A 54,169-nucleotide genomic window follows, 5' to 3' on the forward strand; every position below is an offset into this window, starting at 1 on the left:
CTCCCACACCGACCGGATGAACGCAAGCCATGCATCATCCCTGTGGGAGCCGGCTTGCCGGCGATAGGGGTTCAGGCGAAATCGAACGGGGCCAACTGAAAGCCCTGTTCATCCACCTGCAGCGTCCAGCCACGCCGATCCCAATCGCCCAGCACGATCCGCCGCGCCGGTTGCCCATCGACCACCAGCTTGTGGATCGCCGGGCGATGCGTGTGGCCATGCACCAGGGTGCGTACGCCATGGGCGGCCATCACCTTGGGCACTTCCTCCGGGGTCACGTCGACGATCTCGGTAGCCTTCATGCGTGTCTGCGAGCGGCTTTCACTGCGCAGCTTGCGCGCCAGTTTGTGCCGTGTGGACAGCGGCAGGTGCCGCAGGATCCACAGCGTCAGCGGATTGCGCAGGTAGCGGCGCAGCTTCATGTATGCCAGGTCGCGGGTGCACAGGGTATCGCCATGCATCAGCAATACCTGCTCGCCACCCAGCTCGACCACGCTGGGGTCGGCCAGCAGGGTGCAGCCGGCGGCTTCGCAGAAAGCCTGGCCGATCAGGAAGTCGCGGTTGCCGTGCATCAGGTACACCGCCGTGCCGCTGTCGCTCAGTTGGCGCAGGGCCTGGCAGATCGACTGCTGGAACGGGGTCATGGCATCGTCGCCGATCCACGCCTCGAAGAAGTCGCCAAGGATGTACAGCGCCTTGGCGTGACGGGCGCGGCCGTCGAGCAGATCAAGAAACGCCCGGACAATGTCCGGGCGTTCTTCTTGCAGGTGCAGATCGGAGATCAGCAGAATCACTCAATGATCTCGGCTTTCTCGATGATCACGTCTTCTTTCGGTACGTCCTGGTGGCCAGCCTTGGAACCGGTGGCGACTTTTTCGATGGCGTCGACAACCTCGGTGCCTTCGGTCACTTTACCGAACACGGCGTAGCCCCAGCCCTGGACATTCTTGCCGCTGTGGTTGAGGAAGTCGTTGTTGGAGGCGTTGATGAAGAACTGCGCGGAGGCCGAGTGCGGCTCCATGGTGCGGGCCATGGCGATGGTGTACTTGTCGTTCTTCAGGCCGTTGTCGGCTTCGTTCTCGATGCTGGCGCGGGTCTTCTTCTGGCTCATGCCAGGCTCGAAGCCACCGCCCTGGATCATGAAGCCCTTGATCACACGGTGGAACACGGTGTTTTCGAAGTGACCTTCTTTTACGTATTGAACGAAGTTCTCAACAGTTTTCGGGGCTTTTTCGGCGTTCAGCTCGATGACGATGTCGCCGTGGTTGGTGCTCAGTTTGACTTTGGACATGCTTAAGTTCGCTCTCAAGGCATCGGGAATAGGGGGCGCAGGGCGCTCGGGTTAGCTGACGCAGGTTCAGCGGGCCGCGGCACATGCCACAAGGTGCGCGGCGGCCATTCTGCCGGTTTAGACCGGCGGCTGCGACAAATAGCTGCGCAAATCGCGTCAGTTTGTCTGCGCCCGGCTGTCAGCAGCTTGACTGCTTCGGCTATGATAGGCCCTTTGTTTCAATCGGCCTACCCAGGCCAGCTACCTGCATTCAAGGACACTATGAGCAAGCCCACTGCCGACAACGCGCCCAACGCCGCTGCCAAAGGCGCCCCCGCCGTCCCTGTGAATTTCCTGCGGCCGATCATCCAGGCCGACCTGGACGCGGGCAAGCACAGCAGCATCGTCACCCGTTTTCCGCCAGAGCCCAACGGCTATCTGCACATCGGTCATGCCAAGTCGATCTGTGTCAACTTCGGCCTGGCCAAGGAATTCGGCGGTGTCTGCCACCTGCGCTTCGACGACACCAACCCGGCCAAGGAAGACCAGGAATACATCGACGCCATCCAGAGCGACGTGAAATGGCTGGGCTTCGACTGGGCCGGCGAGGTGCGCTATGCCTCTAACTACTTCGACCAGTTGCACGACTGGGCCGTTGAACTGATCAAGCGTGGCAAGGCCTATGTCTGCGACCTGACCCCTGATCAGGCCAAGGAATACCGTGGCAGCCTGACCGAGCCGGGCAAGAACAGCCCGTTCCGCGAGCGCAGCGTCGAAGAGAACCTCGACCTGTTCGCCCGTATGAAGGCCGGCGAGTTCAAGGACGGCGAGCGCGTGCTGCGGGCCAAGATCGACATGGCCTCGCCGAACATGAACCTGCGCGACCCGATCCTGTACCGCATCCGCCATGCCCACCATCACCAGACCGGTGACAAGTGGTGCATCTACCCGAACTACGACTTCACCCACGGGCAGTCCGATGCCATCGAAGGCATCACCCACTCGATCTGCACCCTGGAGTTCGAAGGCCACCGCCCGCTGTACGACTGGTTCCTCGACAACCTGCCGGTACCGGCGCACCCGCGCCAGTACGAGTTCAGCCGCCTGAACCTGAACTACACCATCACGTCCAAGCGCAAGCTCAAGCAGCTGGTCGACGAGCAGCACGTCAGTGCCTGGGATGACCCGCGCATGTCGACCCTGTCGGGCTTCCGCCGCCGTGGTTACACCCCGGCATCGATCCGCAACTTCTGCGAAATGATCGGCACCAACCGTTCCGACGGCGTGGTCGACATGGCGATGCTCGAGTTCAGCATCCGTGACGACCTCGACCGCACCGCGCCGCGCGCCATGTGCGTGCTGCGCCCGCTGAAAGTGGTCATCACCAACTATCCAGAGGGCCAGGTCGAGCAGCTCGAACTGCCGCGTCACCCCAAGGAAGACATGGGCGTACGCGTATTGCCGTTCGCCCGCGAACTGTACATCGACCGCGACGACTTCATGGAAGAGCCGCCGAAGGGCTACAAGCGCCTGGAGCCGGCCGGTGAAGTGCGCCTGCGCGGCAGCTACGTGATCCGCGCCGACGAGGCGATCAAGGACGCCGACGGCAACATCGTCGAGCTGCGCTGCTCGTACGATCCGGACACCCTGGGCAAGAACCCCGAAGGCCGCAAGGTCAAGGGCGTGATCCATTGGGTGCCGGCCGCTGGTAGCGTCGAGTGCGAAGTGCGCCTGTACGACCGCCTGTTCCGCTCCGCCAACCCGGAAAAGACCGAAGACGGCGGCAGCTTCCTCGACAACATCAACCCCGATTCGCTGCAGGTGCTGACCGGCTGCCGCGCCGAGCCATCGCTGGGCCAGGCTCAGCCTGAAGACCGCTTCCAGTTCGAACGCGAAGGCTACTTCTGCGCCGACCTGAAAGACAGCCAGCCGGGTCGCCCGGTGTTCAACCGCACCGTCACCCTGCGTGACTCCTGGGGTAGCTGAGGAACCGCCGTGCTCAACATCTACAACACGCTGACCAAGACCAAGGAAGCCTTCAAGCCGCTCGATGGCAACAAGGTGCGCATGTACGTGTGCGGCATGACCGTGTACGACTATTGCCACCTGGGCCACGGCCGCAGCATGGTGGCCTTCGACCTGGTCACCCGCTGGCTGCGCAAGAGCGGCTATGAGCTGACCTATGTGCGCAACATCACCGACATCGACGACAAGATCATCAACCGCGCCAACGAGAACGGCGAGTCGTTCGATGCCCTGACCGCGCGCATGATCGACGCGATGCACGAGGACGAGCGCCGCCTGAGCATCCTCAAGCCCGACCTGGAGCCCCGTGCCACCGACCATATCCCCGGCATGCACGCGATGATCCAGACCCTGATCGACAAGGGTTACGCCTACGCTCCGGGCAATGGCGACGTGTACTACCGCGTCGGCAAGTTCGTCGGCTACGGCAAGCTGTCGCGCAAGAAGATCGAAGACCTGCGCATCGGCGCACGCATCGAAGTCGACGAAGCCAAGCAGGACCCGCTGGACTTCGTGCTGTGGAAGGGCGTCAAGCCGGGCGAACCCTACTGGGATTCGCCCTGGGGGCCTGGCCGGCCGGGCTGGCATATCGAGTGCTCGGTGATGTCCACCTGCTGCCTGGGCGAGAGCTTCGACATCCACGGCGGCGGCAGTGACCTGGAGTTTCCGCACCACGAGAACGAGATCGCCCAGAGCGAGGCGGCCACCGGCAAGCAGTACGCCAACGCCTGGATGCACTGCGGCATGATCCGTATCAATGGCGAGAAGATGTCCAAGTCGTTGAACAACTTCTTCACCATCCGCGACGTGCTCGACAAGTATCACCCGGAGGTGGTGCGTTACCTGCTGGTGGCCAGCCACTACCGCAGCGCGATCAACTACTCCGAAGACAGCCTGCGTGACTCCAAAGGCGCTCTGGAGCGCTTCTACCACGCCCTGCGCGGTCTGCCGCGGGTGGCGGCCAAAGGCGGTGATGAATTCGTCGAGCGCTTCAGTGCCGCGATGAACGACGACTTCGGCACCCCCGAAGCCTGCGCCGTGCTGTTCGACCTGGTGCGCGAGATCAACCGCCTGCGTGAAAGCGACCCGGAGGCCGCTGCTGGCCTGGCCGGTCGTCTGCGTGAGCTGGGCGATGTGCTGGGTGTGCTGCAACTGGACGCCGACGACTTCCTGCGCGCAGGGGCCGAAGGCAAGGTTGACGCTGCCGAAGTGGAAGCCTTGATCCAGGCGCGCCTGCAGGCGCGGGCCGACAAGAACTGGGCCGAGTCGGACCGCATCCGCGACCAGATCACCGCCATGGGTGTGGTGCTGGAAGACAGCAAAGGCGCCACTACCTGGCGTTTGGCTGACTGAGCAGCGCTCACCCAAAGGCCGGCATTGTGACTAATCGCGGGGCAAGTCGCATCGGCGCACCGGCGCTCCCACGCCATCTTTTCAGATCGCGTGGGAGTGGCGGTGCGCCGATGCGACTTGCCCCGCGATGCTTTCATAGGTCCATGTAAGCAGCGCTCTCAACGCTGCCGTTCGGCCACCGCACGCAACGTGCGCAGCGTCACCACTGGCGCATCCACCACGAATCGGTTGGCCAGCCAGCCCGGTACATCCCCGGCCGGATCAGCCTGCAGTTGATAGGTCACCTCGGTCCGCTTTGCACCCACCGGCTTCATGATCCATTCCCCGTTGATGCGCTTTACGCGGATCAGCCCCGGTTCTTCCGGCACCCTGCCAGGGTCGGCGCTGAGGTGGCGTACCAGCGTACCGTCGTCCAGCCGCTCGGTGCTGACCTTGAGCACCATGTCCCGCGGTAGCGTGGGCCACGGCAGGTTGGTGGTGAGGTACACCCAGGTGCTGTCGCCTTCCACGTCCAGCAGGCGCATCTGCTCGCACGCATACAGCCATTTGCACGCCACCCGCAGGTTTTCCTGCAGGTCGGTGAGCGTGCGCACGCTGGCATTCATGGTGCTGACACCACGGAACTGCTGATAGGGGGAGCCGGTGACGCTGCTGAGGTAGACGCGGATACCCTCGCGGTCATAGGCCAGATGCCAGTCGTCGGCGGCCAGCAGCGGGGCCGGTAGCGACAGCAGCAGGGCAAGCAGCAGGCGGGAGAGGGGCATGATCGGTGGCCGCAGCAAGGGCAAGCTGCAAGTATGGCCACAAAAACAAAGCCCGCCATCAAGGCGGGCTTTGCAAACATCAACCTGAACTCAACGCTGCGGGTTGAGGGTCAGGTGCACGTGGCGGTTGACGTCTTTGTACAGCAGGTAGCTGAACGGGCCCGGGCCACCGGAGTAGCAGGCCTGCGGGCAGAAGGCGCGCAGCCACATGAAGTCGCCGGCCTCGACCTCGACCCAGTCCTGGTTCAGGCGGTACACAGCTTTACCTTCCAGGACATAAAGGCCGTGTTCCATGACGTGGGTTTCGGCGAACGGGATCACGCCGCCCGGCTGGAAGGTCACGATGTTGACGTGCATGTCGTGGCGCATGTCGGCCATGTCGACGAAGCGGGTGGTCTTCCAGGCGCCTTCGGTGCCCGGCATCTCGATGACGGTGGCGTTGTCGCGGTGGGTGACGAACGACTCCGGCACCGGCAGGCCTTCGACTTTCTGGTAGTGCTTGCGCAGCCAGTGGAAGGTGACGTTGGCCTGGCTGTTGTTGCGCAGGCTCCACTCGGCGCCCGGGGCCAGGAAGGCGTAGCCGCCTGGGACCAGGGTGTGGTGCTTGCCTTCGACGGTGATGTCGATCTGGCCTTCGACCACGAACAGTACCGCTTCGGCGTTCGGGTCCAGCTCAGGGCGCTCGCTGCCGCCTTCCGGGGCGACTTCGACGATGTACTGCGAGAAGGTTTCGGCAAAACCGGTCAGCGGGCGAGCGATGACCCACATGCGCATCTTGTCCCAGAACGGCAGGTGGCTGGTGACGATGTCACGCATCACGCCTTTGGGGATGACGGCATAGGCTTCGGTGAACATGGCACGGTCAGTCAGCAGCTCGGTCTGAGCCGGGTGCCCACCGTGGGGGGCGAAGTAGGATGGTTTCGACATGAACGGTCTCGACTTGTTGTTCTCTCCCCATGCCTTTGACCACACCGGCCGGTGCGTGCAGGGGATGCCGGGACAGCATAAGAGCCTGTCCGCGCCATCCACAAATTAAATGTTGAAATACCGGGTATTTGCTTACTGAATGCGTACCTGGCGGCCGACATGCTCCGCCGGCAAGCGGTCGCCGTTGCCGAACAGCTTGTGGCGCAAGGTGCCATCGTTGTAGGCGGTGGGGTAGCGGCCGCGGCGTTGCAGTTCGGGCACCAACAGCTCGACCACATGGGCCAGATCGTCCGGTTGCACCGCATAGGTGAGGTTGAAACCGTCGATGCCGGTCTGGTCCAGCCACTGCTCCAGCTGGTCGGCCACTTCGCTGGCGCTGCCCACCAGCACTGGGCCGCGCCCACCCAGGCCGACGAACTCAGCGGCTTCGCGCACGGTCCAGCGGCGGTTCGGGTCGGCGGCGGTGAACGCCGCCAGGGCGGCGCGGCCGGCGTCATTCTCTACATATTCAATGGGCGCGTCGGGGTCCAGGCCTGCGAAGTCGATGCCGGTCCAGCCCGACAGCAGCGCCAGGGCGGCGTCGAGGTCTACGTAGCGGCGGTATTCGGCGAAGCGCGCTTCGGCCTGCTCGCGGGTAGCGCCAACGATCAGCAGTGCCTGTGCATAGATCAGCACCTCGTCGCGCCCGCGCCCGGCTACCTCGCTGGCCTGGCGAATGCCGTCGGCATAGCGGCGCAGCACTGCGGGCGTCGGGCCACTGATGAACACGCACTCGGCGTGCCGTGCGGCGAACTGCTGGCCGCGTGCCGAGGCGCCGGCCTGGAACAGCACCGGGGTGCGCTGTGGCGAAGGTTGGCACAGGTGCATGCCGGGCACCTGGAAGTGCTCGCCGTGGTGGTTGATCGGGTGTACCCGGCTGGGCTCGATATAGCGCCCGGTTTCGCGCTCCAGCAGCACCGCATCGTCTTCCCAGCTTTGCTCCCAGAGTTTGTACAGCACCTGCAGGTATTCTTCGGCCAGGTCATAGCGCTGGTCGTGGCCGAGCTGCCGGGGCAGGCCCAGGTTGCGCGCGGCGCTGTCGAGGTAGCCGGTGACGATGTTCCAGCCGACCCGGCCATTGCTCAGGTGATCGAGGGTAGACATGCGCCGGGCGAAGGGATACGGGTGCTCGTAGGTCAACGAAAAGGTCACGCCGAAGCCCAGATGCTGCGTGACCCCGGCCATGGCCGGCACCAGCAGCAGCGGGTCATTGACCGGCACCTGCACGCCGCCGCGCAGTGCCGCCTCGGGGCCGCCCTGGTAGACGTCGTAGATGCCCAGCACGTCGGCAATGAACAGCGCGTCGAACAGGCCGTGTTCCAGCAGGCGGGCCAGGTCGGTCCAGTAGTCCAGGCGGTTGAACGCGACACTGGTGTTGTGTGGATGGCGCCACAGGCCGGGCGACTGGTGGCTGGCGGCGTTCATGCTGAAGGCGTTGAAGCGGATCGGGCGGGGCATCGTTACCTCCTTGTCAGGGCCATGGCCTTCAAGGTCTTTGAATGAGGTTGTGTGGGGGCTGCAAGGGTTCGGCGAAAGGGTTGCAGCGCCTGTGAGATCGAGCGCCGCGCGGGCGGCGCTCGATCTCACAGGCGCAGAAAGCCTCTCGTCGAACACTTGGAAGCCCCACCCCAATCACCTCGCAAGGCATCCCTGTCAGGGCAGCACAGAGGCCGGGTAAACCGCCTCGGCGACGTTCAGCTTGCGCGGGATCAGCCCCAGCCCCTGGAAAGTGTCGGCCAGCTTCTGCTGTTCGGCGACGATCTGCGGGGTGATGGCCACGGCGTTGTAGTTGCGCCGCTCGCTGGCGGTCTTGAGCACGTCGGCACCGATCCCCAGTTGCGGCGCCAGCAGGCTGGCGACTTCGCCGGGCTGGGCGTTGGCCCATTGGCTGACCTTGGCCAGCTCGCCGAAGAAGGTCTTGAGCAGTGCGCGGTGCTGGTCGGCGAAGTCGGCGGTAGACAGGTAGAAGGTGCGGTTGTTGGACAGCCCGCTGCCGTCACGCAGGTTCTTCAGGCCCGGCTGCGCTTCGGCGGCAGCCAGGAACGGGTCCCACAGCGTCACGGCCTGCACGCTGCCCGACTGCAGCGCGGCGACGGCATCGGCGGCGTTGTTGACGTAGGCCGGGGTGATGTCCTGGTAGCTCAGACCGGCCTGCTCCAGGGCCACGGCCAGCAGGTACTGGGCGTTCCAGCCGCGGCCGGTGGCCACGCGCTGGCCCTTGAGCTGGGCGACCGAGGCAATGTGGTCCTGTTCGCGCACCACCAGGCCGATGCCGCGCGGGTAGGGCTGCTCGGCGGCCAGGTAGACCACCGGCTTGCCGGCGGCCTGGGCAAACACCGAAGGCGCGTCGGCGGCGTGGCCCAGGTCGATGGCGCCGGTGCTCAGCGCTTCGAGCAGCTGTGGGCCGGCGGCGAACTCATGCCAGCTGACTTTCACCCCCTGGGGCGCCAGGGCTTTTTCCAGGGCACCGCTGCCCTTGAGAATGTTGATGCTGTTGAACTTCTGGTAGCCGATACGCAGGGTCTTGCCATCGTCGGCAACCGCGTTGGACCAAGGCAGGAGGGCGCTGGCAACGCTGGCCAGCAGGCCGCCGATCAGCAGGCGGCGCAGGGGGGAGAAGGCACGGGAAGGCACGGTGAGGGCTCCTTGAATAGGCGGAAAAGCGTGGCTCCAGCCTACGGAGCTGGCAGGGGCTATTTCAATTTGTTTATTCCATTAAGTTAGATTTTTTTGTTATTTTTATATCCATTTATTTTGTCGTGACCGACCGGTCACTGAGCCATGACATTTTTTTCACATCCCCTTGCTACGATCGCGCCACTTTCAGGAGCTCGATCGATGATGCATGTTCTGCGCAAGCGCAGTGCCCGCCTGGCCCTGGCCGTCGGTGCAGGGCTGGTGGCCAGTACCCTGGGTTTTTTCGCCTGGCAAAGTTTCTACCCGGTGCAGGCCGCTGATGGCTGGCGTGTGCAGTTGCTGCACGGCGAGGTCGACAAGGCTGCCTCGTTGTTGCCGCAGTTGGATGGCAGCCTGCTGGTGAGCCGTGAGCTCAACGGTGGCAAAGGCAGCATCATCAAGATCACCGCCGACGGCGACCGTGTGGTGCTGATCGACGGCTTGTCCAAACCCGATGGCATGGTTGCCGTGGAGGGCGGCTGGGTGTTCAGCCAGGAGGTGGGCGAGGCGCCGGTCAGCCTGTCGCGCAATGGCCAGGTCATGCCCTTGTTCCAAGGCAACAATGTGCAGGGCTTGTACAACGATGGCGAACACCTTTACGCGATCGAAGACCGCAAGGGTGATGGCCGGCTGATGCGCTACGACTGGCGCAGCGGCCAGCTGGATGTGCTGCGCTCGGGCCTGACCGAAACCGAAGGGCTGACCCGTTGCAACGACGGGCGCCTGCTCTACACCGAAAAGGCCAGCGGCAAGATCCGGGCGCTCGGCGACGATGGCCAGGACCCCGTGGTGGTCGAAGGTTTGCGCAACCCCACGTTCCTGCTCTGCGATGCACGCGGCCTGTGGATCACTGAGGACTCCACCCACCGTGCCCGGCTGCTGCGCGTCGACGGCGATGGATCGCGCCACACCGTGCTCAGTTTTCTCAAGGCACCGCAGGCGATCGTGCCCGACGGCAGCGGCGGTTACCTGCTTGCCGAGGGTGGTCGCGACCGTGTGCTGCGCCTGACGCCGCCGCAAGACTCTGCCGTGCAAGCTGTTTCCGCCCGGGAGTAGCCTGGCGGCCGAGTCAACTGGGCAGGCGTGGGCCCTTGCCGGGCAACAGACCAAGCACCAGCATGCAGCCGAACATGATCACCAGGCCACCGAAGGCTTGCAGCCAGCTCAGCGCCTCGCCGAGGAACAATGCCCCGACCAGCACGGCGACCAAGGTCACCACGAACTCGACGCTGATGGTGCGGGTGGCGCCGATGCGGGCCACCAGGTCGAAATACAGGACGTAGGTGGTGGCGCTCATCACCGCGCCACTGATGCCCAGGTAAAGCCAGTCCGCGGCCTGCGGAACGCTCGGCACCGGGACCAGCACCAGCAACGGCAAGGTCAGCAGGCCGCCCGCGAGGAATGCGCCGCCAGTCACTGTCCACGGATCCTGGCCGCGCAAGTGCAGGCTGGCGTAGTTGCTGCCGAACGCCGCGCACAGGCAGCCGCCCAACGAGGCGATGCAGCCGTGGACGAAGTCTTCGTTGACCTCCTGTGCCGGGAAGCCCACCAGCAGGATGATGCCGAGCAGGCCCAGCAGCAGCCCGGCCAGCCCTTGCAGGCTGATCTTCTCCAGCCCCCAGAGGCGGCCGATGATCATCGAGAACAGCGGAATGGTCGCGACGATAATCGCCGCCATGGCGGTGCCGATGCGCGGTGTGGCGTAGGACAGGCCGATCAGTTGCCCGGCCACGGTGGTAGCGCCCACCACCAGCAGCGGCCTGAGCAGTGGCCGCAGGCGCAGCGTGCGGCCAAGCAGGGCGGCCAGCGCGGCCAGGGTGCCTGCGGCGATCAGTGCGCGCAGGCTGACCGCACCCACCCAGCCAAAGGCATGCACCACCTTGAGAATGACCAGGAAAGAAAAGCCCCAGGCGATGGCCAGGAACAGGTAGGCGGCAAGGTCGCGGGGTTGCATGGGCAGCAGGGTCCGTCCGGGGCAGGGCAGCGCAGGCTAGCGGCAGGCACGGGGGGGAGCAAGACGCCGGGGCGCTTGCTGTCGCAAACGGAACGCCCAGGCGCCTAGTCAGTCGCGTTGCGCAACCAGCAGCAGCGACTGGGGCTGCCGCTGCTGCGGATGCTGCGGTTCTTGCAGTTCGAGCAGGCTGAAGCCGGCCATCTGCAGCGCCTTCAACCAGCTGGCCAGGGTACGGAAATACCAGGGCATCGGCTGCCAGTCACCACTGAGTCCGCAGAACGTCTCTTCGCGCCAGCCATCCTGATAGTCGCCGGCGGCGGCTGTCCACGGATGCAGGGTCTGGATCACCAGCGTGCCCTGCGCTTGCAGCAGTCCGTGCAGGGCTGTCAGCAATGGGATGATGTCCTGGTGCAGCAGGGCGAAGTTGGCGCAGACCAGCGAATATTCGTGGCCGATGTCCACCTGCCTCGCGGCCAGTTGCTCGTAGGTGGCCAGGTGTACCGCGGGCGAGCCCGCCGCATGCGCGGCAGCCACCAGGGTTGCGTCGCCATCCACCCCGACCGCTTCGACACCCCGGTTGTGCAGTGCCCGCAACAGCCAACCTTCGCCGCAGCCCAGGTCGAGCACCCGCGCCGGCTGACGGCCGAGCACGGCGAGGAGCATGGCCTGGTCGGTAACCTGGCGGCGGGACTCGATGGCGCCGCCGCGCACGGCGTCGATCCAGGCCTGGGCATTTTGCTGCCAACTGCGCAGCAGCGGGTCTTGTGGGGCTGGCATGCAAGGGCTCCGGTGGGCGTGGGTGGCACAAGGATAGGCCAGATCCGCCTTGTGTCAGGGGGCCGTTGCTCGGCACACTGGCACGTCCTCGCTAAGGAGCATGGCATGGCACTTGCGAAAGCGGATTTCACCACGCGGTTGTTGCTCGACGCCGGAATAGGCCCTGGCATGCGTGTGCTGGATGTCGGTTGCGGCAGCGGCGACGTGAGCCTGCTGCTGGCCCGCCTGGTGGATGGCGATGGCGCGGTGGTGGGCGTTGACCAGGCGGCCGGGGCGCTGGAGAGCGCCCGGCAACGCGAGGTGCCGAAGGGCGCTGCGCCACCTGAGTTTATCCACGCTGACCTGCACGCGCTGCCTGGCTCGCTGGGGCTGTTCGACGCCATCGTCGGGCGTCGGGTGCTGATGTACCAGCCGGATGCGCTCAAGGCCGTGCGGGGGCTGGCCCGGCACTTGCTGCCGGGTGGCGTGATGGTGTTTCAGGAGCATGACGCCAGCCTGACGCCGGCCAGCCTCGAACCTTTCCCCTTGCACCGCAAGGCCCAGCAGTGGCTGCAGCGCATGCTGGAGCAAGAGGGCGCCGACCTGCACATTGGCTTCAACCTGCACCGCATCTTCAGCCAGGCCGGGCTTGCGGTGGAGGACCTGCGCGCCGAATGCCTGGTGCAGACGCCCGACAGCCGCTACGCCCTGGCTGATATCGTGCGCGCCTGCCTGCCGCGGATCATCGAACAGGGCGTGGCCAGTGCCCGCCAGGTAGGTATCGAAACCCTGCAGTCACGGCTGGATGCTGAGCGCCAGGCCAGTACCGGAATCTATATCGGCGACATGCTGTACGGCGTGGTGGCGCGCAAGCGCTGACCGCTCGGCGGTGGCCAGCGCCACTGCGGCGATCACCAGCACGCTCATTCGAGTGATTGCTGTTTCAAGTGCACGAATCATCTGCACCAGGCCTCATTGTTCGATCTATTGCAGCACTCTAGCCTGAGCCTGACTTTGCAATCACCCAAGGAAACGAACATGGCCAAGCGAATAGTCCTGCGGCAGACCGGCGGCACTGAAGTCCTGAACCTGCAGGACCTGCCGGTACAACAACCCGGCCCCGGCGAGGTATGGCTGGAACAGACCGCAATCGGGGTCAACCCACTGGACGTCCTACAGCGCAAGGGCGGCGCGCCGTTGCCGCTGCCCTGCGGCCTGGGCCTGGAGGGCGCCGGGCGGGTGGCCGCAGTAGGCGCAGGCGTCACCAATGTGAAGGTGGGCGACACTGCGGGCTATGCCACCGGCCCGCTTGGCGGCTACGCCAGCGCACGCCTGTACCCGGCCGAGCGGTTGGTGAAGCTGCCGGCGGGCCTGGGCGAGGAGGAGGCCGCCGCGACCCTGTTCAAGGGCATCACCGCCCAGTACCTGCTGACCAGCACCTACCCGGTCGGCCCTGGGACGCGAGTCTTGATCTATGGCGCCGCCGGAGCGCTTGGCCAGTTGATGGTGCCTTGGGCCAAACACCTGGGGGCGACCGTCATTGGTGTGGTATCGCGGCCACAGAGCGTGGCCCGGGCCAAGGCCGCAGGGTGTGACCACGTGCTGCGGTTCAATGCCGCCACCCTGGCCGCCGAGGTGCGCGAGCTGACCGCCGGGGAGGGCGTGGACGTGGTCTACGACAGCGTTGGGCGCCTTTCGCTCGACGCTTCGCTGGACAGCCTGCGCCCGCGCGGTCTGCTGGTGTCGTTCGGCGGCAGTTCCGGCGCGCCGGCAGCCATCGAGGTCGCCACGCTCAATGCCAAGGGCTCGTTGTTTGTCACCCGGCCGTCACTGGCCGCCCACACCCGCACCGCCGAGGAGTACCAGGCCCGCGCGGCAAGCGTGCTGGCTGCGCTGGCCGCGGGTATCATCCAGCCGCGGATCTGGCGCCGCTACCCGTTGGCCGATGTGGCCAGGGCCCATGAGGACCTGGAGCAGGGCCGGTCGGAGGGGGCGCTGATCCTTACCCCCTGACCCCGGATGAGCCTTGCCATGGACCCCTTCGACAGCCGTCGCGCCGACGAACTTGCCACCTTGCTGGCCCTGCACGATCAGGGTTCGTTCGCCGCCGCCGGGCTCCAGCTGGAGCGCCACCCTTCGGTGCTGTCCCGGCGCCTGGGTGCGCTGGAGCAGCGTCTGGGCATCCGCCTGGTGGAACGCACCACCCGCCAGCTGCGTTTCACCGACGAAGGCGAGCGCCTGGTGGAGCGCCTGCGCCATGCCAGCCGCTTGATCGACGAGGCCGAGCAGGAGGCTGCACTGGGCGCCGCGCAGGTGCGCGGCCGCCTGCGCCTGGCGCTGCCGGCGGCCATGGGCCGGCGCTGGTTGAGCGGGTTGCTGGCGGACTTCGTGCTGGCCCACCCGCAGGTCACGATTGACGCCGAGTACGCCGACCGTTTCGTCGACCTGGTGGGCGAGGGTTTCGATGCGGCCATCCGTATTGGCGAGCTGGCCGACAACCGCCTGGTGGCCAGCAAGCTGTGCGAGCACCTGCGCATTCTCTGCGCCGCGCCTGGCTACCTGGCGCGGCATGGCACGCCGCAGTTGCCGGGCGACCTGTTCAGCCACAACTGCCTGGGCTTCAGTGGGCTGCGTTCGTTCCCCGAATGGCACCTCACCGCCAGCGGTCGCCAGGCGAGCGTCAAGGTCGCTGGCAGCCTGCGCGGCAACGACAACGAGGCGCTGCTCGAGGCGGCGCGGCGGGGCGTGGGGATTATCGCCGGTGGCGACTGGTTGATGGTCGAGGACCTGCGGGCCGGCCGGCTGGTGCGGGTACTGCCGGAGTGGCAACTGGATGAGGCCGCGGGGATCTACCTGGTGCGGCCTTCGGCGCGGCTGAACACGGCGGTGATACGGGCGTTCAAGGCGTGGCTCGAGGCCTGTTTCAAGGATGGCGCGCCATGGCGGCATGATTCTCGATACTAAATTACATTTTCTATATAAATTATTGATTTTAAAGGATTTATCCAGATTAGCGCTGGATGTGGAAAATCTGGATAAATCGCTTTCAGATACTCTTATAAGTCATTGATTTATATGGATTTATCTCTTCACAAGTGCATGCTGAGCACATTGCTCATAGTAGGTCTGTTTGATCGCCGCCGGCTTGAGTTGCGAGCGGCTGTTGTAGGTCTGCTCGGTGATGCCGAAGGCGGTCATGCGCATCCAGGGTTTGGCGAACTTGCGGGCCTGCAGCTTCTTGCGCGTGGCGTACAAGGTGACCCCGGAAAGCTTGGCCTGCTGGGCCTCGGCGGCGATCTGCGCGCCCCAGCCGCACACCTGGCGATCGTTCTGGCTCAGTGCCCGGGCCTGGGCGCCGAAGGTGGCGACGGCCAACAGGCAGCCGGCTACGCTTGCTAGAAATACCCGCATGTTGCTGTCCTAAGCGTCTGAAGGAAAACGGAGTTTGCCCGTACTTCAAACGCCCGGGGGCCAGCAATTTGCCGTCAGACGATGGCCATGCGCAGTGGGTTGTGGCGGCTGGCTCGCAGCGACACCAGGGCCAGGGCCGCCAGCCACAGTAGCGAGACCCCGTAGTTCAGGCGCTGGTACAGACCGAACAGTTCCCCGCTCGCGGCCGCCCGCGCCATCAGCAGCACCGTGACCACCGCCAGCACGGCGCACAGCAACGACCACCAGGCCAGGCCGCGCGATCGGGCCAGGCGCTGGCCGAGGCCGATCCACAGCACGCAGGCCAGGGTCAGGGAGAGGAACATCAGCAAGCCGCTGAGGTTGTGCAGTTGTTGCGACAGCGAAGGTGCCACCGGCGCACAGCCCGCATCACAGGCAAACCAACCGGTGCCCAGGCTGCCCACGCCGTGCAGCAGGATCAGCAGCGCGCTCAGCTGCGCCAGCCTGGATTGTCGCCAACGTCGCGCCAGGCCCCAGGCAAACAGGGCGAACAGCAATGCCAGGGGGAAGTTGTTGATCCATGGCGAGAGCGTGTGGGTGGGGGCGTCCACCGCGCCGAGCTGGCTCATGGCCTGTTGCAGGTGGCTGTATCCGGGGTAGGCCTTGGCGGTCAGGGTGACGCCGATCAGCAGCCAGAACGGGATCAGCAGGCCGCTGGCGAGCAACAGGCGATCGAATGTCTTCATGCAGGTTCCTTCCTTGGTGGGCATGGGCAAACGCGCAGCCTAGCGCCATGGCAGGGCATTTCGCCAGCATTCGATAACATCCCATTGCTTACCAGCAGGTGATGAGAGGTGAAATCCCCAGTGGACGTATGTGATCGTACAACCGCATGCGCTATCATCACGCCTGTCTTTCACAACAAGATGTACAGGGCATGACAGAGCAGCAGGTACAGCCACGCACCCGGCGCAAGCCGCGCAGTCTCGCGCAGGAACTGGTCACGGTGCTGACCGAGCGCATTCGCAGTGGCCAGCTCAAACCCGGCGACAAGCTTCCCACCGAATCGCAGATCATGGTCGAGGAGGGCGTCAGCCGTACCGTGGTGCGCGAAGCCATATCGCGGCTGCAGGCTGCCGGCCAGGTCGAGACCCGCCACGGCATTGGCACATTCGTCCTGGACGCGCCGACTGCCGGCGGTTTCCGTATCGACCCGGCCACCGTTGTCACCCTGCGCGAAGTGCTGGCGGTGCTGGAACTGCGTATCGCCCTGGAGATCGAGTCGGCCGGGCTTGCCGCGCAGCGGCGCAACGACGAGCAGCTGGCCGGCATGCGCGCCGCACTCGACGAGCTCAACGAAGGCGCGGCCCACGCCTCGGACGCGGTCTCGGCGGACTTCCAGTTCCACCTGCGCATCGCCCAGGCCAGCGGCAATCACTACTTCGCCGATATCATCAACCACCTGGGCACCAGCATCATCCCGCGCACCCGCCTCAACTCCGCGCGCCTGGCCCATGACGACCAGGCCCATTACATGGGCCGGCTGATGCACGAGCACGAAGCCATCTACGAGGCCATTGCCCGGCACGACAGCGAAGGCGCGAAAATGGCCATGCGCCTGCACCTGAGCAACAGTCGCGAGCGCTTGCGCCAGGCCCATGAGCAGGCCGAGGCACAGGGGGTCTGATACCTCTGCCGGCTGTACCGGCCAGTTCGCCGGCGCGGTCGGATTGTTCCATTTGTAGAACGATGCATGCCAATTTGGCCGTCTAGTGCACGATTAACCTCATCTGTAAGGTGGTGTTCATCCACGAGAGGAGGTTTCTCATGAAAAAGATTCAGGGCATCCACCGCAGCCCCCACGCCCACTGGGTGGGTGACGGTTTCCCGGTACGCAGCCTGTTCACCTACGATCATCTGGCCCGGCATATCAGCCCGTTCCTGCTGCTGGACTACGCCGGTCCCCATGATTTCGCCCCCACCACTGCCCGCCGTGGCGTCGGCCAGCACCCGCACCGCGGTTTCGAAACGGTGACCATCGTCTATCAGGGCGAGCTGGAGCACCGCGATTCCACCGGCGCCGGTGGCCTGATCGGCCCGGGTGACGTGCAGTGGATGACCGCCGCGGGCGGCATTATTCACGAGGAGTTCCACTCGCCGGCCTTTGCCAAGCGTGGCGGCACCTTGGAGATGGTGCAGTTGTGGGTCAACCTGCCGGCCAAGGACAAGCGCGCCGCCGCCGGCTACCAGACCCTGCTGGCCAGCGACATCCCGGTGGTGGCGCTGGAGGGCGAGGCGGGCAGCCTGCGGGTGATCGCCGGCCGCTACCTCGAGCACCAGGGCCCGGCCCGCACCTTCACCGACATGGATGTGTGGGACCTGCGTCTGAAGGCCGGCGCCAGCCTGCAGTTGCCGGTTGCCAGCGGGCGCAACGCGGCACTGGTGGTGCTGCGCGGCACGCTGCGGGTCAACGGCGAGCGCGAGGCCGGCCCGGCCAGCCTGGTGTTGTTCGAGCGTGACGGCGAAGGGCTGCGCATCGACGCGCTGGAGGACGTCAGCGTGCTGCTGCTCAGCGGCGAGCCGATCGACGAGCCGATCGTAGGTTACGGCCCGTTCGTGATGAACAGCCAGGCGGAGATCGCCGAGTCGTTCGACGACTTCCAGGCCGGGCGCTTCGGCCAGATGGGCGGGGTCGAAGCTGGTCCCGTCAGGTAACGTTTCATCGTCGGTAATGGGGCTGCTTTGCAGCCCTTCGCGGGTAAACCCGCTCCCACAGGTTTCGCGCCAGCTTGAGGCTTTGCGCAATCCTGTGGGAGCGGGTTTACCCGCGAAGGGCCGCAAAGCGGCCCCAATTGCATTAGCCTTCGGGCCGCCTTTTTCATGCGCCTGCAACCATGACGTTTTTCAATCGTCTCGATGCCGTTTCCTGCATTGCCGTGCAGAGCGTCGTACCGGATGCTTTATTTACTCCGACACAGCGCTTTTTCCACCCGCCGAGGCCCGTATGAAGAACGTCGAACAAATCCTCAAGACCAAGTCCCAGCATCAGACCGTCTACACCATCGGCCCTGATGACTCGGTACTGGATGCCTTGAAAATGCTGGCGGAGAAAAACGTCGGCGCACTGCCGGTGGTAGAGGACAACCGGGTGGTGGGGATCGTCAGCGAACGCGACTATGCCCGCAAGCTGGTGCTCAAAGGGCGCTCTTCGGCCGCCACGCCCGTGCGCGAAATCATGAGCGCACCCGTGGTCACTGTGGGGCCGAAGGAAAAACTCGATCACTGCATGCAACTGATGACCGATCGCCACCTGCGCCACCTGCCGGTAGTGGATGGCAGCGCGCTGTTGGGGCTGCTGTCGATCGGTGACCTGGTGAAGGAAACCATCGCCGAGCAGGCCAACCTGATCCAGCAACTGGAGCAGTACATCCGCGGCGAATGACCCAACCCCTCACTAGTGATAGGCGCGCTCCAGCTCGTCCAGCTGATGGTCGAAGCTGCGCAGGCGCGCCGACCAGGTGTACACCAACACTTCCAGATCGCGATTGAGCACGGCGGTATTGCCGCCATCACGTATCGGCGCGTCACACAGGTCCAGCTGATAGCGCTCGCGGGCCATGGCCGTGGCCACGCTGGACAGATCGCGGGCATTGGCCAGCCAGTGATGGTGGTGATCGTGGATTTCCCGGTCGAGCTCACGGCACTGCAATTTGAGGGCGTCGAGGCTCTGCTCCAACGGCGTGCCCTTGAGCTCGCCCATGACCTCTTCGAAGGTCCGCCCGGAATGCCAGTAGCTGCCCCAGAAGTAGCGGTCGAACACGGTTTCGACCCGGCGCAGCGCGACCTTGGTGTTCCAGATGGTCAGCAAAGTTCGGCCCTGGGCGACTTCGCGCTTGTTCAGGTGCAGATGTTCCCAGGCGATCCATGCCAGCCCGCACAAGGCAACCGCCGCGGTGACGGCGGCGGCGGCATAGAGGAACTGCACGGCCTGGTTCATCTGCTGGGTGTGCCGGATACCGTAGAAGTAACCGGCGGTCAGGGTGCCCAGGATCGTCACGGTGCACCAGAAACCCGGTGCGTAGGGATCTTTCATCGCGCCATCCCCTTGTTGTTTTCCTGAGCATAGCAACGGCCCCGTCAGCCATCAGGTGCCGCTCGGCGCTTTATTTACGGGGGCGACGCAAGGCTTCATTGAGCTGGTCGAACAGCTCCGCCCAGTCGGCATCCTCATTGATGCTGTCCGTCAGAAAGCCTCGCTGGGCATCATTCCAGAAGGGTGCGTCGACCAGCTTCACATCACCCTTGAGGGGAGAGTGGCTGGTGATGAACTGGTCGATACCGACAGGGTCGTCGGGCAGGCCCAGTTGCTTGAACAGTTCGGAAAACTTGTGGATCGGCGCTTCCATGGTTCACTCCTTGGGCCGGGCCGATCGTCCACGACGCCAGCCCGGCGTTGGTTGCGAGCATCAGCTCAGTTCGCGCACTTCAGCGTGCGGCACCAGTTTCAAGTATTGCTCCATGCTCATGTGAATCAGGTGATCGTGGTCACCCGCCTCAAGATAGACATCGCCTTGGCGGGTAAGGCTCGAATCGAGCAGCATTTTCATGCCATAGGCATCCCCCAGTGCCGGCACGGCGCCACGTTCGCAATCACCGAACAGCATCGGTAGCGCACTTTCACGGGTCAGCTGCCAGGCGCCGGTCATCCGCACCTCGGTCATGTCCAGATGCCGGTTGGCCGGCAGCACGGCCATGATGTAGTTGCCATGGCGGTCATCGAGCATCACCGACTTGGCGACCCGTTCAGCAGGTACGCCTGCCGTGCGGGCTGACTCAAGGCTGGTGGCCGAATGTGGATGGGGAACAATGTCGTAATCGCAGTTGGCCTGGTCCAGGCGCTGCTGAAGGGTCTTGGCCATACGCATGATGCACCTCCGGTTTCGCCCCCATCCACAAGTTTAGGCCGCAGCCAGACGGCCACAGCTAAACTTCAACTACAGGCCCCCATGAGGTGACGACAGGTGATCGCTCACGGCTGGCGCGTGTTGCTGTTGCTGTTGCTGCTCGGCTTTGCCCCGGGTGGGCAAGCCGCGCCCGGGGGCAGCGTGTGGCTGCTGAGCATCGACGACGCCATCGGCCCGGCCAGCGCCGACTACCTGCTGCGCGGGCTGCAACAGGCACAGGCGCAGGGCGCGCAATTGCTGGTGATCCGCCTCGACACCCCCGGCGGGCTCGACAGCGCCATGCGCCAGATCAACAAGGCCATCCTTGCCAGCCCCGTGCCGGTGGCCACCTACGTTGCCCCCAGCGGTGCCCGGGCGGCCAGCGCCGGCACCTACATCCTGTACGCCAGCCACATCGCGGCCATGGCCCCCGGCACCAACCTGGGCGCCGCCACGCCGGTGCAGATCGGCATGCCGGGTAGCCCCGAGAAGGCCGCCGACAACAACCAAGACACCCTCGCCCGTAAACAGGTCAACGACGCCGCCTACATCCGTGGCCTGGCCCAGCTGCGCGGGCGCAATGCCGACTGGGCGGAAAAGGCCGTGCGCGAGGCGGTCAGCCTGTCGGCCAGCGAGGCCCTGCGCCTGAAAGTGATCGATCAGGTGGCCAGCGACCTGCCGGAACTGCTGCGCCAGCTCGATGGCCAGAGCCTGGTTGCCGCCGGCCAGACCGTACAACTGAAAACCGTCGGAGCCACTGTGGTCGAGCACCTGCCGGACTGGCGCACGCGCCTGCTGGCAGTGATCACCAACCCCAGCGTGGCGCTGATCCTGATCATGATCGGGGTGTACGGCCTGTTGTTCGAGTTCATCAACCCTGGCACCGGGGTCGGCGGGGTGGTCGGCGGCATCTGCCTGCTGCTGGCGCTGTATGCGCTGCAGCTGCTGCCGGTGAGCCATGCCGGCGTGGCGCTGATCCTGCTCGGGCTGGCGTTCATGGTCGCCGAGGCGTTCCTGCCCAGCTTCGGCGTGGTCGGTTTCGGCGGCATCGTCGCGTTCATTGCTGGCGCTGTCATCCTGATGGACACCGACGCCCCCGGCTTCGGCATCCCGCTGGCGCTGATCGCCAGCCTGGCCGTGCTCTCGGCATTGTTGCTCGGTGGCGTGCTGGGCATGGCGATCAAGGCACGCCGCAGAGCCTTGGTCAGTGGTGACGCCGGGCTGGTGGGCAGCCTGGTCACGGTGACCTTCGTGCAGGCGGACAACCCCTTCCACGGCTCGGTACAGGCCCAGGGCGAACAATGGCAGGCGCAGTGCGCCACGCCACTGCAACCCGGCCAGCATGTGCGGGTGACCGCACGCAATGGCGTGATGCTGGAAGTCAGCGCCACCGCGCCAACAGCGTCAGGAGAGTGACGATGTTCATGCAATTCGGTTTCGGCACACTGCTCGTACTGGTGGCGCTACTGCTGCTGTCGGCGCTGCGCATCCTGCGCGAATACGAGCGCGGCGTGGTGTTCCAGCTTGGGCGCTTCTGGCAGGTCAAAGGCCCGGGGCTGATCATCCTGATCCCGGGGATACAGCAGATGGTGCGGGTCGACCTGCGCACCGTGGTGCTCGACGTGCCACCGCAGGACGTGATCACCCGCGACAACGTATCGGTCAAGGTCAACGCGGTGCTGTACTTCCGTGTGCTCGACCCACAGAAGGCGATCATCCAGGTCGAGGACTTTCTCGCGGCCACCAGCCAGCTGGCCCAGACCACCCTGCGCGCGGTGCTTGGCAAGCACGAGCTGGACGAACTGCTGGCCGAGCGCGAACAGCTCAATGGCGACATCCGCCAAGTGCTCGACGCCCAGACCGATGCCTGGGGCATTAAGGTGGCCAACGTCGAGATCAAGCATGTCGACCTGAACGAGTCGATGATCCGCGCCATCGCCCGCCAGGCAGAAGCCGAACGCGAGCGGCGGGCCAAGGTGATTCACGCCGAGGGTGAGCTGCAGGCCTCGGAGAAGCTGATGCAGGCGGCGCAGATGCTGGGCAAGGAACCCGGGGCGATGCAGCTGCGCTACATGCAGACGCTGGGCTCCATCGCCGGGGACAAGAGCTCGACCATCGTCTTCCCGTTGCCGATCGACCTGCTCAAGGGGCTGGTCGACCGACCACCGCAAAAGTGACTTAGACCGGCGCGCGGCGCAGCGTGGCGAGGAAGGTCGCCGCGCCGATGAACAAGCCGGCGAAGGTACGGTTCATGCGCTTTTGCTGCTTGGGCGTACGCAGCAGGCGCAGCACCCGCGAAGCCAGCCCGGTGTAGCCGGCCATCACCAGCAGGTCGACGCTGATCATGGTCACGGTGATCGCCAGGTACTGCGCCAGCAGCGGTGCATGGGGGTCGATGAACTGCGGCAGCACCGCGAGCATGAACACCAGCGCCTTGGGGTTGCTGACATTGACCAGAAAGCCGCGGAACACCAGGCTCAGCGGCTTGCCGATTGGCCGCACGCCGGACTCGTCGCTCATGTCCAACGGCAGTGCACGCCATTGTTTGTATGCGAGGAAAACCAGGTAGGCGACACCGAACCACTTGATCAGCTGGAAGGCGGTGGCCGAGGCGGCGAGGACAGCGCCGACACCGGCGGCGATGATGGCGATCTGCAGGATCAGGCCCAGTTGCAGGCCCAAGGCGTTCCAATAGCCACGCCAGAAACCGTACTGCAGGCCGCTGGACATCGAAGCAATGGCCCCGGCACCCGGCGACAGACTGATGACCCAGCACGCGGCAAAGAAGGCCAACCAGGTTTCCATCGACATCACACACCTCGCTCGAACGATTGTTACAAAACGTTAAGCTACGGTTTTGGCGAAAAAATAACCAGTGATTTTTCTGCTTGAAACGATCGCGGGGCAAGTCGCATCGGCGCACCGCCGCTCCCACGCTGGATAACGCGTGGGAGCGGGCTTGCCCCGCGATTGCAACAAGCAGCGCCCTGTCAGTCGCTCTCGACAGGTGCCTCTTGCAGTGCCACCGAAGCCTCGGCCCCACGCCAGCGCCGCACGGCCTTCTGGAAGAACTGGCTGTTCGGCACCTGCACCAGCGCCCCGCCCGCCTCGGGGGTTTCCATCAGCGTGGTGTAGAGCAGGTTGATGGCGATCACCCGGCCCTTCACCCCTGGCTTGTCGGTGGTGTCGACCAGCTCGACCACATCGCCGATGCGAAATGGCCCGACGGTGAAGATCAGCACCGCGCACAGCAGGTTGGAAAGCACGCTCCAGATGGCGAAGAAGGCCACCGCCGCCACCGCGACAAAGCCCGACAAGGCCGTCCACAGCACCGTGGCGGACACGCCCATGCGCTCCAGCACGAACAGCAAGCCGCTGCCCATGATCAGCCAGCGCAGGGCACCGCGCACCGGCACCATCAGCTCGTGCGGCAAGGGGTAGCGTTCGCCCAGGCTCTTCAGCCCACGGGCGACCATGCGCTGCAGGACGAACGCAACGATCAGGATCAACAGGATCTGCAACCCCAGCCAGAACGTGTCCATCCATTGCCCTGGCAGCAAGGAGCGCAACTCCTCCATCAGGACAGCGCCTCGAGCTCGGACTGCATGCTTTCCAGGGTCTCCAGCGCCTCCATCCAGGCCTCTTCCAGCTCGCCTTCGCGTTGCTTGAGCTTGGTCTGGCGGGCCAGCAGGTCGCGCAGCTCATCCTTGCGGGCGGCCTCGTACAGCCCGCTGTCGCCCAGCGCGGCCTCGATTTCCGCCAGCTGTGCATGCACCTGGTTGAGCTCGGTTTCGAGCTTGTCGGCGGCTTTCTTGTGCGGCGCCAACTGCTGACGCAGAGCGGCAGCGGCCTGGCGTTGAGCCTTCTTGTCAGTCTTGTCCGGATTGACCGGCGCAGTACTGACGGGCGCGTTGCGTTGACGGTACTCGACCAGCCAACGGCTGTAGTCGTCGAGGTCGCCGTCGAAGGTGTCGACCTTGCCGTCGGCCACCAGCAGGAAGTCGTCGGTGGTGCTCTTGAGCAGGTGACGGTCGTGGGAGACCACCACCACGGCACCTTCGAACTCCTGCAGGGCCATGGTCAGGGCCAGGCGCATCTCGAGGTCGAGGTGGTTGGTGGGTTCATCGAGCAGCAGCAGGTTGGGCCGTTCCCAGGCAATCAGCGCCAGGGCCAGGCGGGCCTTCTCGCCACCGGAGAAGTTGACCACCGGCTCGTCGACACGGTTGCCGTGGAAGTCGAAACCACCGAGGAAGTCGCGCAGCGTCTGCTCACGCTCAGTTGGCGCGATGCGCTGCAGGTGCAGCAGCGGGCTGGCCTTGTCGTCCAGCGAGTCGAGCTGGTGCTGGGCGAAGTAGCCGACGGCGAGGTTCTCGCCGCGCACCAGGCGACCGGCCAACGGCTGCAGCTCACCGGCGAGGTTCTTGATCAGCGTCGACTTGCCCGCGCCGTTGGGGCCGAGCAGACCGATGCGCGCGCCTGGCACCAGCTGCAACTTGACCTTCTCGAGGATGGCCTTGTCGCCATAGCCCAGGCGGGCTTCGGACAGGTCGAGCAACGGGCTGGAAATTTTCTCCGACTCACGGAAGACGAAGTCGAACGGCGAATCGACATGCGCCGCCGTCAGCTCCTCCATGCGCTCCAGGGCCTTGATCCGGCTCTGCGCCTGGCGGGCCTTGGTGGCCTGGGCCTTGAAGCGGGCAATGTACTTTTCCATGTGCGCGCGCTGCGCCTGCTGCTTCTCGTAGGCCTGCTGCTGTTGCGCCAGGCGTTCGGCGCGGGTGCGCTCGAAGGCGCTGTAACCGCCCTTGTAGAGATTGAGCTTGCGCTGCTCGACGTGCAGTACATGGTCGACCACGGCGTCGAGGAAGTCGCGGTCGTGGGAGATCAGCAGCAGCGTGCCCGGGTAGCCTTTGAGCCAGTCTTCCAGCCACAGGATGGCATCGAGGTCGAGGTGGTTGGTCGGTTCGTCGAGCAGCAGCAGGTCGGACGGGCACATCAGTGCCTGGGCCAGGTTGAGGCGCATCCGCCAGCCACCGGAGAAGTCACCGACGCGGCGGTCCATCTGCTCGTTGGTGAAACCAAGGCCGGCCAGCAGCTTGCGCGCACGGGCGTCGGCCGTGTAGCCGTCGGCGCTGTCCAGCTCACTGTGCAGGCGTGCCAGCGCGGTACCGTCGTGCGCCTGTTCGGCAGCCGCCAGCTCGGCCTGGACCTTGCGCAGGCGCACGTCGCCATCGAGCACATAGTCCACGGCGATGCGCTCGAGGGTATCGACTTCCTGGCGCATGTGGGCGATGCGCCAGTCGCCCGGCAGCAGGCAGTCGCCGCCATCGGGCGACAGCTCACCGCGCAGCAAGGCGAACAGGCTGGATTTACCGGCGCCGTTGGCGCCGATCAGGCCGGCCTTGTGACCGGTGTGCAGGGTCATCTCGGCGCCTTCTAGCAGGCGCTGCGGACCACGCTGTAAAGTGAGGTTGGATAGTCTGATCATGATGGTCGCGGAGTCTACCAGCTTCGCTGACCACTGGCGCGAGTGAAACCATGCACACCGACCTGTGGAATCATGCCCTGGCGCTGTATGCGCGGCCGGGCGTCGAAGCGGCCTGCCTGACCCTGCAGGCGCTGGGCGGCGATGTCTGCCTGCTGCTCTGCGGCACCTGGCTGCAGGCGCAGGCCGTGGCCGTTGACGAAACACGCATCCAGGCGCTGCAGGCCGTGGCCGGCCCCTGGCAGCGGGAGGTGGTCATGCCGCTGCGGGCACTGCGCCGGCAATGGCGCGAACACGCACTGGCCGACCCGCAACTGGCCGTGCTGCGCGAACACGTGAAGGCGTTGGAGTTACAGGCTGAACGCACGCTGCTGGAGCGTTTGGCGCTAGTGGCGCAGGCGTGGCCTGCTGTAGCAGGCGACAGCGAAGGATGGTTGGCCCGGCTTGCACCGGCCCAGGCCCGCGACCACGACGCGCTGCAACAGCTGCGCGCCGCGGCCCGGGAGCTTCAGGAGGCCGTGGACGGCGACTGAGCTGGGGTGCTGGCGGGTGCTGCTGGTGTAGCCGGGCTGGCCGCTGCGGCAGGTGCTGCGTTGCCGGCAGGCACCGCTGGCTTGCTGGCGACAGGTTTGGCGGCAGCGGGTTTGGCCGGGGCTTTGGCGACGGCAGGCTTGGCTGGCGCTTTGGCGACGGCGGGCTTGGCGGCCGGTTTGGCTGGCGCCTTGACTGCGGCAGGCTTGGCCGGGGCTTTGGCAGCAGCAGGTTTGGCGGCCGGTTTGGCTGGCGCCTTGGCAGCGGCAACTTTGGCCGGGGCCTTGGCAGCAGCAGGTTTGGCGGCCGGCTTGGCAGCGGCAGCTTTAGCCGGGGCTTTGGCAGCAGCAGGTTTGGCGGCTGGCTTGGCGGCGGCAGCTTTGACCGAGGCCTTGGCAGCAGCAGGTTTGGCGGCTGGCTTGGCGGCGGCAGCTTTTACCGGGGCTTTGGCAGCAGCAGGTTTGGCGGCTGGCTTAGCAGCGGCGGCTTTAGCCGGGGCTTTTGCTGCTGCAGGCTTGGCGGCTGGCTTGGCAGCAGCTTTTGGTGCCGCCGCGCGCAGGTCGAGTGCCTTGGCCGCCGCTTCGCGCACCTTGCCGACACCCTGGGCCAGTTTCAGGCTTTCCTGGGCATCACGCTTGAGTTGCTGAATATAAGTACGGGTCTGGGCCTGGCGATCCTTGAGCGATTCGAGCAGCCCTTCAAGTTCACCAGCGGCTTTCTGTGCCTTGCCTTGTGCCTTGGCTTTGCCGGCCTTGGCAGCGTCCTGCAACTTCAGACGGGCACCGTGCAGTTTTTCCTGAGCCTTGCCACGTTGTTTTTCCAACTTGGCCAACAGTTTCTCGGCATCCGCCAGCGCTTGAGAGCAGGCATCTTCCAGATGTTCGAGCAGGCTGCCCGAAAGTTGCTGAAGCAGGTGCAATGGCGTACTGACTGGCTTCTTTTTAGCCGACATGATTTACCTCCTGGCTGACGAGAGTGCGGCTCATACTATGCTTCTGCTGCTACTGCCGCTAGGGCATGTTGACAGTATCAGTAGCGCCGCGTTGCATGCCTGGGCAAAGTTGTTGTCTTGCAGCAAAAAACAAGTGTAGTTGGTCATTATTGTATTGCGGACATTTGCACATATTCCGCCAACAAGGCTGGCATACTTCGCCCTCACTGCAGCAGGACTCGACCATGCCACGTTATCTGATGCTCGGCTTGTGCCTGGCGGCCCCGCTTGCGCTGGCCGCCCCCGAAAGTAATACCGACAACGACCTGGCCTACAGCATCGGCGCCAGCCTGGGCGAACGGCTGCGCCAGGAAGTGCCGGGCCTGCAACTCGATGCGCTGGTCGAAGGCTTGCGCCAGGCTTATCAGGGCGAACCGCCACGGGTGGCCAAGTCACGCATGCAGGCGCTTCTGCAACAGCACGATGAACAGGCCAGCGCGGCTGCAGAGCAGGCCCGGGTGGACACGCTGCTGGCAGCAGAAAAGCGCTTCATGGCCGCGGAACGTGCGCGTGCGGGTGTACACGAATTGCCCGAGGGCATCCTCTACAGCGAGCTGGCCAGCGGCGCCGGCGCGCAACCCAAAGCCAGCGGCAGCGTGCAGGTGCGGTATGTGGGCAAGCTGCCGGATGGCACAGTGTTCGACCAGAGCGAGAAACCGCAGTGGTTCAAGCTCGGCTCGGTCATCGAGGGCTGGCAGGTGGCACTGCCAAAAATGAAGGCGGGGTCGAAATGGCGGCTGGTGATCCCTTCGGCGCAAGCCTATGGCGCCGAAGGTGCGGGCGACCTGATCGCGCCCTACACCCCCCTGGTGTTCGAGATCGAACTGCTGGCCGTGGCCGACTGAATCAGGCCTGCACCGCGTCCTCGGCCTTGTGCGCGTTGTGCAGCACTTCGATCAGGCAGTCTTCCAGCTCGAAACGCTCGTGCAACAGGCTGCCCAGCTTGCCGAGCTTCTCGGCGAAGCGCTCGGGGTCGGTGCATTCGCCCTTATCGCAATGGTCATTGAAAGCCAGGGCAATCTGGGTACTTTCATCGATGCGGGGGTTGATCTGCGTGGCAAGCTCCAGGCCGCGGGTGTCGCCAAAGGCCTTGGCTTCACTGACCAGTTGCTCGCTGACTTCGAAGTGCCAGGCTGACACGTAGTCGACCAGCACCCCGCAGAAATCACGGTTCTGGTCCTTGTCGGCAAAGGCCGGCTTGGCATCGCGCAATGCGCGGAAGGCTTGCACCAATTCCTGGCGCTCCTCCAGCCAACGATCGATCAGCTTGTGAACACCGCCCCAGCGTTCCTGGGCGTTCTGGCAACTATCGAGCATGGCGATCTCTTCCCTTCTGGGTAGATGCCGCTGCACCTCGCGACACAAGTGCGTGGCACAAAGGTGACATCAGCAGGACGGCATCGGGCAGTTGTGATTTCGGTATCCGTGCTGGGAGATTATTCCCGTGCGACTTGGCCTTCAAGGTACGCAGCACACAAAGTTCATACAAGCGTTTAATACCCTTCCTACACACCGTTGGTCGAGCAACACCTTGTGCATTGCGTTGGATCAACCCGCCGCGCCCTGGCGCAGCCGAAACGCCAGCAGCCAAGACAGCGGCAGTGCGGCCAACAACAGGAATGCCAGCAGGCTCCACTCCGGCAAGGTCAGGTCGAGGAAGCTCCAACTGATGGATACGCAATCCGGGCTACCGAGCAACAGCAACCTGGCGATTTCGCCAATTGGCCGCTGCATCAGATGCGTGATCGGCAGTTGGCAATCCACCACCGGCAGCGGCTCGCCTTGCAACCAGACTTGCCGCCCGGCCAGCAGCGCGCCGCCAAGCGCGCACAGCAGCGTCAGCCACGCATAACCGCGCAGGCCACGTACCCCCGGCAAATGGATGACTGCCACCAGGCTGATCAGCGCGTACAGCCCGAGCATCAGGCGCTGGCTGAAGCACAGGGCGCAGGGTACCAGGCCAACGACGGACTCCAGGCGAAACGACGCCACGAGCACGGCAACCGAGGCCAGGAAAGCGGGAAGGAACAAGCTGCGCAAGCAGGCCAGCGACATGGGCTATGGATGTCCGCAAGAGGAAAAAGTGACTTGAAACGGTAGAGGAAAGGGGCGCTTTGTATCAAGGCGCTACAGCAGAGACAAGTCGCTGATTGGCAACGAATCAATGCTGTGGAAGGTAGGAATAATCCGGCGACTGACGGGGAAAAATCGCTTGGTCACATGAAGATGTGAACCATCCCGCCAAGCCCGCACCAGCGTACGGGCTTGGCGGGTGGTCAGGCCTGAACGCCTTCGGGCAGCGGCAGGGCCAGCAGGCGCTCATCGAGCAGCCCCAAACCCTCCTGGAACAGCTGGTTGCTGCGCTCGGTCTCGCCCAGCCCGGCCAGCAGCCGCGCCAGTTCGGCGCAGGTTTCCGGGTTGCGCTGCAGCCGCAGGCTGCTTTCCAGGTAATCGCGGGCCTTGCCCCACAAGCGGTTTTGCAAGCTCAGACGGCCGAGGGTCAGCAGCAGGCTAGGGTCCTGCGAATGGTCTTTCAACCAGCCCTCGGCAGCCTGCAGCTGACGCGCCGGGTCATCGCCGCGCACCAAGCCATAAAGGCGCGCCAGGTGGCTTTCGTAATTGCGCTTGAGCGCGCCAAGCAACACCTGCTCGGCCTCGCCCTGGGCACCCAGCTGGCGCAGCTGCTCGGCGTAGGCCAGCACCAGCCCTGGCTCCTGGCGCTGCGCCGCAGTGAGCTGCTGCCAGGCACGCTCCAGCGCCTGGCGCGCAGTCTGTGGGTCGGTACCACGGGTCACCGCCAGGCCAAGGTTCTGGCCCCAGGCGCGCCGCTCAAGCTCGGCCAGCTCGTTGGCCGGCAGCACCTTGTGCTTGCGCAGGTCGGGCAGCAGACGGATCAGCGCCGGCCAATCATCGCGCTCCAGGTACAGGCGCTGCAGCAGGCGCAGCACCTGGGCGTTGTTCGGGTGACGCTCTTGCATGGCCTGCAGCGCTTCAAGCGCACCTTCGCTTTCACCGCGGTCCATCTGCAACTGGGCATGGGTGAGGGCAATGGCCAGTTCGGCCTGGGGCTGACGCTCCAGTGCTCGCTCGAGCAGGTTGTCGCGGTCTTCGACACGGCCCTGCTCGTTGGCGGCGCGGGCGGCGCCAAGGTAGTAAAGCAGGGGTTGCCGTTCGGATTCGGCGGCGCGCTGCAGGTGGCGCTGGGCGCTGCTCCAGCGACCTTCGGCCAGGTCCAGCTGGCCTTGCTCAATGGCGATCCGGGTACGACGGCCACGGTTGCGCCGCGACCAGGGGTTGACCACGCCACTGGAGGTCAGCACCAGCCCCACCAGGTAGCGCAGCACCAGCAGCAACACAACGATGCCGACCAGCGCCCCCAGTGCCGCCCACAGCCCCGACTGATAGCGGAAGCCGCCATAGGCGATCAGCACGTAGCCGCTGTGCTTGGCGATGGCAATGCCCAGCGCCGCGGCGACGACAATCGCCAGCACCGCCAGCAGGTAGACGCGCTTCATGGCTTGGCCCCTTCAGCTTCGGCCGGCAGGTGGCGACGCTGGATGTAGGCCTGCACGGCGGCCAGGCTTTCGCTGAGGTCTGGAGTCACTACCGACACCGGTTGCTCGGCCAGCTGGTTGAGGCTGTCGAGCATGGCTTTGCTTTGCGGGTTGTCCGGGTTGAAGTTGGCCAGCAGCACGCTGCGCGCATCGTCCAGCGCCTGGTTGTAGACCTTGGCCTCGCCGTTGAGTGCAGCCCACTGGGCTTGCTCGATGGTCAGGCTGAGCGCCAGGCGCAGTTGGTTGAGCGACTGACCGGAGAGCAGCGGGCGCACGTTGTCGTCGGCGTTGAATTCGATCTGGAAGTACTTGGAGAGCTCCGCCCACCACTGCGACCAGCGGCTGGCGCCGTCACCGTCGGCGGTAAGCGCGCCCATGGCATCGGCCTGGCTGTCGAATTCCGGCGACTGGGCGCTGAGCTGCTGCACCTGTTCACGCTGTGCGGCGAGCTTGAGGAACAGCCCGGTACGGTCTGGCTGCTGGGTGCTGTTGAGCGTGGCCAGGCTGCGCGCCAGTTGCTCGCGGGCGGCGAAGGCCCCTGGATCGCTCTGCTCGCGAAGGATCTCGTCGGCACCCTCGACCAGCGCCTTGGCGCTGGCGATGTCCTGGAGTGCCGAAAGGCGCAGCGTGGCCAGGCGCAGCAAGTGTTCGGCCTCGGCCAGGCGCCATTCCTTGCGGCTTTCGCCGAGAGCGGTTTCCAGGCGCTGGCTCAGCCGCTGCTGGTCGCCCTGCAGTTGCGCCACCAGCCGCCGGCGGTCCTCCAGCTCGCTGGCTGCGGGCAGGCTGGCCAGTTGTGCGGTGAGCTGCTGCTCGCGTTGCTGCAACGCATCGGCGCGCTGGTTGAGCGCCTGAAGATGCTCGCCCTGGCCCTGTTCGCTGCCTTGCAGCTGGCGCACCTGCCAGGCACCCCAGCCGCCGATCGCGACCCCGGCGGCGCCCAGCAGCAGGGCCAGCACCGCCACGCCGCTGCCAGAGCGTCGAGCCGGTGCGGTAGTGATTTCCGGCGCCTCGGGCACCGATTTCTGTTCAGTGTGGGGCAAGACCGTTTCGCTCACGTATCCATCCTTTGCATGGCGGCGCATCGCTCAAGCTTAGCGCCTTAAGGGGCAGGTACAGCGGTTTGCTGCACAGCTGCCAGCAAGGCCGCGGCACTGGCGCCACGGCAATCCACAATCTTTCGGGCGCCCAACGCGCGGGCCTGTTCGGCGACCCGCGGGCTGGGCACGAACAAGGGCAGGCGTGAAAGCCTTGGCCAATCCGTTCCCGCTATCTGTTGCAAGTGTTCAAGACCCTGCCCACTGCTGACCACCAGGCCATTGAGGCGTTCCCCATCGATCCGGCGCGCCAGCGTGCCCGCCGGATAGTGCGGCAGGCAGCGGCGATACAGTTCCAGATAATCGACACTAGCACCTTGCTCTGCAAGACGCTCGGCCAGCAGTTCGCGACCTCCCACGCCACGCACGATCAGGACACGGGGCACAGGCCGCGTGATGGCCTCGCGCAGGGCCGGCAGGGCGAGCAGGGCCTCGCTGTCATCACCGGTCGCCGGGAAGCTTACCCGCAGCCCGCGGGCCTGGAGGATCCGCGCCGTCGCCTCGCCCACCGTGAACCAGCCCTCGGGCGGTGGCGCGATGCCGGCCTGGTCGAGCTGCTCGAGCAGCAGGCGCGCAGCCGGCTTGCTCACCACGATGATCGCTTGCGCCTGGGCGATGCCGCGCAGGCGATGGAGCTGCGCGGTGTCTGGCTCGATCGCTTCAATCGCCAGCAAAGGCAGGCTGGCACTGGCAATGCCCGCCTCGGCCAGTGACTGCGCCAGTGCCGCACAGTCCTCTTCAGGGCGGGTCAGCAGCAGGCGCCAGAGGCTCACGGGTGCCCGGCCTCGCCGTAGACTTCCTTGAGGATCGCCTCCGCGCCCTGGCCGAGCAGGTCCTCGGCAACCTGCACGCCCAGCGCCTCGGCGTTGGCGCGCGGGGCACGGGCATCGGCCACCAGCAGGGTGCCGCCGGATGGCTGGCCGACCAGGCCGCGCAGCCACAACTGCTCGCCCTCGAGCACCGCGTAGCAGGCGATGGGCACCTGGCAACCACCGTTCAGGCGTTTGTTCAGGGCACGTTCGGCAACCACTCGGTCGGCGGTATCGACATGGTGCAGCGGCGCCAGCAGCGCATGGATCTCGCTGTCGGCGCTGCGGCATTCGATGCCCACCGCGCCCTGGCCACCGGCCGGAAGGCTGTCGTCGACGCTGATGGTGTCGGTGATGCGGTCCTCGAAGCCCAGGCGGATCAGGCCGGCGGCGGCAAGGATGATGGCGTCGTACTCGCCGGCGTCGAGCTTGGCCAGGCGGGTGTTGACGTTGCCGCGCAGGAAACGGATCTCGAGGTCGGGGCGGCGCGCCAGCAACTGGGCCTGGCGACGCAGGCTGGAGGTGCCGACGATGCTGCCGGCCGGCAGTGCGTCGAGGCTTTGGAAGGTATTGGAAACGAAGGCATCGCGCGGGTCTTCACGCTCGCAGATGCAATACAGGCCCAGGCCTTCGGGGAAGTCCATGGGCACGTCCTTCATCGAATGCACGGCGATGTCGGCTTCGTTGTCGAGCAGGGCGGTTTCCAGTTCCTTGACGAACAGGCCCTTGCCGCCGATCTTCGCCAGCGGCGCGTCGAGCAGCTTGTCGCCGCGGCTGACCATCGGCACCAGGGTGACCAAGAGGCCAGGATGGGCCTGTTCCAGGCGGGCTTTTACATACTCGGCCTGCCACAGGGCCAAGGCACTTTTACGGGTGGCAATACGGATTTCGCGAGTGGACATGAAACGCCCCGAGCCAGAGAAATGCCGCTGATGATAACAGCTCCTCCTGCTGTGCCCGCAGATTCAGATCATCAATCCGTGCTGGTTCTTTCGCGGGTAAACCCGCTCCCACAGGGTTGATCGCAGGCCTGTGGGAGCGGGTTTACCCGCGAAAGAACGGGAAGGTCTCAGTGCAACGACTGCATCATCTTGCGTACGCCGGCCACATGGCGCCGGCTGACGGTCAGCGCGTCACCGTCCAGGCCTTTGAGATAGAGCTGGAAATGCCCCAGCGGCGTACGTTGCAGGCGCTCGATGCGCTCGCGGGCGACCAGGGCGTTGCGGTGGATACGTACGAAGCGCTCGCCAAACTCGTCCTCCAGCGCCTTGAGTGGTTCATCGAGCAGGACTTCACCGGCCTCGTGGCGCAAGGTGACGTACTTGTGATCAGCGATGAAATAGATGACCTGCGGCAGGGGGATCAGCTCGATGCCTTTGCGCGTGCGGGCACTGATGTGGCTGCGTGGGCCGCCGGTTTCACCGGCAGGCCGGGTCAACGCCGCCAGCTGGGCACGATTGGGTTTTTCGGCGCGGCGCAGCGCATCGCGCAGGGCCTGGGGCTGGATCGGCTTGTCGACATGGCTGAGGGTGCTTTCCTTGAAAGCCTGGCTGCCGTATTCATCATCGCCGGTGCAGAACACCACGGCAGGCGGCGCCTCGCGCTCGCACAGCCGCGCGGCGACCTGCAGGCCATCGAGGCCCGGCATGCCGATATCGAGCAACACCACGTCGGGCTTGAGGCTCTCGATCAATGCCAGGGCCTCCTCGCCGTTGGTGGCGCTGGGCTCCATCACGGTGTAGCCCTCCAGCTCGCCGAGCAACCGGCTCAGGCGTTCACGGGCTTGGGGTTCGTCATCAACGATCAGGACATTCATAATTGCGCTGGATTCCTGAGTGAGTCTCGCACGGGTATAGCGTAGACAGGTGTGGGGTGACTGGTAAGCGGTCACGCTACAGACCGGTGCGAAGGCCAAAGATTCACTGGCCTGGCAGATTCACCGCCAGTCCTTTGTCCAACTGTAGACGGTCCGTGGAACACTGCCGTTCAATCGTTGAATCTGCCATGCGCCCTCTATATCAGACGATTCTCTCGACCAGCGCCCCTGCGGTGGCGGGCGCAACCCTGCTATGATCGCGGCACTTTTATCGTTCACGCCTTCAACGAGTGAATCCATGAGCACCGACAAGACCAATCAGTCCTGGGGCGGCCGCTTCAGTGAGCCCGTCGACGCCTTCGTCGCCCGTTTCACCGCCTCGGTCGATTTCGACAAGCGCCTGTATCGCCACGACATCATGGGTTCGATCGCCCACGCCACCATGCTGGCGCAGGTCGGCGTGCTCAGCGATGCCGAGCGCGACACCATCATCGATGGCCTGAAGACCATCCAGGGCGAGATCGAGGCTGGCAGTTTCGACTGGCGCGTCGACCTGGAAGACGTGCACATGAACATCGAAGCACGCCTGACCGACCGCATCGGCATCACCGGCAAGAAGCTGCACACCGGCCGTAGCCGCAACGACCAGGTGGCCACCGACATCCGCCTGTGGCTGCGCGACGAGATCGACCTGATCCTGGCCGAGATCACCCGCCTGCAGCAGGGCCTGCTGGAGCAGGCCGAGCGCGAAGCCGAGACCATCATGCCCGGCTTCACCCACCTGCAGACCGCCCAGCCGGTGACCTTCGGCCACCATCTGCTGGCCTGGTTCGAAATGCTCAGCCGTGACTACGAGCGCCTGGTCGATTGCCGCAAGCGCGCCAACCGCATGCCCCTGGGCAGCGCCGCACTGGCCGGTACCACCTACCCGATCGACCGTGAACTGACCTGCAAGCTGCTGGGCTTCGAAGCCGTGGCCGGCAACTCGCTGGACGGTGTTTCGGACCGTGACTTCGCCATCGAATTCTGCGCTGCCGCCAGCATCGCGATGATGCACTTGTCGCGCTTCTCCGAAGAGCTGGTGCTGTGGACCAGCGCCCAGTTCCAGTTCATCGACCTGCCTGATCGCTTCTGCACCGGCAGCTCGATCATGCCGCAGAAGAAGAACCCGGACGTACCGGAGCTGGTGCGTGGCAAGAGCGGCCGTGTGTTCGGCGCCCTGACCGGCCTGCTGACCCTGATGAAAGGCCAGCCTTTGGCCTACAACAAGGACAACCAGGAAGACAAAGAGCCGCTGTTCGACGCCGCCGACACCCTGCGCGACTCGCTGCGCGCCTTTGCCGACATGATCCCGGCGATCAAGCCCAAGCACGCGATCATGCGTGAAGCGGCCCTGCGTGGTTTCTCCACCGCCACCGACCTGGCCGACTACCTGGTGCGCCGTGGCCTGCCGTTCCGTGATTGCCACGAGATCGTTGGCCATGCGGTCAAGTATGGCGTGGACACCGGCAAGGACCTGGCCGAGATGAGCCTGGACGAGCTGCGCCAGTTCAGCGACCAGATCGAGCAGGATGTGTTTGCCGTACTGACGCTGGAAGGCTCGGTCAATGCCCGTAACCACATCGGCGGTACCGCGCCGGCGCAGGTGCGTGCGGCCGTGGTGCGCGGCAAAGAGCTGCTGGCTTCGCGCTAAGCGATCAGCCGTAGGACCAATCGCGGGGCAAGCCCGCTCCCACGCAGCCCGTGCAAGGCTGCGTGGGAGCGGGCTTGCCCCGCGATCGTTTCCGGCTTAGCGCTTACCGCTCTTGACCATTTCCAGGAACGCCGGCATCGCCGCGTCCTTGTCCGCCACGATCCGCGCCATATGCGGGTTCTCGCGCAGCTTGTCGAGCAGCGCCTTGGCTTGCGGGAAGTCCTCCAGGAAGTCGATGTTCAGCACCTTCTTGCCCACCAGGCAGGCCAGGTCCACCGAGAAGCAGAACATCAGGTCGGCGATGGTCAGTTGCTCACCCGCCACATAAGGCGCGAACTTGCCATTGCGCTTGAGGGTGGCAAAGCCTGCCAGCAGGTCGGCCCGCGCCCGCTCCTTGATCAGCGGCTCCACCGCCGCGCCGAAGAACGCCTCGGCATAGCAGGTACGCGCCGGCAGCTCGATGTACAGCTCGATTTCCCTGAGCAGCTCACGGACCTTGGCCTGGCCGAAGGCATCGGCGGGCAGCAGCGCCTTGCCGGGCTGGGTCTGCTCGATGTAGTCGAGAATCACGCCGGTCTCGCTGAGAAAACCATGCTCGGTCTCCAGCACCGGCACCTTGCCGCGCGGGCTCACCGCCAGGGCCTGGGGCGCCTGGCCGCCGAAGAACAGCACCTCTTCGAACGGCAAGCCTTTCTCCAGCAGCGCCAGCTTGACCATGTTGTAGTAGTTGCTGACCGCGAATCCATGAAGCTTGAGCATTGAGACAGCCTCCAGGCCGTGTGGGGATGGCCGGGCTGTTATAGCGCCCTTCCCCAACCATGGCCAGCGTCATGGGCGCGGTCGATGGCCGGGCATTGCCGAAGCGGGCATGGCACACTGTGCGCCTCACCACAGGAGCACCGCCATGAGCGAACCCCAAGACATCGACAGCAATGATGAAGAAGACTTCGCCGAGGCCACACTGACCCAGGCCATCGAAAACCAGATCGAAAGCGGCGAACCGCCCGCGGCCAAGGCCACGTTCAACAAGCTGACCCTGGTCGGCTACGAGCGTGAAGACATCCTCAACCTCATGGCCCACGTGCTGGCCATCGAGATCGACGCCATGCTCGACGAGGACCGCCCGTTCGACACCGAGTGGTACGAAACCGCCCTGCGCGCCCTGCCGGAGCTGCCACCTGAGGCGAATCAAGGCGACATCGAGTAACCCTGACTACACTCCTGACTTCATCCTTGTCTGGAAGTCAGGAGTCGCCCTATGTCCTTCACCCCCGAACTGATCGCCGAACTGGAAGTGCTCGCCCTGTTCAACCTGGACAATCACCAGGAAGGCATCAAGGTTGGCAGCACCGCTTCCCCCGCCCTTATCGCCGCAGCCCAGCGCCTGTACGACAAAGAGCTCACCGACCAGCCTGATGGTGGCTACCTCACCAGCCTGGGCAACGATGCCGCCGAAAGCGTCCGGTTGCTCCTGAACATCCTCAAGACACCACAGCCGGCCTGATTTCGCCGAGCCCGCTGCCACGTCTGGTGGGAGCGGGCTTGCCCCGCGATGCACCGCAAACGGACGCTGTAAATCTGACGCCAAAAAGCCAGCAACCCCTTATCCGACCGCATCACTCAGGCTAAACTCGCCATTGCTCCGCAGCCCGCCTGAGTGCGCAATGAACCACCCTCACGAAATTCGCCCCGACATCGCCCAAGGCATCGACCGCAAGGAGCTGTCGCGGCTGCGCGCGCGCTTTCTGAAGGTCAGCCAGGGGCGCCTGGGGCGCGCCATGGAGGGTCTGTCGACGCGCCAGCAACAGGTGATCACGCTGTTGCCGCTGTTCTTCCACGTCAACCACCCTCTGCTGCCAGGCTACGTCTCGGGTACTACACCCGCAGGTGTCTCGGGTTTCGAGCCAGACGCCGAATTGCTGGCCGAAGCCCAGCGCCTGACCCGCTCGTTCACCTACAAGGCCCGCCACGGCAACCCACCGCAACCGATCCACGGGCTGTTCCTGATGGGCAGCCTGGGCACCCTGGCCCAGGCCGAGCAAAGCGACATGGATGTGTGGGTATGCCACGCCGCCGACCTGAGCGAACAGGCCCTGGGCGAATTGCGCCGCAAATGCCAGTTGCTCGAGGCTTGGGCGGCCAGCCAGGGGGCCGAGGTGCACTGCTTCCTCATCGATGCGCAGGGCTTCGTCCAGGGCGCGCGCGACAGCCAGCTCAGCTCGGACGACTGCGGCACCACCCAGCACTACCTGTTGCTCGACGAGTTCTACCGCACCGCCATCTGGCTGGCCGGGCGCACACCGCTGTGGTGGCTGGTGCCGGTGTACCAGGAGCACAACTACCGCGACTACACCCAGACCTTGCTGTCCAAGCGCTTCATTCGGGCCCGTGACGACATCGACCTGGGCCACCTGGCGCAAATTCCCCAGGAGGAATACGTTGGCGCCGGGCTGTGGCAGCTGTTCAAGGGCATCGACTCGCCCTACAAGTCACTGCTCAAACTGCTGCTCACCGAGGTCTACGCCAGCGAGCACCCCCAGGTGCGCTGCCTGAGCCTGGACTTCAAGCAGGCGGTGTTCGCCAACCACCTGGAGCTGGACGCGCTCGACCCCTACGTGATGGTCTACCGGCGCATCGAAGCCTACCTGCTGCAACGCGGCGAAACCGCCCGCCTGGAGCGGGTGCGGCGCAGCCTGTACCTGAAAGTGAACAAGAAGCTCAGCAACCTCGCTTCGCGCAGCGGTGGCTGGCAACGCCGCCTGTTGGCGAAGCTGGCCGAGGAGTGGGGCTGGGACGAGCGCCAACTGGCCCTGCTCGACAGCCGCAGCCAATGGAAGGTGCGCCAGGTGGCCGTAGAGCGCCGTGAGCTGGTGGCCGAACTGAACCACAGCTACCGCTTCCTCAGCGAGTTTGCCCGCAACCAACAGGCCGACAGCCGCGCCGACCCGCGCGAACTCAACGTGCTCGGCCGGCGCCTGTACGCAGCCTTCGAGCGCCGCGCCGGGAAGATCGAGGTGATCAATCCGGGCATAGCCCCGGACCTGGCCGAAGACACCCTGACCCTGGTGCAGTCGGCCAACCGCAAGGAGCCCGGCACGTATCACTGGGGGCTGTACAACGGCAACCTGGGGGTGCACGAATGGGAGCACTTCAGCCCGATCAAGCGCTGCCGCGAACTGCTCGAACTGCTCACCTGGGCCCACCGCAACGGGGTGATCGACGGCAGCACGCGGATCGCCTTGCACCCGGGTGTCAGCGATCTCAATGATTTCGAGCTGTTCAACCTGATCGGCAGCCTGCAGCAGAGCATCGTGCTGCCGCTGGAGACGGTCAGTGAAGCCCGCCTGCTGCAACCGAGCGTGGCCGACGAAATCCTTTTGCTGGTCAACGTCGCTGTCGACCCGCTGCGCCATCACCGCGACCTGAACATCCTGATGACCACCGAGCGCACCGACTCGCTCAGTTACGCCGGGGTGCGCGAAAACCTGGTGCTGACCCTCGACCAGATCACCCTCAACAGCTGGAACGAGGTGCTGGTGCAGCGCTATGACGGCGAGCATGCCCTGATGCGTTGCCTGCGCGACCACCTCAACAGCCTTGGCCGGCGTAACCACCGCCCGCGGGTGCGGGTGCGCTGCTACTGTCACAACCGCGCCCAGGCTATCAGCCAGCGGGTAGAGGAGATCTTCGCGACCGCGCAACGGCTGCTCGATCAAGGCCTCAACCACCGTTACCTGCTGCAGGTGGCCCAGCACACCCATGTACTGGAGCTGCTGCCGGGGCAGGTCACCCTGGCCACCCTCGACGACCAGGATGGCGTGCTGGCGGCACTGGGCGAGGTCCGCAGCGCCTACAGCCCACTGCATCTGGATGCCAACGCCTTGCAGGACCACGACCTGCCGCTGGTCCTCGAGCAAGGCCGGCCAGGCTGTATCCAGGTGTTCTACCGCCTGCTCGATGGTTGGGCCGACCTGTATGTGCTGGATGAGCACAACGTCTTGTGGCAGCAGCGCGTGGTGCTGCAGGACGAGCAACACCTGTTGCTGCCACTGCATCGTTTTCTGCGGTCGATGGTGATGCGCCGCGATGCCCAACTGCCACTGGAGAGCCTGCAGCAAGCGTCGCTGGAGATCGCCTATTGCCAGTTGCTGCCTTCAGGCTTGGGCAAGGCTCGCAGCCTGGAGCCACGCCAGGCGCCGCTGGACGGCCGCCGCCAGCCTTACTACGAGGTCCAGGCGATTGTGCAGGGCGGTGCGGGCGGCGCCGTGCACGTCACGCTCTATTGCGATCAGCAGGAATTTTCCGAGCTGGAACACGGCGACCAGCTGTATGCCGTGGCCGCCCGGCAGATCCTGCGCCAGCGCCACAGCGCCGGCAGCTACCGCTGCTATATCACCGACCTGGACCTGTCCGATCTGCTAGGCGACGACCCAGGCTCGACGAGCCTGTGCCTGCGCTACAAGCGCGAGCTCGAGCAGGCCTTGAACGATGGCCTGGAGCAACTGCAGGCGGCGCTGGAGCCCTGAGGCCCAAGGGCCGCGTCAGAGGTCGAAGTCACCCGCTGCTTCCGGCTGGTACTCCACGGCCAGCAGTTCGAGCTTGAGGGTCTTGCCACCGGGGGCCGGCCAGTCGATCTGGTCACCCACCGACAGCCCCAGCAACGCACAACCGATCGGCGCCAGGATGGAGACATTGCCCTCGGGGCCGGCATCCTTCGGATAAACCAGGGTCAGGTGATAGTCCTTGCCGCTGGCGATCTCACGGCAGTGCACGCGCGAATTCATGGTCACCACGCCAGCCGGCACCTCTTCGTGACCGACCACCTGCTCGGCGCGGTCCAGCTCGTCCTGCAGGGCGAGCACACCCGGGGTGCTTTCATCGAGGCTGTCGATCAGGCGCTCGAGACGCTGTACGTCCAATCGGGTGAGGGTGAGGGAAGGTTTGGTGCTCATGATCCAGTCAGACTCCTTTGAACAGGCAATTTGCTTGAGGCAGATAAAGCAAAACCCCGCCCAAGGGCGGGGTTTGTGAATGCTGTGGCGTCACCGACGCAAGACCCGACACTACCACAGCAGGGCAAATACTCAAGCCCGCAGCATCAATGGGGTTATGCCTGGGCCCGCGCTTTCAGGGCCAGGGCCTCACGGCAGATCTGCCGGCGCCGGTCGTCGTCGGCCGCACGCCACTCGCGGATATGCTCGACATGGCGATGGCAGCCGGTGCAGACCTTGTGTTCATCGAGGCGGCACACGCTGATGCAGGGTGACGGCACGGCTGGGCTGACATTGCTGTACAGCGGCTTGGGGGGCCGAGGCTGGTCGCTCATGTCAGATTTCGTCGAAGTCCAGCTTCTCGCCGGCACGCTCCCAGACGATGCGCTCGAGCATCTCGCCGAGCAGCTCCTCGCTTTTCTCGCACACCCACTTGCCGCTCTCTTCGTCGTAGTCGAAGTGGAAACCGCCGGACTTGTCCGCCAGCCACAATTGGCGCAGTGGCTCCTGGCGGCTGAAGATCAGCTGGCTGCCGTTGTCGAATTTGATGGTCAGGACACCGGCGGAGTTTTCCATGTCCAGATCCAGGCCGCTCTCGTCGAACAGGTCTTCCAGGGCCTGTTGGGTCGCGTCGACCAGGTCGTGGAAACGCGCTTCGCTCAAACTCATGTGCATGGACCTCGAATAATGGCTGCGTTGCAAGCAAGGCGGGGAAGATACGGGCGCCAGCAGTTGAATGCAAAGACTAGCGGATGCCTGGGCGGGCCCCGTCACGGGCAAACCCGCTCCCACAACGCTCCTGTGGAGCGGGTTTACCCGTGACGGGGCTGGCACTGACAGCCCAAGAATAACGCCGCCCGGCGGGCCGGCCCTTGCATAGGCAATCGGGTGGTCGCTCGGTATACTCGGGCGCAATACTGCTTATTTCAAAGGATTTCACCAATGAAGCGCCTGATTTCCTCCCTCGCGGCGCTGGTCGCGGTTGCCTGCCTCGTTTCGGCCTGCGGTCAGAAGGGCCCCCTGTACCTGCCGGAAGACGGCAAGGACGGCAAAGGCCCGAGCAAGTCGCACCAGCAGCACAAGCACGCCCAGCCGGCCGAACAGCAAGACGAGCTGGAGCAGCCCGAGCAGTCTCCCGCGCAGTAAGGAAATCCCATGGATGCATTCAACTACCGTGGCGGCGAGCTGTTCGCGGAAGGGGTGGGCCTGTCGGCCATCGCCGAGCGTTTCGGCACCCCCACCTACGTGTATTCGCGCGCCCACATCGAGGCCCAGTACCGTAGCTATACCGATGCCCTGCAGGGTGTCGAGCACCTGGTCTGCTTCGCGGTCAAAGCCAACTCCAACCTCGCCGTGCTGAACCTGCTGGCCCGGATGGGTTCGGGTTTCGACATCGTCTCCGGCGGTGAGCTGGAGCGCGTACTGGCAGCCGGCGGGCGTGCCGATCGCGTGGTGTTCTCCGGTGTCGGCAAGACCCGCGAAGACATGCGTCGTGCCCTGGAAGTCGGCGTGCACTGCTTCAACGTCGAATCCACCGACGAACTCGAGCGCCTGCAAGTGGTAGCCGCCGAGCTGGGCAAGGTGGCCCCGGTGTCGCTGCGGGTGAACCCGGATGTCGATGCCGGCACCCACCCGTACATCTCCACCGGCCTCAAAGAGAACAAGTTCGGTATCGCCATCGCCGATGCCGAAGCCATATACGTGCGCGCCGCGCAGCTGCCAAACCTGGAAGTGGTCGGCGTCGACTGCCACATCGGTTCGCAGCTGACCACCGTCGAGCCGTTCCTAGATGCACTGGACCGCCTATTGGTGCTGGTCGATCGCCTCGCCGAATGCGGCATCCACCTGCGCCACCTGGACCTGGGCGGCGGTGTCGGCGTGCGTTACCGCGATGAGCAGCCGCCATTGGTGGCCGAGTACATCAAGGCCATCCGCGAGCGTATCGGCGACCGTGACCTGGCCCTGGTGTTCGAACCGGGCCGCTACATCGTGGCCAACGCCGGCGTGCTGCTGACCCGCGTGGAATACCTCAAGCACACCGAGCACAAGGATTTCGCCATCATCGATGCGGCAATGAACGACCTGATCCGCCCGGCCTTGTACCAGGCCTGGATGGGGGTCAGCGCAGTCAAACCCCGTGAAGGTGAAGGCCGTGCCTACGACCTGGTCGGACCGATCTGCGAGACCGGTGACTTCCTGGGCAAGGACCGTGTGCTGAACCTGGCCGAAGGCGATCTGCTGGCCGTGCAGTCCGCCGGCGCCTATGGTTTCGTCATGAGCTCGAACTACAACACCCGTGGCCGCTGCGCCGAAGTACTGGTCGATGGTGACCAGGCCTTCGAGGTGCGTCGCCGCGAAACCATCGCTGAACTGTTCGCCGGCGAAAGCCTGCTGCCGGAGTGAACCCATGCTGCTGCGTTTTACTAAAATGCACGGGCTTGGCAACGACTTCATGGTCCTCGACCTGGTCAGCCAGCACGCGCATATCCAGCCCAAGCACGCCAAGCAATGGGGTGACCGCAACACCGGCATCGGCTTCGACCAACTACTGATCGTCGAAGCGCCGAACAATCCGGACGTGGATTTCCGCTACCGGATCTTCAACGCCGACGGCTCCGAGGTCGAGCAATGCGGCAACGGCGCGCGCTGCTTCGCCCGCTTCGTGCTGGACAAGCGCCTGACCGCGAAAAAGCGTATCCGCGTCGAAACCAAGAGCGGCATCATCGAACTGGACGTGCGCAACGACGGCCAGATCTGTGTCGACATGGGCCCGCCGCGCTTCGTCCCGGCCGACATCCCGTTCATCGCCGATGAGCAGGCTTTGAGCTACCCGCTGGAAGTCGACGGCCAGGTGCACCAGATCGCTGCCGTGTCGATGGGCAACCCGCATTCGGTGCTGCGCGTCGATGACGTGCGCAGCGCGCCGGTGCATGAACTAGGGCCGAAGATCGAGCACCATCCGCGCTTCCCGCAGCGGGTCAATGCCGGCTTCATCCAGGTCATCGACCGCCACCGCGCCAACCTGCGGGTGTGGGAGCGTGGCGCGGGTGAGACCCAGGCTTGCGGTACCGGCGCTTGCGCCGCCGCCGTCGCGGCTATCGCCCAGGGCTGGATGGACTCGCCGGTAACCATCGACCTGCCCGGCGGGCGCCTGAGCATCGAGTGGGCTGGCCCTGGCCAGCCGGTATTGATGACCGGCCCGGCCGTACGTGTATTCGAAGGACAGGTTCGTCTTTAAGCGAGTAGCCGCCATGACTGAACAGCCGCACGTTGTACCCGAGCTCGACGCCGACGCAGTGGTCGCCTATCTGCGCGCCCACCCCACGTTCTTCGCCGAACATGACGAGCTGCTGATCGAGCAGCGCATCCCCCACCAGCGCGGCGACAGCGTGTCGCTGGTGGAGCGCCAGCTCAAGCTGCTGCGTGATCGCAACATCGAGATGCGCCATCGCCTGTCGCAGCTGATGGACGTAGCCCGCGACAACGACCGGCTGTTCGACAAGACCCGCCGGCTGATCCTCGACCTGCTGGATGCCGGCAGCCTGGAAGAAGTGGTAATGGCCGTTGAAGACAGCCTGCGCCAGGAGTTCAAGGTGCCCTTCGTCAGCTTGATCCTGTTCGGCGAGAATGCCGCGCCGGTCGGCCGCTGGGTGTCCGGCAGCGAGGCCCAGCAGGCCATCGGCGGGCTGATCGGTGGCGGCAAGACCATCAGCGGCAACCTGCGCGAGCACGAGCTGGCCTTCCTGTTCGGCAATGACCAGCACAAGGAGGTCGGCTCCAGCGCCGTGGCCACTCTCGAGTACCAGGGCCTGCATGGCGTGCTGGCGATCGGCAGCCGCGACCCGCAGCACTACAAGAGCAGCGTCGGCACCCTGTTCCTCAGCTACATCGCCGAAGTGCTGGGCCGCGTGGTGCCACGCTTCACCCAGACCCTACGCTCGGTGCGCTGATGGAGCGCCAGCTGGAGGCTTATTGCGCGCATCTGCGCAACGAGCGCCAGGTCTCCGAACACACCTTGCTGGCCTACCGCCGCGACCTGGAAAAGGTCATTGCCTACTGCAACAGCCAAGGCATTGGCGGCTGGCCTGCGCTGCAAGTCCAGCAGCTGCGCCAACTGGTGGCGCGCCAGCACCATCACGGGCAGTCCTCACGCAGCCTGGCGCGCCTGCTTTCGGCGGTGCGCGGGCTGTACCGCTACCTCAACCGCGAAGGCCTGTGCCAGCACGACCCGGCCGATGGCCTGGCGCCCCCCAAGGGCGAGCGGCGCCTGCCCAAGGTGCTCGACACCGACCGCGCGCTGCAGCTGCTCGATGGCGGCGTTGATGATGACTTCATCGCCCGGCGTGACCAGGCCATCCTCGAACTGTTCTACTCCTCCGGCCTGCGCCTGTCGGAACTGGCTGGCCTCGACCTCGAGTACCTCGACCTGGCCGCCGGGCTGGTACAGGTGCAGGGCAAGGGCAGCAAGAGCCGCGTACTGCCGGTCGGGCGCAAGGCGCGCGAGGCGCTGCAGGCGTGGCTGCGCCTGCGCGGCATCGGTGGCCCCCAGGACGGCGCGGTGTTCATCACCCGCCAGGGCAAGCGCCTCAGCCCACGGGCCATTCAGCTGCGGGTCAAGACCGCCGGCGAGCGCGAGCTTGGCCAGCACCTGCATCCGCACATGCTTCGCCATTCCTTCGCCAGCCACCTGCTGGAATCGTCCCAGGACCTGCGCGCGGTGCAGGAAATGCTCGGCCACGCCGACATCAGCACCACGCAGATCTACACCCACCTGGACTTCCAGCACCTGGCCGCGGTGTACGACAGCGCCCACCCCCGGGCCAAACGCAGCAAAGGCACAGACTCATGACCATCAAGCTGATCACCTTTGACCTGGACGACACGCTGTGGGACACCGCGCCGGTCATCGCTAGTGCCGAAACCGTCCTGCGCGACTGGCTCGCCGCCAATGCGCCGGTTCTGGGCGCGGTGCCGGTCGAGCACCTGTTCGCCATCCGTGAACGCCTGGTTCAGGCCGAACCCGGCCTCAAGCACCGCATCAGCGCCCTGCGCAGGCGTGTGCTGTTCCACGCCCTGGAAGAAGTCGGCTACAGCGAGAAGCACGCCCAGGAACTGGCCAACGAAGGCTTCGAGGTGTTCCTCCATGCGCGGCACCAGGTCGAGGTGTTCCCCGAGGTGCAGCCGGTGCTGGAAATCCTGCGCCACCAGTACATGCTCGGGGTGGTCACCAATGGCAACGCCGACGTGCGCCGGCTCGGCTTGGCGGACTACTTCCGCTTTGCCCTGTGCGCCGAGGACCTGGGCGTAGGCAAGCCGGATCCGGCACCGTTCATGGAGGCCCTGAAACTGGGTGGCGTGGACGCTGGGGCGGCGGTGCACATCGGCGACCACCCGGGCGACGACATCGCCGGGGCACAGCGGGCCGGGTTGCGCGCGGTATGGTTCAACCCGCAGCACAAGGCCTGGGCGGGCGAGCAAGCGCCGGATGCGCAGATTCAGCGGTTGTCGCAGTTGCCCGAGGTGCTGGCGCGCTGGCGCTGACTGGATTCACAATCCCCATCCCACATCTTCAGGCCATGCGCCATCCCTGTAGGAGCGGCCTTGTGTCGCGAAAGGGCCGCAAAGCGGCCCCGGGGATCGTTGTCGGTTCTGAAATTCTGGGGCTGCTGCGCAGCCCTTTCGCGACACAAGGCCGCTCCTACAGGGAAAATGCCTGGATCTTTCTTTCTGCAGGGCAACAGCCACAAAAAAGCCCGCAGCGACGGCGGGCTTCTTTGCAATCAGCCACTCAGATAGGGCGGCTGCCGTACTTGTTGTCCGGCTTCTTGGGCGGGTCGGCGACCACATTGGCCTCGACTTCCTGCACCTTGCCACCGCGCGAAAGAAACTCTTCCATCGCCTTGGCCAGGGCATCACGCTCCTTCTGCTTGGCTTCCATGCTCGGCATTTCGTCTACCGAAACAGCCGCCTTGGACTTGCCCTTGGCGGTCGGCGCGGGGCTGCTGTCGTCATCGCCAGCATCTTCCGCACCATCGTCGGCTGCCGCCTCGAGGCCTTCATCACCCTCGTCTTCGTCACCTACTTCGAGGTCATCATTTTCCAGATCGTCGTCGCTCATGTTCTACCTCATGACTTGCGAAAAGCAGGTTAGTTATAGACCGGTGCGACCGTAGACGGCAGTCACCGGTGAAAATTCAACTGGCCGTGGGTTGGCCACTGCCTCGGGTGTCCAGCTCCTGATGGGAGGCCCGGCACCCAGCAGGCCCTGCTCCTGGCAAGGCCTGACAACACTGTTCTTACCCTGGCTGGCCACAGGCTACTGCAAGCCTAGCAAAGGGTGGCGAAGTGTGCGGGTTACTCGTCCCACACCCTTCGGCGCGCATTCTAGCGCGCTCGCAGAAAAAGCAAAGCACCAGAAACGCCCAATGACTTGTAAGTTTTCTGCCCGGGTCGCGAACAAGACAGCGAAACCGTTTGCCGGGCGTAAAACGGCAAATTACAGGCAAAAAAATGCCCGGCGAACCGGGCAAGATTTCCAGCGTGGCGGTTACAGGTTGTAGCCGCGCTCGTTGTGTTGAGCCAGGTCGAGGCCGACCGACTCTTCTTCTTCGCTGACCCGCAGGCCCATCACCAGGTCCAGCACTTTGAGGATCACGTAGGTGACGATGGCGGTGTAGACCACGGTGAACAGCACACCTTTGGCCTGGATCCAGAACTGCGCGGCGATGTCGGTGACCGCGCCGAAGCCGCCCAGGGCCGGCGCTGCGAACACACCGGTGAGCAGCGCACCGACGATGCCGCCGATACCGTGCACGCCGAAGGCGTCGAGCGAGTCGTCGTAACCCATCTTGCGCTTGAGGCTGGTGGCGCAGAAGTAGCAGACCACGCCCGAGACCAGGCCGATCACCAGCGCGCCCATCGGGCCGACGGTACCGGCGGCGGGGGTGATGGCGACCAGGCCGGCGACCACACCCGAGGCGATGCCCAGTGCGCTCGGTTTGCCGTGGAAGACCCACTCGGCGAACATCCAGCCCAGGGCGGCGGCGGCGGTAGCGATCTGGGTGACCAGCATCGCCATGCCGGCGGTGCCGTTGGCGGCCGCCGCAGAGCCTGCGTTGAAGCCGAACCAACCGATCCACAGCATGGCCGCGCCCATCAGGGTGTAGCCCAGGTTGTGCGGCGCCATTGGCGTGGTCGGGTAGCCTTTGCGCTTGCCCAGCACCAGGCAGCAGACCAGGCCGGCGATACCGGCGTTGATGTGCACCACGGTGCCGCCGGCAAAGTCCAGCACGCCCCAATCCCACATCAGCGCACCGTCACCGCTCCAGACCATGTGCGCGATCGGCGCATAGACCAGGGTGAACCACACGCCCATGAAAATCAGCATGGCCGAGAACTTCATGCGTTCGGCAAAGGCACCGACGATGAGCGCCGGGGTGATGATGGCGAAGGTCATCTGGAAGGTGATGAACACCGCTTCAGGGAACAACGCGGTGGCAGAGGTCAGGCCCGACGGCGTGACGCCGTTGAGGAAGGCCTTGGAGAAGCCACCGATGAAGGAATTCAGGTTGAGCACGCCCTTTTCCATACCCGCGGTATCGAATGCCAGGCTGTAACCGTAGATAACCCACAGGATGCTGATCAGCCCGGTGATGGCAAAGCACTGCATCATCACCGACAGCACGTTCTTGGAACGCACCATGCCGCCGTAGAACAGGGCCAGGCCCGGGATGGTCATGAACAGGACCAGCGCCGTCGAGGTGAGCATCCAGGCGGTGTCGCCGGAGTTGAGCACCGGGGCGGCAGTTTCCTCGGCCAGGGCCAACCCTGGCATTACGAGGGACAATAGGGCTCCTAGCCCTGCGATCTTACGCAGAGTCATGTTGTTTTCTCCTGGGGCGTTGGGTTTGGTGAGGCTTTTTTGTAGCGTTTAGATCGCGTCGGTATCGGTTTCGCCGGTACGGATGCGGATCGCTTGCTCCAGATTGACCACGAAAATCTTGCCGTCACCGATCTTGCCGGTGTTAGCCGCCTTGGTGATGGCCTCGATCACCCGATCAAGGTCTTTGTCGTCGATGGCGACATCGATCTTCACCTTGGGCAGGAAATCGACCACGTATTCGGCGCCGCGATACAGCTCGGTGTGACCCTTCTGCCGGCCGAAGCCTTTGACTTCGGTCACGGTGATGCCCTGCACGCCGATTTCCGACAGCGACTCGCGCACGTCGTCCAGCTTGAACGGCTTGATGATGGCAGTGACTAGCTTCATGAAACTCTCTCCCGATTTGGTGGACTTGCCCCAGGAAAACAAACCCGTCTCAAGTCTAAGCGCAGCGCCTGGCTTTGTAACGCGTCGTCGGCTCCATCCTCCCCGCCGCGACACCTTGTGGCGGTGACCGAGGGCCTTACCACTGGGCTACGCACTGCCTGGTCACAGCGGACCGCATCAGTGCATGGCTCACCCAGGTCTTTGCAGAAACCTTGCCAGCTCCGGGAAAACACCGGAAAACAGGTAGTTGCGTGAAATAGTCGGGATTGGCCAGTCGCCAGCAGGGAAAAGCTGCACAACTTCGGTGCGCGACCTTTGGCCGCCCTGCGCAAAAAGTGTGCAGGGCAACCCGCGAAAAGGGGCGTGATACACTGCTGCCCTTTCACCCATCAACGGATAGCCTGACATGCTCGCGCCCAAAGCCCTTCTCGATGCCCTGAGCGACCAGGCCTCGCGCCTGTTCAGCGGCGACACCGCTCAGCCCCGCGCCGAACTGGAGAGCCAGTTCAAAGTGCTGATGCAGGGTGCCTTCAGCAAGCTCGACCTGGTCAGCCGCGAGGAGTTCGACAGCCAGATGGTGGTATTGGCCCGCACCCGTGCCCGCCTTGAAGCGCTGGAGAAACAGTTCGCCGAACTGGAAGCGCGGATCGCGCCAGCGCCAGCATCAGAGAAATAATCATCCCGTCTCTGGAGCGGCCCTGCCGCTCCTGCAGGGAAGGCACCCTGCCGTTGGAGCTTCCAACATATAATTGCGCTGATTAAACCAGATGAAACTTAATTCAGTTTCACCTTGCGGGTTGACTTGCCCGCTATGCTTTGCATAAAGTTCACCCGCCCTGAAAACCGGGCCTTTATTTCAACTCACGAAGAATTCAATGGACACAGTATCTAGTCGCTGCCTGGCCGCCCCTGGCTGTCAGGCACTTGAACCGGAACTCCGGGCCCGCCTCCCTGGCTGGGCAAGCCGCGCCAGAGCCTGATGCTCCGCCGTAGCTTGCCGCCCCGGGTGCCAGCCCGGTCGGAGGCAAGCTCATGAACCTCATCACCTTTATCCGTACACACCTGCACGCCCGCCTCGGGGCGCTGCACACCTGCACCCATGCGGCCCCGCCGCCCTTCCCCGCCCCCGTCGCGCGTGGCTCACGCCTGCGTGCCGCCTGGCTATCGCAACCTGGCAAAGGCTGCCTGCGCCTGCACTGGCATGCCGATGACGGCCAGGAACCGCCGAGTCGATGGCGCGCCTTGTTGTGTTTCGGCTGACGGGCGCGTCGCCACTTACATATTGAATTGCCACCAATAAGACACGAACTTTTCATCATTAAAGTTCGCGGGATTCTTATTGCCTGAAAGTTACCAGAGGAATAACGACATCATGGACTCAGCCAGTAGAAAGTTCGCTGCCGACATTAACTCCGGCACGCGCCAGCGAACGTTCAACCGCCGGAAAGACAATGTTATTTACCGATCGAATGATCGCGGCCCGAAACACGCGCACTCACCCGCCCAACCGTGAGTCGACTGTGTTTCGTGCCGCCTCCTGCGGCAGGAGCACAGCCCGATGACCGTCAAAGACCGCAACACCACCACGACTCAGGACGCTCGCCTGTCCATGCGCGCCGCCCGTGAGGCGCGCAACGGCCTGGCCGTCACCCTCGCCAACCTCGACGCCAGCGAGCTCGGCCTGACCGAGCACGAAGCTGCCAAACGCCTGCAGCGCGATGGCGCCAACGAGGTCGCCCACGACAAACCGCAACCAGCCCTGATGCAACTGCTCAAGGCGCTGCACAACCCCTTCATCTATGTACTGCTCACCCTCGCCGCCATCAGCTTCGTCACCGATTACTGGCTGCCGCTGCGCGCCGGTGACTTCGACGACCTCGACCTGACCAAGGTGATCATCATCCTGACCATGGTCAGCGTCAGCGGCCTGCTGCGCTTCTGGCAGGAATACCGTTCGAGCAAGGCGGCCGAAGCACTCAAGGCGATGGTCCGCACCACCGCCACGGTACTGCGTCGGGAGCGCCACGACACCCCCGCGCAGCTGCGCGAAGTGCCCATGAACGAGCTGGTGGCCGGCGATATCGTGCAATTGGCCGCTGGCGACATGATCCCTGCCGATATCCGCCTTATCGAGTCGCGCGACCTGTTCATCAGCCAGGCCGTGCTCACCGGCGAAGCGCTGCCGGTGGAAAAGTACGACACCCTCGGCCACGTCGCACCGAAGTCCGCCGCCGACAGCGCCACTGACGAAGGCAGCCTGCTCGACCTGCCGAACATCGGCTTCATGGGCACCAACGTGGTCAGCGGCCGCGCCCGCGCCGTGGTGGTGGCCACCGGCAAGCGCACCTACTTCGGCTCGCTGGCCAGGGCGATTGCCGGCTCGCGCAGCCAGACCGCCTTCGACCGCGGCGTGAACAGCGTCAGCAGCCTGCTGATCCGCTTCATGCTGGTGATGGTGCCGGTGGTGTTCGTGCTCAATGGCGTGGTGAAGGGTGACTGGAGCGATGCCTTCCTGTTCGCCCTGGCCGTGGCCGTGGGCCTCACCCCGGAAATGCTGCCGATGATCGTCAGTGCCAACCTGGCCAAGGGCGCCGTGGCCATGGCCAGGCGCAAAGTGGTGGTCAAGCGCCTGAACGCCATCCAGAACTTTGGCTCGATGGATGTGCTGTGCACCGACAAGACCGGCACCCTGACCCAGGACCGCATCATCCTCGAACACCATGTCGACCCGAGCGGCCGCACCGACCCACAACTGCTCGAGCTGGCCTGGCTCAACAGCCACCACCAGAGCGGCGTGAAAAACCTCATGGACCAGGCCGTGCTGCGCTTCGCTGGCGAGAACAGCGGCTTCCAGCCGCCCTACGCCTACGCCAAGGTCGACGAATTGCCCTTCGACTTCATTCGCCGGCGCCTGTCGGTGATCGTCAAGGATGCGCTCGGCGATCACCTGCTGGTCAGCAAGGGCGCGGTCGAGGAAATGCTCGCCATCGCCACCCATGTAGAAGAGAACGGCCAGCGCATCCACCTCGACGAGGCCCAGCGCCAGCAACTGCTGGCCACCGCCAGCGCGTTCAACCAGGATGGCTTTCGCGTGCTGCTGATCGGCACCCGCGAAATCCCCGCCACCGAGCGCAAGGCTCAGTACAGCACCGCTGACGAGCGCAGCCTGGTGATCCGCGGCTTCCTGACCTTCCTTGACCCGCCCAAGGAAACAGCCGGCCCGGCCATTGCCGCGCTGCGTGACATGGGCGTGAAAGTGAAAGTGCTGACTGGCGACAACCCCGTGGTCACCTGCAAAGTTTGCCGCGAAGTGGGCCTGGAGCCCGGCCAGCCACTGCTTGGGCAGGACATCGAGCGGCTGGACGACGCCCAGCTCAAGGGACTGGTCGAAGAACGCACGGTATTCGCCAAGCTCACCCCGTTGCAGAAGTCGCGGGTGCTCAAGGCCTTGCAGGCCAACGGCCACACCGTCGGCTTTCTCGGCGACGGCATCAACGACGCCCCAGCCCTGCGCGACGCCGACGTGGGCATTTCGGTGGACAGCGGCACCGATATCGCCAAGGAATCGGCCGACATCATCCTGCTGGAAAAGAGCCTGATGGTGCTCGAAGAGGGCGTGCTCAAAGGCCGCGAAACCTTCGGCAACATCATGAAGTACCTGTGCATGACTGCCAGTTCCAACTTTGGCAACGTGTTTTCGGTACTGGTGGCCAGCGCCTTCATCCCGTTCATGCCGATGCTGGCGATCCACTTGCTGCTGCAGAACCTGATGTACGACTTCTCTCAGCTGTCGCTGCCCTGGGACCGCATGGACAAGGAGTTTCTGCGCGAGCCGCGCAAATGGGATGCGCGCAACATCGGCCGCTTCATGCTGTGGATCGGGCCCACCTCGTCGATCTTCGACATCACCACCTTCGCCCTGATGTGGTACGTGTTTGCTGCCAACAGCGTGGAGATGCAGGCGCTGTTCCAGTCCGGCTGGTTCATCGAAGGGCTGCTGTCGCAGACATTGGTGGTGCACATGCTGCGCACCCGCAAGGTGCCGTTCCTGCAGAGCACCGCGGCACTGCCGGTGATCCTCGCCACGGGCCTGGTGATGTGCCTGGGTATCTACATCCCGTTCTCACCACTGGGGGCGATGGTCGGGCTGGTGCCGCTGCCGTGGGCATACTTCCCTTGGCTGGCCGCCACCCTGCTGGGCTACTGCCTGGTGGCGCAAGGCATGAAGACCCTGTACATCCGCCGCTTCGGCCAGTGGTTCTGAGGGGGACGTATGCGTGTACTGATCTGTGCGGGGCGCAACTACGCCGACCACCAGCGCTGCCGTCGCGCGCTGGACGAACTGCAGCGACAGCAACCGATCCAGGTGCTCATACACGGCGGCAGCCAGTACCTGGGTGGCGATATCGAAGCCTGGGCGCGGGAGCACGGTGCGGACATCGTGCGCTACCCGCCCAACTGGCAGTTGCACGGCAAACTGGCTGAGCGCCTGCGCAACGCTTTCATGCTGCGTGACAGCCGGCCAGACCTGGTGCTGGCTTTGCCGGGCGCAGACGATACCGAGGAACTGCTGGCTCGGGCGCGGGGTGAGGGGGTTGCGGTGGTGTGCGGCAAGCAGCCTCGCCGCTAGGTGAGGCTGCGGAAAAACCTCGACGCACTCTTTCCAGCGTGCCCGCCAGGGACACCTCTATGCTTTGCCGGGCCGCAGGATGCGGCCTGAATCACGCGAACACGGAGCGCCCATGTCCCTCGCCCTCGTCCACAGTCGCGCCCAGGTGGGCGTGCTGGCACCCGCCGTCAGTGTCGAAACCCACCTGGCCAACGGCCTGCCGTCGCTTA

General features: G+C 64.8%; 59 protein-coding genes (1 of these 59 cut by a window edge). 28 read left to right on the forward strand and 31 right to left on the reverse strand.

Features of this window, described 5'->3' with window-relative positions:
* Positions 1-71: 71 nt before the first annotated feature.
* A complete protein-coding gene (locus tag ABE459_RS13845; RefSeq protein ID WP_125858837.1) occupies positions 72-794 on the reverse strand; it encodes a UDP-2,3-diacylglucosamine diphosphatase in 723 nt (240 codons plus the stop codon).
* Positions 791-1,291, reverse strand: coding sequence for a peptidylprolyl isomerase (locus ABE459_RS13850; protein WP_323833609.1), 501 nt, complete (start codon positions 1,289-1,291; stop codon positions 791-793). The genes ABE459_RS13845 and ABE459_RS13850 overlap by 4 nt, the downstream gene beginning before the upstream one ends.
* 261 nt (positions 1,292-1,552) lie before the next feature.
* Between ABE459_RS13850 and ABE459_RS13855 the strand changes: the two genes are divergently transcribed.
* Together ABE459_RS13855 and cysS are read left to right on the forward strand one after the other, a co-directional pair.
* Entirely contained in the window at positions 1,553-3,256 is a 1,704-nt protein-coding gene (locus tag ABE459_RS13855; protein ID WP_110994408.1) for a glutamine--tRNA ligase/YqeY domain fusion protein, read from the forward strand.
* Positions 3,257-3,265: 9 nt separating this feature from the next.
* Complete coding sequence (gene cysS, locus ABE459_RS13860) at positions 3,266-4,648, forward strand: cysteine--tRNA ligase (protein WP_110994409.1); 1,383 nt, start codon at positions 3,266-3,268, stop codon at positions 4,646-4,648.
* Between the two features lie 158 nt (positions 4,649-4,806).
* Here cysS and ABE459_RS13865 read toward each other — a convergent pair whose 3' ends face one another.
* The 4 genes from ABE459_RS13865 to ABE459_RS13880 form a co-directional block, all read right to left on the reverse strand.
* Entirely contained in the window at positions 4,807-5,412 is a 606-nt protein-coding gene (locus tag ABE459_RS13865; RefSeq protein WP_323833613.1) for an START domain-containing protein, read from the reverse strand.
* Between the two features lie 90 nt (positions 5,413-5,502).
* Positions 5,503-6,339, reverse strand: coding sequence for a bifunctional allantoicase/(S)-ureidoglycine aminohydrolase (locus ABE459_RS13870; protein ID WP_125464268.1), 837 nt, complete (start codon positions 6,337-6,339; stop codon positions 5,503-5,505).
* Between the two features lie 132 nt (positions 6,340-6,471).
* Positions 6,472-7,836, reverse strand: coding sequence for an LLM class flavin-dependent oxidoreductase (locus ABE459_RS13875; protein WP_323833615.1), 1,365 nt, complete (start codon positions 7,834-7,836; stop codon positions 6,472-6,474).
* 195 nt (positions 7,837-8,031) lie between these two features.
* Positions 8,032-9,012, reverse strand: a complete 981-nt coding sequence (locus ABE459_RS13880; protein ID WP_125464266.1) for an aliphatic sulfonate ABC transporter substrate-binding protein — start codon at positions 9,010-9,012, stop codon at positions 8,032-8,034.
* 204 nt (positions 9,013-9,216) lie between these two features.
* Between ABE459_RS13880 and ABE459_RS13885 the strand changes: the two genes are divergently transcribed.
* On the forward strand, positions 9,217-10,110 hold the full coding sequence (locus ABE459_RS13885) for a hypothetical protein (RefSeq protein WP_323833618.1): 894 nt from the start codon (positions 9,217-9,219) through the stop codon (positions 10,108-10,110).
* Between the two features lie 13 nt (positions 10,111-10,123).
* Here ABE459_RS13885 and ABE459_RS13890 read toward each other — a convergent pair whose 3' ends face one another.
* Positions 10,124-11,008 carry a DMT family transporter gene (locus tag ABE459_RS13890; protein WP_323833620.1) on the reverse strand — a complete coding sequence of 295 codons (885 nt, stop codon included), beginning with the start codon at positions 11,006-11,008 and terminating at the stop codon, positions 10,124-10,126.
* A 108-nt stretch (positions 11,009-11,116) separates the two neighbouring features.
* Entirely contained in the window at positions 11,117-11,785 is a 669-nt protein-coding gene (locus ABE459_RS13895) for a methyltransferase domain-containing protein (RefSeq protein ID WP_323833621.1), read from the reverse strand.
* A gap of 105 nt (positions 11,786-11,890) precedes the next feature.
* On the opposite strand from ABE459_RS13895, the gene ABE459_RS13900 reads away from it, so the two are divergent.
* From ABE459_RS13900 to ABE459_RS13910, 3 genes are all read left to right on the forward strand, one after another.
* Positions 11,891-12,643, forward strand: a complete 753-nt coding sequence (locus ABE459_RS13900; RefSeq protein WP_323833623.1) for a methyltransferase domain-containing protein — start codon at positions 11,891-11,893, stop codon at positions 12,641-12,643.
* A 159-nt stretch (positions 12,644-12,802) separates the two neighbouring features.
* A complete protein-coding gene (locus ABE459_RS13905; RefSeq protein ID WP_323833625.1) occupies positions 12,803-13,777 on the forward strand; it encodes a quinone oxidoreductase in 975 nt (324 codons plus the stop codon).
* A gap of 18 nt (positions 13,778-13,795) precedes the next feature.
* Positions 13,796-14,728, forward strand: coding sequence for a LysR substrate-binding domain-containing protein (locus tag ABE459_RS13910; RefSeq protein ID WP_323833627.1), 933 nt, complete (start codon positions 13,796-13,798; stop codon positions 14,726-14,728).
* 117 nt (positions 14,729-14,845) lie between these two features.
* Here the strand turns inward: ABE459_RS13910 and ABE459_RS13915 are convergent, their stop codons facing one another.
* Both ABE459_RS13915 and ABE459_RS13920 read right to left on the reverse strand, forming a co-directional pair.
* The gene (locus tag ABE459_RS13915; RefSeq protein ID WP_125464259.1) at positions 14,846-15,175 is read right to left on the reverse strand and encodes a hypothetical protein; all 330 of its coding nucleotides are present in this window, start codon (positions 15,173-15,175) and stop codon (positions 14,846-14,848) included.
* A gap of 74 nt (positions 15,176-15,249) precedes the next feature.
* Positions 15,250-15,900, reverse strand: a complete 651-nt coding sequence (locus ABE459_RS13920) for a DUF998 domain-containing protein (RefSeq protein ID WP_125464258.1) — start codon at positions 15,898-15,900, stop codon at positions 15,250-15,252.
* 191 nt (positions 15,901-16,091) lie between these two features.
* Here ABE459_RS13920 and ABE459_RS13925 point away from each other — a divergent pair, with 191 nt between their 5' ends.
* The 3 genes from ABE459_RS13925 to ABE459_RS13935 all read left to right on the forward strand — a co-directional run bounded on the left by ABE459_RS13925 (position 16,092) and on the right by ABE459_RS13935 (position 18,596).
* Positions 16,092-16,841, forward strand: a complete 750-nt coding sequence (locus tag ABE459_RS13925; protein WP_323833630.1) for a FadR/GntR family transcriptional regulator — start codon at positions 16,092-16,094, stop codon at positions 16,839-16,841.
* A gap of 140 nt (positions 16,842-16,981) precedes the next feature.
* Positions 16,982-17,869, forward strand: coding sequence for a pirin family protein (locus tag ABE459_RS13930; RefSeq protein ID WP_323833632.1), 888 nt, complete (start codon positions 16,982-16,984; stop codon positions 17,867-17,869).
* Between the two features lie 289 nt (positions 17,870-18,158).
* A complete protein-coding gene (locus ABE459_RS13935) occupies positions 18,159-18,596 on the forward strand; it encodes a CBS domain-containing protein (protein ID WP_258705484.1) in 438 nt (145 codons plus the stop codon).
* A gap of 12 nt (positions 18,597-18,608) precedes the next feature.
* On the opposite strand, the gene ABE459_RS13940 is transcribed toward ABE459_RS13935, so the two are convergent.
* The 3 genes from ABE459_RS13940 to ABE459_RS13950 form a co-directional block, all read right to left on the reverse strand.
* Positions 18,609-19,247, reverse strand: a complete 639-nt coding sequence (locus ABE459_RS13940; protein WP_125462145.1) for an NADH:ubiquinone oxidoreductase subunit N — start codon at positions 19,245-19,247, stop codon at positions 18,609-18,611.
* Positions 19,248-19,317: 70 nt separating this feature from the next.
* Positions 19,318-19,560 (reverse strand): DUF2789 domain-containing protein, encoded by a 243-nt coding sequence (locus ABE459_RS13945; RefSeq protein WP_258705483.1) that lies wholly within the window; start codon positions 19,558-19,560, stop codon positions 19,318-19,320.
* Positions 19,561-19,620: 60 nt separating this feature from the next.
* A complete protein-coding gene (locus ABE459_RS13950) occupies positions 19,621-20,079 on the reverse strand; it encodes a YbaK/EbsC family protein (protein WP_110995727.1) in 459 nt (152 codons plus the stop codon).
* Between the two features lie 96 nt (positions 20,080-20,175).
* Here ABE459_RS13950 and ABE459_RS13955 point away from each other — a divergent pair, with 96 nt between their 5' ends.
* Both ABE459_RS13955 and ABE459_RS13960 read left to right on the forward strand, forming a co-directional pair.
* On the forward strand, positions 20,176-21,513 hold the full coding sequence (locus ABE459_RS13955) for a nodulation protein NfeD (RefSeq protein WP_323829932.1): 1,338 nt from the start codon (positions 20,176-20,178) through the stop codon (positions 21,511-21,513).
* Between the two features lie 2 nt (positions 21,514-21,515).
* Positions 21,516-22,274 (forward strand): slipin family protein, encoded by a 759-nt coding sequence (locus ABE459_RS13960; protein WP_125462142.1) that lies wholly within the window; start codon positions 21,516-21,518, stop codon positions 22,272-22,274.
* A 1-nt stretch (position 22,275) separates the two neighbouring features.
* Here the strand turns inward: ABE459_RS13960 and ABE459_RS13965 are convergent, their stop codons facing one another.
* The 3 genes from ABE459_RS13965 to ABE459_RS13975 form a co-directional block, all read right to left on the reverse strand.
* Positions 22,276-22,908: a LysE family transporter gene (locus ABE459_RS13965; protein WP_125462141.1), complete on the reverse strand. Its 633-nt coding sequence runs from the start codon at positions 22,906-22,908 to the stop codon at positions 22,276-22,278.
* Between the two features lie 179 nt (positions 22,909-23,087).
* A complete protein-coding gene (locus ABE459_RS13970; protein ID WP_125857059.1) occupies positions 23,088-23,675 on the reverse strand; it encodes a mechanosensitive ion channel family protein in 588 nt (195 codons plus the stop codon).
* Positions 23,675-25,585, reverse strand: a complete 1,911-nt coding sequence (locus ABE459_RS13975) for an ATP-binding cassette domain-containing protein (protein WP_125462139.1) — start codon at positions 25,583-25,585, stop codon at positions 23,675-23,677. The genes ABE459_RS13970 and ABE459_RS13975 overlap by 1 nt, the downstream gene beginning before the upstream one ends.
* A 50-nt stretch (positions 25,586-25,635) precedes the next feature.
* Between ABE459_RS13975 and ABE459_RS13980 the strand changes: the two genes are divergently transcribed.
* Complete coding sequence (locus ABE459_RS13980; RefSeq protein WP_323829930.1) at positions 25,636-26,115, forward strand: TIGR02444 family protein; 480 nt, start codon at positions 25,636-25,638, stop codon at positions 26,113-26,115.
* Here ABE459_RS13980 and ABE459_RS13985 read toward each other — a convergent pair.
* The gene (locus tag ABE459_RS13985; protein WP_323829928.1) at positions 26,091-27,065 is read right to left on the reverse strand and encodes an AlgP family protein; all 975 of its coding nucleotides are present in this window, start codon (positions 27,063-27,065) and stop codon (positions 26,091-26,093) included. The two genes, ABE459_RS13980 and ABE459_RS13985, sit on opposite strands and share 25 nt — an antisense overlap.
* A 224-nt stretch (positions 27,066-27,289) precedes the next feature.
* Between ABE459_RS13985 and ABE459_RS13990 the strand changes: the two genes are divergently transcribed.
* Complete coding sequence (locus ABE459_RS13990; RefSeq protein WP_125462136.1) at positions 27,290-27,949, forward strand: FKBP-type peptidyl-prolyl cis-trans isomerase; 660 nt, start codon at positions 27,290-27,292, stop codon at positions 27,947-27,949.
* A 1-nt stretch (position 27,950) separates the two neighbouring features.
* Here ABE459_RS13990 and rsd read toward each other — a convergent pair whose 3' ends face one another.
* The 7 genes from rsd to ABE459_RS14025 form a co-directional block, all read right to left on the reverse strand.
* Complete coding sequence (gene rsd / locus ABE459_RS13995) at positions 27,951-28,421, reverse strand: sigma D regulator (RefSeq protein ID WP_110995736.1); 471 nt, start codon at positions 28,419-28,421, stop codon at positions 27,951-27,953.
* Between the two features lie 231 nt (positions 28,422-28,652).
* The gene (locus tag ABE459_RS14000) at positions 28,653-29,159 is read right to left on the reverse strand and encodes a disulfide bond formation protein B (RefSeq protein ID WP_323829926.1); all 507 of its coding nucleotides are present in this window, start codon (positions 29,157-29,159) and stop codon (positions 28,653-28,655) included.
* A gap of 221 nt (positions 29,160-29,380) precedes the next feature.
* Positions 29,381-30,619 carry a heme biosynthesis HemY N-terminal domain-containing protein gene (locus ABE459_RS14005; protein ID WP_323829924.1) on the reverse strand — a complete coding sequence of 413 codons (1,239 nt, stop codon included), beginning with the start codon at positions 30,617-30,619 and terminating at the stop codon, positions 29,381-29,383.
* Positions 30,616-31,713 carry a uroporphyrinogen-III C-methyltransferase gene (locus ABE459_RS14010; protein WP_125462133.1) on the reverse strand — a complete coding sequence of 366 codons (1,098 nt, stop codon included), beginning with the start codon at positions 31,711-31,713 and terminating at the stop codon, positions 30,616-30,618. The genes ABE459_RS14005 and ABE459_RS14010 overlap by 4 nt, the downstream gene beginning before the upstream one ends.
* 44 nt (positions 31,714-31,757) lie before the next feature.
* On the reverse strand, positions 31,758-32,525 hold the full coding sequence (locus ABE459_RS14015) for a uroporphyrinogen-III synthase (protein WP_125462132.1): 768 nt from the start codon (positions 32,523-32,525) through the stop codon (positions 31,758-31,760).
* Positions 32,522-33,463 carry a hydroxymethylbilane synthase gene (hemC, locus tag ABE459_RS14020; protein ID WP_125462131.1) on the reverse strand — a complete coding sequence of 314 codons (942 nt, stop codon included), beginning with the start codon at positions 33,461-33,463 and terminating at the stop codon, positions 32,522-32,524. Before hemC ends, ABE459_RS14015 begins: the two co-directional genes overlap by 4 nt.
* 167 nt (positions 33,464-33,630) lie before the next feature.
* A complete protein-coding gene (locus tag ABE459_RS14025) occupies positions 33,631-34,377 on the reverse strand; it encodes a LytTR family DNA-binding domain-containing protein (protein WP_125462130.1) in 747 nt (248 codons plus the stop codon).
* A 298-nt stretch (positions 34,378-34,675) separates the two neighbouring features.
* Between ABE459_RS14025 and argH the strand changes: the two genes are divergently transcribed.
* Positions 34,676-36,070, forward strand: a complete 1,395-nt coding sequence (argH, locus tag ABE459_RS14030; RefSeq protein ID WP_110995743.1) for an argininosuccinate lyase — start codon at positions 34,676-34,678, stop codon at positions 36,068-36,070.
* 96 nt (positions 36,071-36,166) lie between these two features.
* Here argH and ABE459_RS14035 read toward each other — a convergent pair whose 3' ends face one another.
* The gene (locus tag ABE459_RS14035) at positions 36,167-36,829 is read right to left on the reverse strand and encodes a glutathione S-transferase (RefSeq protein ID WP_125462129.1); all 663 of its coding nucleotides are present in this window, start codon (positions 36,827-36,829) and stop codon (positions 36,167-36,169) included.
* Between the two features lie 145 nt (positions 36,830-36,974).
* Here ABE459_RS14035 and ABE459_RS14040 point away from each other — a divergent pair, with 145 nt between their 5' ends.
* The 3 genes from ABE459_RS14040 to ABE459_RS14050 all read left to right on the forward strand — a co-directional run bounded on the left by ABE459_RS14040 (position 36,975) and on the right by ABE459_RS14050 (position 40,596).
* Positions 36,975-37,277, forward strand: a complete 303-nt coding sequence (locus ABE459_RS14040; protein WP_323829921.1) for a hypothetical protein — start codon at positions 36,975-36,977, stop codon at positions 37,275-37,277.
* A 51-nt stretch (positions 37,278-37,328) separates the two neighbouring features.
* A complete protein-coding gene (locus ABE459_RS14045) occupies positions 37,329-37,574 on the forward strand; it encodes a TIGR02647 family protein (protein WP_125462128.1) in 246 nt (81 codons plus the stop codon).
* 160 nt (positions 37,575-37,734) lie between these two features.
* Positions 37,735-40,596, forward strand: coding sequence for a class I adenylate cyclase (locus ABE459_RS14050; RefSeq protein ID WP_323829919.1), 2,862 nt, complete (start codon positions 37,735-37,737; stop codon positions 40,594-40,596).
* Between the two features lie 15 nt (positions 40,597-40,611).
* Here ABE459_RS14050 and rnk read toward each other — a convergent pair whose 3' ends face one another.
* The 3 genes from rnk to cyaY all read right to left on the reverse strand — a co-directional run bounded on the left by rnk (position 40,612) and on the right by cyaY (position 41,730).
* Complete coding sequence (gene rnk, locus ABE459_RS14055; RefSeq protein WP_125462126.1) at positions 40,612-41,022, reverse strand: nucleoside diphosphate kinase regulator; 411 nt, start codon at positions 41,020-41,022, stop codon at positions 40,612-40,614.
* Positions 41,023-41,177: 155 nt separating this feature from the next.
* On the reverse strand, positions 41,178-41,396 hold the full coding sequence (locus ABE459_RS14060; protein ID WP_125462125.1) for a DUF1289 domain-containing protein: 219 nt from the start codon (positions 41,394-41,396) through the stop codon (positions 41,178-41,180).
* A 1-nt stretch (position 41,397) separates the two neighbouring features.
* On the reverse strand, positions 41,398-41,730 hold the full coding sequence (gene cyaY / locus ABE459_RS14065) for an iron donor protein CyaY (protein WP_125462124.1): 333 nt from the start codon (positions 41,728-41,730) through the stop codon (positions 41,398-41,400).
* A gap of 273 nt (positions 41,731-42,003) precedes the next feature.
* On the opposite strand from cyaY, the gene ABE459_RS14070 reads away from it, so the two are divergent.
* From ABE459_RS14070 to ABE459_RS14095, 6 genes are read left to right on the forward strand one after another with little or no spacing between them, the layout of a single operon-like run.
* On the forward strand, positions 42,004-42,207 hold the full coding sequence (locus ABE459_RS14070) for a lipoprotein (protein WP_125462123.1): 204 nt from the start codon (positions 42,004-42,006) through the stop codon (positions 42,205-42,207).
* Between the two features lie 9 nt (positions 42,208-42,216).
* Complete coding sequence (gene lysA / locus ABE459_RS14075) at positions 42,217-43,464, forward strand: diaminopimelate decarboxylase (RefSeq protein WP_125857048.1); 1,248 nt, start codon at positions 42,217-42,219, stop codon at positions 43,462-43,464.
* Positions 43,465-43,468: 4 nt separating this feature from the next.
* The gene (gene dapF / locus ABE459_RS14080) at positions 43,469-44,299 is read left to right on the forward strand and encodes a diaminopimelate epimerase (protein WP_125462121.1); all 831 of its coding nucleotides are present in this window, start codon (positions 43,469-43,471) and stop codon (positions 44,297-44,299) included.
* Positions 44,300-44,312: 13 nt separating this feature from the next.
* Positions 44,313-45,011 (forward strand): DUF484 family protein, encoded by a 699-nt coding sequence (locus ABE459_RS14085; RefSeq protein WP_125462120.1) that lies wholly within the window; start codon positions 44,313-44,315, stop codon positions 45,009-45,011.
* On the forward strand, positions 45,011-45,910 hold the full coding sequence (gene xerC, locus ABE459_RS14090) for a tyrosine recombinase XerC (protein ID WP_125462119.1): 900 nt from the start codon (positions 45,011-45,013) through the stop codon (positions 45,908-45,910). The genes ABE459_RS14085 and xerC overlap by 1 nt, the downstream gene beginning before the upstream one ends.
* Positions 45,907-46,602, forward strand: a complete 696-nt coding sequence (locus tag ABE459_RS14095; protein ID WP_323829916.1) for an HAD family hydrolase — start codon at positions 45,907-45,909, stop codon at positions 46,600-46,602. The genes xerC and ABE459_RS14095 overlap by 4 nt, the downstream gene beginning before the upstream one ends.
* A gap of 247 nt (positions 46,603-46,849) precedes the next feature.
* Here ABE459_RS14095 and sutA read toward each other — a convergent pair whose 3' ends face one another.
* From sutA to glnK, 3 genes are all read right to left on the reverse strand, one after another.
* Positions 46,850-47,179 (reverse strand): transcriptional regulator SutA, encoded by a 330-nt coding sequence (sutA, locus tag ABE459_RS14100; RefSeq protein ID WP_105947199.1) that lies wholly within the window; start codon positions 47,177-47,179, stop codon positions 46,850-46,852.
* 429 nt (positions 47,180-47,608) lie between these two features.
* A complete protein-coding gene (locus tag ABE459_RS14105; protein WP_125462117.1) occupies positions 47,609-48,943 on the reverse strand; it encodes an ammonium transporter in 1,335 nt (444 codons plus the stop codon).
* Positions 48,944-48,991: 48 nt separating this feature from the next.
* On the reverse strand, positions 48,992-49,330 hold the full coding sequence (glnK, locus tag ABE459_RS14110; protein WP_002555808.1) for a P-II family nitrogen regulator: 339 nt from the start codon (positions 49,328-49,330) through the stop codon (positions 48,992-48,994).
* Between the two features lie 406 nt (positions 49,331-49,736).
* Between glnK and ABE459_RS14115 the strand changes: the two genes are divergently transcribed.
* From ABE459_RS14115 to ABE459_RS14135, 5 genes are all read left to right on the forward strand, one after another.
* Positions 49,737-50,006, forward strand: coding sequence for an accessory factor UbiK family protein (locus tag ABE459_RS14115; protein ID WP_323829085.1), 270 nt, complete (start codon positions 49,737-49,739; stop codon positions 50,004-50,006).
* Positions 50,007-50,362: 356 nt separating this feature from the next.
* Complete coding sequence (locus tag ABE459_RS14120; RefSeq protein ID WP_125857044.1) at positions 50,363-50,590, forward strand: hypothetical protein; 228 nt, start codon at positions 50,363-50,365, stop codon at positions 50,588-50,590.
* Positions 50,591-50,888: 298 nt separating this feature from the next.
* Positions 50,889-53,594: a magnesium-translocating P-type ATPase gene (gene mgtA / locus ABE459_RS14125; RefSeq protein ID WP_125462114.1), complete on the forward strand. Its 2,706-nt coding sequence runs from the start codon at positions 50,889-50,891 to the stop codon at positions 53,592-53,594.
* Positions 53,595-53,603: 9 nt separating this feature from the next.
* Positions 53,604-53,960 (forward strand): DUF2493 domain-containing protein, encoded by a 357-nt coding sequence (locus ABE459_RS14130; RefSeq protein WP_125462113.1) that lies wholly within the window; start codon positions 53,604-53,606, stop codon positions 53,958-53,960.
* A gap of 112 nt (positions 53,961-54,072) precedes the next feature.
* A protein-coding gene (locus tag ABE459_RS14135; protein ID WP_323829074.1) for a YifB family Mg chelatase-like AAA ATPase crosses the window boundary here: on the forward strand, positions 54,073-54,169 show its 5' end (the start). 1,391 nt of this gene lie beyond the right edge of the window; only the first 97 of its 1,488 coding nucleotides appear in the window; it begins with the start codon at positions 54,073-54,075; its stop codon lies off the right edge, out of view.

This window comes from Pseudomonas sp. TWI923 (genome assembly GCF_039673365.1).
Taxonomy (GTDB): domain Bacteria; phylum Pseudomonadota; class Gammaproteobacteria; order Pseudomonadales; family Pseudomonadaceae; genus Aquipseudomonas; species Aquipseudomonas sichuanensis.

What these genes read in the sequence shown, in the direction of transcription:
- ABE459_RS13930 (WP_323833632.1), top strand. Translation starts at nt 16,982, where the DNA reads ATGAAAAAGATTCAGGGCATCCACCGCAGCCCCCACGCCCACTGGGTG.
- ABE459_RS13985 (WP_323829928.1), bottom strand. Translation starts at nt 27,065, where the DNA reads ATGTCGGCTAAAAAGAAGCCAGTCAGTACGCCATTGCACCTGCTTCAG.
- ABE459_RS14105 (WP_125462117.1), bottom strand. Translation starts at nt 48,943, where the DNA reads ATGACTCTGCGTAAGATCGCAGGGCTAGGAGCCCTATTGTCCCTCGTA.
- dapF (WP_125462121.1), top strand. Translation starts at nt 43,469, where the DNA reads ATGCTGCTGCGTTTTACTAAAATGCACGGGCTTGGCAACGACTTCATG.
- ABE459_RS14060 (WP_125462125.1), bottom strand. Translation starts at nt 41,396, where the DNA reads ATGAGCGACCAGCCTCGGCCCCCCAAGCCGCTGTACAGCAATGTCAGC.
- ABE459_RS13895 (WP_323833621.1), bottom strand. Translation starts at nt 11,785, where the DNA reads ATGCCAGCCCCACAAGACCCGCTGCTGCGCAGTTGGCAGCAAAATGCC.
- ABE459_RS14120 (WP_125857044.1), top strand. Translation starts at nt 50,363, where the DNA reads ATGAACCTCATCACCTTTATCCGTACACACCTGCACGCCCGCCTCGGG.
- ABE459_RS13940 (WP_125462145.1), bottom strand. Translation starts at nt 19,247, where the DNA reads ATGAAAGATCCCTACGCACCGGGTTTCTGGTGCACCGTGACGATCCTG.
- ABE459_RS13950 (WP_110995727.1), bottom strand. Translation starts at nt 20,079, where the DNA reads ATGCGTATGGCCAAGACCCTTCAGCAGCGCCTGGACCAGGCCAACTGC.
- ABE459_RS14040 (WP_323829921.1), top strand. Translation starts at nt 36,975, where the DNA reads ATGAGCGAACCCCAAGACATCGACAGCAATGATGAAGAAGACTTCGCC.
- argH (WP_110995743.1), top strand. Translation starts at nt 34,676, where the DNA reads ATGAGCACCGACAAGACCAATCAGTCCTGGGGCGGCCGCTTCAGTGAG.
- ABE459_RS14050 (WP_323829919.1), top strand. Translation starts at nt 37,735, where the DNA reads ATGAACCACCCTCACGAAATTCGCCCCGACATCGCCCAAGGCATCGAC.
- ABE459_RS14070 (WP_125462123.1), top strand. Translation starts at nt 42,004, where the DNA reads ATGAAGCGCCTGATTTCCTCCCTCGCGGCGCTGGTCGCGGTTGCCTGC.
- ABE459_RS13875 (WP_323833615.1), bottom strand. Translation starts at nt 7,836, where the DNA reads ATGCCCCGCCCGATCCGCTTCAACGCCTTCAGCATGAACGCCGCCAGC.
- ABE459_RS14000 (WP_323829926.1), bottom strand. Translation starts at nt 29,159, where the DNA reads ATGTCGCTGGCCTGCTTGCGCAGCTTGTTCCTTCCCGCTTTCCTGGCC.
- ABE459_RS13915 (WP_125464259.1), bottom strand. Translation starts at nt 15,175, where the DNA reads ATGCGGGTATTTCTAGCAAGCGTAGCCGGCTGCCTGTTGGCCGTCGCC.
- ABE459_RS13855 (WP_110994408.1), top strand. Translation starts at nt 1,553, where the DNA reads ATGAGCAAGCCCACTGCCGACAACGCGCCCAACGCCGCTGCCAAAGGC.
- ABE459_RS13910 (WP_323833627.1), top strand. Translation starts at nt 13,796, where the DNA reads ATGGACCCCTTCGACAGCCGTCGCGCCGACGAACTTGCCACCTTGCTG.
- ABE459_RS13965 (WP_125462141.1), bottom strand. Translation starts at nt 22,908, where the DNA reads ATGTCGATGGAAACCTGGTTGGCCTTCTTTGCCGCGTGCTGGGTCATC.
- ABE459_RS13960 (WP_125462142.1), top strand. Translation starts at nt 21,516, where the DNA reads ATGTTCATGCAATTCGGTTTCGGCACACTGCTCGTACTGGTGGCGCTA.
- ABE459_RS14085 (WP_125462120.1), top strand. Translation starts at nt 44,313, where the DNA reads ATGACTGAACAGCCGCACGTTGTACCCGAGCTCGACGCCGACGCAGTG.
- cyaY (WP_125462124.1), bottom strand. Translation starts at nt 41,730, where the DNA reads ATGAGTTTGAGCGAAGCGCGTTTCCACGACCTGGTCGACGCGACCCAA.
- sutA (WP_105947199.1), bottom strand. Translation starts at nt 47,179, where the DNA reads ATGAGCGACGACGATCTGGAAAATGATGACCTCGAAGTAGGTGACGAA.
- ABE459_RS14115 (WP_323829085.1), top strand. Translation starts at nt 49,737, where the DNA reads ATGCTCGCGCCCAAAGCCCTTCTCGATGCCCTGAGCGACCAGGCCTCG.
- ABE459_RS13865 (WP_323833613.1), bottom strand. Translation starts at nt 5,412, where the DNA reads ATGCCCCTCTCCCGCCTGCTGCTTGCCCTGCTGCTGTCGCTACCGGCC.
- ABE459_RS14035 (WP_125462129.1), bottom strand. Translation starts at nt 36,829, where the DNA reads ATGCTCAAGCTTCATGGATTCGCGGTCAGCAACTACTACAACATGGTC.
- ABE459_RS13850 (WP_323833609.1), bottom strand. Translation starts at nt 1,291, where the DNA reads ATGTCCAAAGTCAAACTGAGCACCAACCACGGCGACATCGTCATCGAG.
- ABE459_RS14095 (WP_323829916.1), top strand. Translation starts at nt 45,907, where the DNA reads ATGACCATCAAGCTGATCACCTTTGACCTGGACGACACGCTGTGGGAC.
- ABE459_RS13990 (WP_125462136.1), top strand. Translation starts at nt 27,290, where the DNA reads ATGCCACGTTATCTGATGCTCGGCTTGTGCCTGGCGGCCCCGCTTGCG.
- ABE459_RS13870 (WP_125464268.1), bottom strand. Translation starts at nt 6,339, where the DNA reads ATGTCGAAACCATCCTACTTCGCCCCCCACGGTGGGCACCCGGCTCAG.
- ABE459_RS14045 (WP_125462128.1), top strand. Translation starts at nt 37,329, where the DNA reads ATGTCCTTCACCCCCGAACTGATCGCCGAACTGGAAGTGCTCGCCCTG.
- ABE459_RS13890 (WP_323833620.1), bottom strand. Translation starts at nt 11,008, where the DNA reads ATGCAACCCCGCGACCTTGCCGCCTACCTGTTCCTGGCCATCGCCTGG.
- xerC (WP_125462119.1), top strand. Translation starts at nt 45,011, where the DNA reads ATGGAGCGCCAGCTGGAGGCTTATTGCGCGCATCTGCGCAACGAGCGC.
- ABE459_RS14005 (WP_323829924.1), bottom strand. Translation starts at nt 30,619, where the DNA reads ATGAAGCGCGTCTACCTGCTGGCGGTGCTGGCGATTGTCGTCGCCGCG.
- ABE459_RS13935 (WP_258705484.1), top strand. Translation starts at nt 18,159, where the DNA reads ATGAAGAACGTCGAACAAATCCTCAAGACCAAGTCCCAGCATCAGACC.
- glnK (WP_002555808.1), bottom strand. Translation starts at nt 49,330, where the DNA reads ATGAAGCTAGTCACTGCCATCATCAAGCCGTTCAAGCTGGACGACGTG.
- ABE459_RS13905 (WP_323833625.1), top strand. Translation starts at nt 12,803, where the DNA reads ATGGCCAAGCGAATAGTCCTGCGGCAGACCGGCGGCACTGAAGTCCTG.
- ABE459_RS13945 (WP_258705483.1), bottom strand. Translation starts at nt 19,560, where the DNA reads ATGGAAGCGCCGATCCACAAGTTTTCCGAACTGTTCAAGCAACTGGGC.
- ABE459_RS13970 (WP_125857059.1), bottom strand. Translation starts at nt 23,675, where the DNA reads ATGGAGGAGTTGCGCTCCTTGCTGCCAGGGCAATGGATGGACACGTTC.
- ABE459_RS14025 (WP_125462130.1), bottom strand. Translation starts at nt 34,377, where the DNA reads ATGAATGTCCTGATCGTTGATGACGAACCCCAAGCCCGTGAACGCCTG.
- ABE459_RS13900 (WP_323833623.1), top strand. Translation starts at nt 11,891, where the DNA reads ATGGCACTTGCGAAAGCGGATTTCACCACGCGGTTGTTGCTCGACGCC.
- mgtA (WP_125462114.1), top strand. Translation starts at nt 50,889, where the DNA reads ATGACCGTCAAAGACCGCAACACCACCACGACTCAGGACGCTCGCCTG.
- lysA (WP_125857048.1), top strand. Translation starts at nt 42,217, where the DNA reads ATGGATGCATTCAACTACCGTGGCGGCGAGCTGTTCGCGGAAGGGGTG.
- rnk (WP_125462126.1), bottom strand. Translation starts at nt 41,022, where the DNA reads ATGAGCACCAAACCTTCCCTCACCCTCACCCGATTGGACGTACAGCGT.
- ABE459_RS13920 (WP_125464258.1), bottom strand. Translation starts at nt 15,900, where the DNA reads ATGAAGACATTCGATCGCCTGTTGCTCGCCAGCGGCCTGCTGATCCCG.
- rsd (WP_110995736.1), bottom strand. Translation starts at nt 28,421, where the DNA reads ATGCTCGATAGTTGCCAGAACGCCCAGGAACGCTGGGGCGGTGTTCAC.
- ABE459_RS13980 (WP_323829930.1), top strand. Translation starts at nt 25,636, where the DNA reads ATGCACACCGACCTGTGGAATCATGCCCTGGCGCTGTATGCGCGGCCG.
- ABE459_RS13925 (WP_323833630.1), top strand. Translation starts at nt 16,092, where the DNA reads ATGACAGAGCAGCAGGTACAGCCACGCACCCGGCGCAAGCCGCGCAGT.
- ABE459_RS13885 (WP_323833618.1), top strand. Translation starts at nt 9,217, where the DNA reads ATGATGCATGTTCTGCGCAAGCGCAGTGCCCGCCTGGCCCTGGCCGTC.
- ABE459_RS14130 (WP_125462113.1), top strand. Translation starts at nt 53,604, where the DNA reads ATGCGTGTACTGATCTGTGCGGGGCGCAACTACGCCGACCACCAGCGC.
- hemC (WP_125462131.1), bottom strand. Translation starts at nt 33,463, where the DNA reads ATGTCCACTCGCGAAATCCGTATTGCCACCCGTAAAAGTGCCTTGGCC.
- ABE459_RS13975 (WP_125462139.1), bottom strand. Translation starts at nt 25,585, where the DNA reads ATGATCAGACTATCCAACCTCACTTTACAGCGTGGTCCGCAGCGCCTG.